The sequence below is a fragment of the Streptococcus sp. HMSC072C09 genome (genome assembly GCF_001813105.1).
Taxonomy (GTDB): domain Bacteria; phylum Bacillota; class Bacilli; order Lactobacillales; family Streptococcaceae; genus Streptococcus.
This window is the reverse complement of sequence record NZ_KV811485.1, coordinates 304,846-357,816: the sequence shown is the minus strand read 5'-3', so window position 1 is coordinate 357,816 and position 52,971 is coordinate 304,846. Positions and strand designations below refer to the sequence as shown.

54 protein-coding genes and 1 other annotated feature (1 of these 55 only partly in view) are annotated in these 52,971 nt (G+C 40.9%); of the genes, 5 read left to right on the top strand and 49 right to left on the bottom strand.

The window, feature by feature from the left end; all coding sequences use genetic code 11:
* Positions 1–35: 35 nt before the first annotated feature.
* The 15 genes from HMPREF2893_RS01855 to HMPREF2893_RS01785 form a co-directional block, all read right to left on the bottom strand.
* A complete protein-coding gene (locus tag HMPREF2893_RS01855) occupies positions 36–1,007 on the bottom strand; it encodes a YihY/virulence factor BrkB family protein (protein ID WP_070673923.1) in 972 nt (323 codons plus the stop codon).
* An 82-nt stretch (positions 1,008–1,089) separates the two neighbouring features.
* The gene (locus HMPREF2893_RS01850) at positions 1,090–1,950 is read right to left on the bottom strand and encodes a methionyl aminopeptidase (RefSeq protein WP_003003694.1); all 861 of its coding nucleotides are present in this window, start codon (positions 1,948–1,950) and stop codon (positions 1,090–1,092) included.
* A 21-nt stretch (positions 1,951–1,971) separates the two neighbouring features.
* Positions 1,972–3,249: a CBS-HotDog domain-containing transcription factor SpxR gene (gene spxR, locus HMPREF2893_RS01845; protein ID WP_003006721.1), complete on the bottom strand. Its 1,278-nt coding sequence runs from the start codon at positions 3,247–3,249 to the stop codon at positions 1,972–1,974.
* Positions 3,242–3,793, bottom strand: a complete 552-nt coding sequence (locus HMPREF2893_RS01840; protein WP_070673922.1) for a GNAT family N-acetyltransferase — start codon at positions 3,791–3,793, stop codon at positions 3,242–3,244. Before HMPREF2893_RS01840 ends, spxR begins: the two co-directional genes overlap by 8 nt.
* 56 nt (positions 3,794–3,849) lie before the next feature.
* Positions 3,850–5,109, bottom strand: coding sequence for a UDP-N-acetylglucosamine 1-carboxyvinyltransferase (locus tag HMPREF2893_RS01835; protein WP_070673921.1), 1,260 nt, complete (start codon positions 5,107–5,109; stop codon positions 3,850–3,852).
* Between the two features lie 192 nt (positions 5,110–5,301).
* Entirely contained in the window at positions 5,302–6,492 is a 1,191-nt protein-coding gene (metK, locus tag HMPREF2893_RS01830) for a methionine adenosyltransferase (RefSeq protein WP_070673920.1), read from the bottom strand.
* Between the two features lie 398 nt (positions 6,493–6,890).
* Positions 6,891–8,117: an ABC transporter permease gene (locus tag HMPREF2893_RS01825; protein ID WP_070673919.1), complete on the bottom strand. Its 1,227-nt coding sequence runs from the start codon at positions 8,115–8,117 to the stop codon at positions 6,891–6,893.
* Between the two features lie 139 nt (positions 8,118–8,256).
* Complete coding sequence (locus HMPREF2893_RS01820) at positions 8,257–8,604, bottom strand: hypothetical protein (RefSeq protein WP_261674165.1); 348 nt, start codon at positions 8,602–8,604, stop codon at positions 8,257–8,259.
* Between the two features lie 219 nt (positions 8,605–8,823).
* Positions 8,824–9,255, bottom strand: coding sequence for a hypothetical protein (locus HMPREF2893_RS01815; protein WP_070673917.1), 432 nt, complete (start codon positions 9,253–9,255; stop codon positions 8,824–8,826).
* A 171-nt stretch (positions 9,256–9,426) separates the two neighbouring features.
* Positions 9,427–9,894, bottom strand: coding sequence for a deoxycytidylate deaminase (locus HMPREF2893_RS01810; RefSeq protein WP_148131904.1), 468 nt, complete (start codon positions 9,892–9,894; stop codon positions 9,427–9,429).
* A gap of 103 nt (positions 9,895–9,997) precedes the next feature.
* Positions 9,998–10,357, bottom strand: coding sequence for a 50S ribosomal protein L20 (gene rplT, locus HMPREF2893_RS01805; protein ID WP_000124834.1), 360 nt, complete (start codon positions 10,355–10,357; stop codon positions 9,998–10,000).
* Between the two features lie 49 nt (positions 10,358–10,406).
* Complete coding sequence (gene rpmI, locus HMPREF2893_RS01800; RefSeq protein WP_003003453.1) at positions 10,407–10,607, bottom strand: 50S ribosomal protein L35; 201 nt, start codon at positions 10,605–10,607, stop codon at positions 10,407–10,409.
* Positions 10,608–10,640: 33 nt separating this feature from the next.
* Positions 10,641–11,171: a translation initiation factor IF-3 gene (infC, locus tag HMPREF2893_RS01795; RefSeq protein ID WP_003003721.1), complete on the bottom strand. Its 531-nt coding sequence runs from the start codon at positions 11,169–11,171 to the stop codon at positions 10,641–10,643.
* A 16-nt stretch (positions 11,172–11,187) separates the two neighbouring features.
* Positions 11,188–11,316, bottom strand: a sequence feature (ribosomal protein L20 leader region).
* 23 nt (positions 11,317–11,339) lie between these two features.
* Complete coding sequence (gene cmk, locus HMPREF2893_RS01790; RefSeq protein ID WP_070673915.1) at positions 11,340–12,020, bottom strand: (d)CMP kinase; 681 nt, start codon at positions 12,018–12,020, stop codon at positions 11,340–11,342.
* 14 nt (positions 12,021–12,034) lie between these two features.
* Positions 12,035–12,490, bottom strand: coding sequence for an SAG1386/EF1546 family surface-associated protein (locus tag HMPREF2893_RS01785; protein ID WP_070673914.1), 456 nt, complete (start codon positions 12,488–12,490; stop codon positions 12,035–12,037).
* 45 nt (positions 12,491–12,535) lie between these two features.
* Between HMPREF2893_RS01785 and HMPREF2893_RS01780 the strand changes: the two genes are divergently transcribed.
* On the top strand, positions 12,536–12,736 hold the full coding sequence (locus HMPREF2893_RS01780; RefSeq protein WP_070673913.1) for a ferredoxin: 201 nt from the start codon (positions 12,536–12,538) through the stop codon (positions 12,734–12,736).
* Positions 12,737–12,745: 9 nt separating this feature from the next.
* On the opposite strand, the gene HMPREF2893_RS01775 is transcribed toward HMPREF2893_RS01780, so the two are convergent.
* The 16 genes from HMPREF2893_RS01775 to HMPREF2893_RS01700 all read right to left on the bottom strand — a co-directional run bounded on the left by HMPREF2893_RS01775 (position 12,746) and on the right by HMPREF2893_RS01700 (position 31,895).
* Complete coding sequence (locus HMPREF2893_RS01775) at positions 12,746–13,222, bottom strand: EbsA family protein (protein WP_023917814.1); 477 nt, start codon at positions 13,220–13,222, stop codon at positions 12,746–12,748.
* Between the two features lie 94 nt (positions 13,223–13,316).
* Positions 13,317–15,842, bottom strand: a complete 2,526-nt coding sequence (locus HMPREF2893_RS01770; protein WP_070673912.1) for an LTA synthase family protein — start codon at positions 15,840–15,842, stop codon at positions 13,317–13,319.
* Positions 15,842–17,590: a rhamnan synthesis F family protein gene (locus HMPREF2893_RS01765; RefSeq protein WP_070673911.1), complete on the bottom strand. Its 1,749-nt coding sequence runs from the start codon at positions 17,588–17,590 to the stop codon at positions 15,842–15,844. Before HMPREF2893_RS01765 ends, HMPREF2893_RS01770 begins: the two co-directional genes overlap by 1 nt.
* 1 nt (position 17,591) lies before the next feature.
* On the bottom strand, positions 17,592–19,250 hold the full coding sequence (locus tag HMPREF2893_RS01760; RefSeq protein WP_070673910.1) for a glycosyltransferase family 4 protein: 1,659 nt from the start codon (positions 19,248–19,250) through the stop codon (positions 17,592–17,594).
* Between the two features lie 17 nt (positions 19,251–19,267).
* Positions 19,268–20,470: an ABC transporter ATP-binding protein gene (locus tag HMPREF2893_RS01755; protein WP_070673909.1), complete on the bottom strand. Its 1,203-nt coding sequence runs from the start codon at positions 20,468–20,470 to the stop codon at positions 19,268–19,270.
* Entirely contained in the window at positions 20,470–21,276 is an 807-nt protein-coding gene (locus HMPREF2893_RS01750) for an ABC transporter permease (RefSeq protein ID WP_003003247.1), read from the bottom strand. The genes HMPREF2893_RS01755 and HMPREF2893_RS01750 overlap by 1 nt, the downstream gene beginning before the upstream one ends.
* Positions 21,276–22,217, bottom strand: coding sequence for a glycosyltransferase family 2 protein (locus tag HMPREF2893_RS01745; RefSeq protein ID WP_070673908.1), 942 nt, complete (start codon positions 22,215–22,217; stop codon positions 21,276–21,278). The genes HMPREF2893_RS01750 and HMPREF2893_RS01745 overlap by 1 nt, the downstream gene beginning before the upstream one ends.
* Positions 22,214–23,362, bottom strand: coding sequence for a beta 1-4 rhamnosyltransferase Cps2T (gene cps2T, locus HMPREF2893_RS01740; RefSeq protein ID WP_070673907.1), 1,149 nt, complete (start codon positions 23,360–23,362; stop codon positions 22,214–22,216). Before cps2T ends, HMPREF2893_RS01745 begins: the two co-directional genes overlap by 4 nt.
* A gap of 107 nt (positions 23,363–23,469) precedes the next feature.
* The gene (rfbD, locus tag HMPREF2893_RS01735) at positions 23,470–24,321 is read right to left on the bottom strand and encodes a dTDP-4-dehydrorhamnose reductase (RefSeq protein ID WP_070673906.1); all 852 of its coding nucleotides are present in this window, start codon (positions 24,319–24,321) and stop codon (positions 23,470–23,472) included.
* 65 nt (positions 24,322–24,386) lie between these two features.
* Entirely contained in the window at positions 24,387–26,288 is a 1,902-nt protein-coding gene (locus tag HMPREF2893_RS01730) for a hypothetical protein (protein ID WP_083312218.1), read from the bottom strand.
* On the bottom strand, positions 26,285–27,214 hold the full coding sequence (locus HMPREF2893_RS01725; RefSeq protein ID WP_070673905.1) for a glycosyltransferase family 2 protein: 930 nt from the start codon (positions 27,212–27,214) through the stop codon (positions 26,285–26,287). The genes HMPREF2893_RS01730 and HMPREF2893_RS01725 overlap by 4 nt, the downstream gene beginning before the upstream one ends.
* A gap of 82 nt (positions 27,215–27,296) precedes the next feature.
* A complete protein-coding gene (locus HMPREF2893_RS01720; RefSeq protein ID WP_070673904.1) occupies positions 27,297–28,775 on the bottom strand; it encodes a DUF2142 domain-containing protein in 1,479 nt (492 codons plus the stop codon).
* Between the two features lie 9 nt (positions 28,776–28,784).
* Positions 28,785–29,567: a glycosyltransferase family 2 protein gene (locus tag HMPREF2893_RS01715; protein WP_070673903.1), complete on the bottom strand. Its 783-nt coding sequence runs from the start codon at positions 29,565–29,567 to the stop codon at positions 28,785–28,787.
* Positions 29,557–30,840, bottom strand: coding sequence for a lipopolysaccharide biosynthesis protein (locus HMPREF2893_RS01710; RefSeq protein ID WP_070673902.1), 1,284 nt, complete (start codon positions 30,838–30,840; stop codon positions 29,557–29,559). The genes HMPREF2893_RS01715 and HMPREF2893_RS01710 overlap by 11 nt, the downstream gene beginning before the upstream one ends.
* Entirely contained in the window at positions 30,830–31,159 is a 330-nt protein-coding gene (locus HMPREF2893_RS01705) for a DUF2304 domain-containing protein (RefSeq protein ID WP_070673901.1), read from the bottom strand. Before HMPREF2893_RS01705 ends, HMPREF2893_RS01710 begins: the two co-directional genes overlap by 11 nt.
* Position 31,160: 1 nt before the next feature.
* Positions 31,161–31,895 (bottom strand): glycosyltransferase family 2 protein, encoded by a 735-nt coding sequence (locus HMPREF2893_RS01700; protein WP_070673900.1) that lies wholly within the window; start codon positions 31,893–31,895, stop codon positions 31,161–31,163.
* Between the two features lie 102 nt (positions 31,896–31,997).
* Here HMPREF2893_RS01700 and HMPREF2893_RS01695 point away from each other — a divergent pair, with 102 nt between their 5' ends.
* On the top strand, positions 31,998–32,978 hold the full coding sequence (locus HMPREF2893_RS01695; protein WP_070673988.1) for a Gfo/Idh/MocA family protein: 981 nt from the start codon (positions 31,998–32,000) through the stop codon (positions 32,976–32,978).
* Positions 32,975–34,060, top strand: coding sequence for a DEAD/DEAH box helicase (locus tag HMPREF2893_RS01690; protein ID WP_070673899.1), 1,086 nt, complete (start codon positions 32,975–32,977; stop codon positions 34,058–34,060). The genes HMPREF2893_RS01695 and HMPREF2893_RS01690 overlap by 4 nt, the downstream gene beginning before the upstream one ends.
* Positions 34,061–34,102: 42 nt before the next feature.
* Here the strand turns inward: HMPREF2893_RS01690 and HMPREF2893_RS01685 are convergent, their stop codons facing one another.
* The 5 genes from HMPREF2893_RS01685 to HMPREF2893_RS01665 form a co-directional block, all read right to left on the bottom strand.
* Positions 34,103–35,485, bottom strand: a complete 1,383-nt coding sequence (locus tag HMPREF2893_RS01685) for a polysaccharide deacetylase family protein (protein WP_070673898.1) — start codon at positions 35,483–35,485, stop codon at positions 34,103–34,105.
* A gap of 110 nt (positions 35,486–35,595) precedes the next feature.
* On the bottom strand, positions 35,596–35,976 hold the full coding sequence (locus tag HMPREF2893_RS01680; protein ID WP_070673897.1) for a lactoylglutathione lyase: 381 nt from the start codon (positions 35,974–35,976) through the stop codon (positions 35,596–35,598).
* Positions 35,977–36,008: 32 nt separating this feature from the next.
* Positions 36,009–37,367 carry a sensor histidine kinase gene (locus HMPREF2893_RS01675; RefSeq protein WP_070673896.1) on the bottom strand — a complete coding sequence of 453 codons (1,359 nt, stop codon included), beginning with the start codon at positions 37,365–37,367 and terminating at the stop codon, positions 36,009–36,011.
* Positions 37,351–38,031 (bottom strand): response regulator transcription factor, encoded by a 681-nt coding sequence (locus tag HMPREF2893_RS01670; protein WP_003011876.1) that lies wholly within the window; start codon positions 38,029–38,031, stop codon positions 37,351–37,353. Before HMPREF2893_RS01670 ends, HMPREF2893_RS01675 begins: the two co-directional genes overlap by 17 nt.
* A 135-nt stretch (positions 38,032–38,166) precedes the next feature.
* Positions 38,167–38,706, bottom strand: a complete 540-nt coding sequence (locus HMPREF2893_RS01665) for a hypothetical protein (protein ID WP_070673895.1) — start codon at positions 38,704–38,706, stop codon at positions 38,167–38,169.
* Positions 38,707–38,911: 205 nt separating this feature from the next.
* On the opposite strand from HMPREF2893_RS01665, the gene HMPREF2893_RS01660 reads away from it, so the two are divergent.
* On the top strand, positions 38,912–39,445 hold the full coding sequence (locus HMPREF2893_RS01660) for a biotin transporter BioY (protein ID WP_070673894.1): 534 nt from the start codon (positions 38,912–38,914) through the stop codon (positions 39,443–39,445).
* Between the two features lie 56 nt (positions 39,446–39,501).
* On the opposite strand, the gene HMPREF2893_RS01655 is transcribed toward HMPREF2893_RS01660, so the two are convergent.
* From HMPREF2893_RS01655 to truB, 13 genes are all read right to left on the bottom strand, one after another.
* Positions 39,502–42,045 carry a M1 family metallopeptidase gene (locus HMPREF2893_RS01655; protein ID WP_049474793.1) on the bottom strand — a complete coding sequence of 848 codons (2,544 nt, stop codon included), beginning with the start codon at positions 42,043–42,045 and terminating at the stop codon, positions 39,502–39,504.
* 130 nt (positions 42,046–42,175) lie between these two features.
* A complete protein-coding gene (gene phoU / locus HMPREF2893_RS01650; protein ID WP_003006603.1) occupies positions 42,176–42,829 on the bottom strand; it encodes a phosphate signaling complex protein PhoU in 654 nt (217 codons plus the stop codon).
* 12 nt (positions 42,830–42,841) lie between these two features.
* A complete protein-coding gene (pstB, locus tag HMPREF2893_RS01645) occupies positions 42,842–43,600 on the bottom strand; it encodes a phosphate ABC transporter ATP-binding protein PstB (RefSeq protein WP_003003393.1) in 759 nt (252 codons plus the stop codon).
* A 29-nt stretch (positions 43,601–43,629) separates the two neighbouring features.
* Positions 43,630–44,433: a phosphate ABC transporter ATP-binding protein PstB gene (pstB, locus tag HMPREF2893_RS01640; RefSeq protein ID WP_003011874.1), complete on the bottom strand. Its 804-nt coding sequence runs from the start codon at positions 44,431–44,433 to the stop codon at positions 43,630–43,632.
* 10 nt (positions 44,434–44,443) lie between these two features.
* Entirely contained in the window at positions 44,444–45,328 is an 885-nt protein-coding gene (pstA, locus tag HMPREF2893_RS01635) for a phosphate ABC transporter permease PstA (protein WP_003006597.1), read from the bottom strand.
* Positions 45,318–46,229 carry a phosphate ABC transporter permease subunit PstC gene (pstC, locus tag HMPREF2893_RS01630; RefSeq protein WP_003003307.1) on the bottom strand — a complete coding sequence of 304 codons (912 nt, stop codon included), beginning with the start codon at positions 46,227–46,229 and terminating at the stop codon, positions 45,318–45,320. Before pstC ends, pstA begins: the two co-directional genes overlap by 11 nt.
* 16 nt (positions 46,230–46,245) lie before the next feature.
* Positions 46,246–47,112 carry a phosphate ABC transporter substrate-binding protein PstS family protein gene (locus HMPREF2893_RS01625; RefSeq protein ID WP_049474794.1) on the bottom strand — a complete coding sequence of 289 codons (867 nt, stop codon included), beginning with the start codon at positions 47,110–47,112 and terminating at the stop codon, positions 46,246–46,248.
* A gap of 106 nt (positions 47,113–47,218) precedes the next feature.
* Entirely contained in the window at positions 47,219–48,523 is a 1,305-nt protein-coding gene (locus HMPREF2893_RS01620; RefSeq protein WP_049474795.1) for an RsmF rRNA methyltransferase first C-terminal domain-containing protein, read from the bottom strand.
* Positions 48,524–49,294 (bottom strand): inositol monophosphatase family protein, encoded by a 771-nt coding sequence (locus tag HMPREF2893_RS01615; protein ID WP_049474796.1) that lies wholly within the window; start codon positions 49,292–49,294, stop codon positions 48,524–48,526.
* A complete protein-coding gene (locus tag HMPREF2893_RS01610; protein WP_003003480.1) occupies positions 49,284–49,562 on the bottom strand; it encodes a UPF0223 family protein in 279 nt (92 codons plus the stop codon). Before HMPREF2893_RS01610 ends, HMPREF2893_RS01615 begins: the two co-directional genes overlap by 11 nt.
* A 12-nt stretch (positions 49,563–49,574) precedes the next feature.
* The gene (locus tag HMPREF2893_RS01605; protein ID WP_009732658.1) at positions 49,575–49,976 is read right to left on the bottom strand and encodes a Spx/MgsR family RNA polymerase-binding regulatory protein; all 402 of its coding nucleotides are present in this window, start codon (positions 49,974–49,976) and stop codon (positions 49,575–49,577) included.
* Between the two features lie 171 nt (positions 49,977–50,147).
* Entirely contained in the window at positions 50,148–51,068 is a 921-nt protein-coding gene (locus HMPREF2893_RS01600; RefSeq protein WP_070673893.1) for a bifunctional riboflavin kinase/FAD synthetase, read from the bottom strand.
* Positions 51,069–51,072: 4 nt separating this feature from the next.
* The gene (gene truB / locus HMPREF2893_RS01595) at positions 51,073–51,969 is read right to left on the bottom strand and encodes a tRNA pseudouridine(55) synthase TruB (RefSeq protein ID WP_049472264.1); all 897 of its coding nucleotides are present in this window, start codon (positions 51,967–51,969) and stop codon (positions 51,073–51,075) included.
* Between the two features lie 181 nt (positions 51,970–52,150).
* On the opposite strand from truB, the gene HMPREF2893_RS01590 reads away from it, so the two are divergent.
* Positions 52,151–52,971 carry the 5' portion of an FAD-containing oxidoreductase gene (locus HMPREF2893_RS01590; protein WP_070673892.1) on the top strand. It continues 496 nt past the right edge of the window, so only the first 821 of its 1,317 coding nucleotides appear in the window; the start codon lies at positions 52,151–52,153; its stop codon lies off the right edge, out of view.

The window sequence follows — 52,971 nt, the reverse complement described above, 5'->3', positions numbered from 1 at the left end:
TTCTAACGAATTACCGATTTCTGTCCCACTCTCCCTTATTCCGTTTTTTCTTTTTTTATCAAGCGTAACCGACGCTTTAATTTTTGTGAAACTTCTCTATGCCGAAAGTCCACTTCTTCTGATTTTAACTTAGAGACAATTTCTCCACTGCGCGTTTGGAACTTGGCTTCTCTGGCAAATTGGATACTGGCGTTTAAAATACAACCAATAATCATGATTTTTGCCACCAAGATGAACCAGAACATGATGACCGCTAGGACGACCGAACCGAAGAAACGAGCATCTAAGAAATGACTCACATAACGATCCACATATTTCCAAAAGATATTCAAGATCGCATACAGGACAGCAACAACAAAGGTCGCCCCTGGCAATACATATCTAAATTTTGGAATTTTGACATTTGGAAGGGTGTAATAGAGCAAGACCAGACTGACAAAAAGTAAGAGGTAGATGGTCGGCTCTGTCAAATTCAGTAAGCGCACATAAATCGTCCGATCAAATGAAAAGGTCTGATAGAGATAACGAACGATCATTTTCCCAAACATGGAAAGGATCAGCGAGAGTCCAAACAAGCCCTGCAAGGCAAAACTGATCAGAAAGCTAAAGAGTCGCCCCCAGATAATACCACGCTCCTTTTCCACCCCATAACTCTTGTTATAGGCTTTTTGGAGGTAGGCAATGCTCTGTGAGAAGATCCACAAAGCAGAAATAATCGAGAAACTCAGTAAGCCTGTCGAAGGTTTGGTCAAGACACTCGAAATCATCTGTGCCACTATTCGATATAAGGAGGCTGGCAAAACTTTCTGTAAGCTTAAAAGAATCTGAGTGGGACGAATATGAAAGTAGGGTAAAATATTGGCTGCAATCAGCATCAAAGGGAAAATGGAGATCAGCAAATAATAGGCCACCGCAATGCTAGTGATGTCAGACTCTGCACTCTGATAAAACCGCACGAAGCCCTTTATAAATGGCTGTCCCAGTACTTTTTGTAGGACCTTTTTCATTCGTCACCTCCCCATTTTACTAAAAAAGAGCAAAGAGCGAAACCAGACACTTGCCTTCAGCTCCATTCTTTCCTCTCTAGTTTTAGTATGTTCCTTCTTCACCTTGACTAGTCAAGATCACTGGACCATCTTTTGTAATCACAAATTGATGCTCGTATTGACAAGAAAGGCCACCGTCGAGGGTCTTATGGGCCCAACCAGTTTCCATATCTGTATCAATCTCCCAAGTACCGGTATTAATCATTGGCTCAATCGTCAAGACCATCCCTTCACGTAAGCGAAGACCGCGTCCAGCACGACCATAATGCGGGACCATTGGTTCTTCATGCATGGTAGGCCCGACACCGTGTCCGACCAAATCACGCACCACGCCATAGCCTTTGCTTTCTGCATACTCTTGAATCGCTGCACCAATATCTCCCAAGCGATTGCCAACGACCGCTTTCTCAATTCCCTTATAGAGACATTCTTTGGTCACGTCCATCAAATCTTTGACTTCTTGCGAAACATTTCCAACCGCATAAGCCCAGCAAGAGTCCGCCAAGCCACCACTATAAGACTCCGTGTATTTCTTGACTTGCGCTACATTATCAAAATCTAATTTCGATACATCCAAAACAGACTTATCAAGCGGTTCTGACAAGACCATGTCTACCTTGAGGAGATCACCATCTTTGAGAATGACGTGACGTGGAAAAGCATGGGCTACTTCGTCATTCAAACCACAGCAAGTCGCATAAGGATAGTCCATGAGACTACCTTCTACACCGATTTGAAGCGGCAAGACATTGGCTTCTTTACAGCGACGACGGACATATTCTTCTACTTCCCATAGGTCAAGCCCTGGCTTGATCAAGTCACGCAATCCAATATGGATACTGGCAAGGAAATCACCTGCACGATCCATGGCTTCAATTTCACGTTGTGATTTTAATGTAATCATTGTCTCCTCATTTCTTTTTGTTTAATTAATCTTAATTGTAATGGTTGCTTTCGCAACTAGCTGCAGATCTAAATACAAGCTAAAATCAACCAAGGCCGAACGTCTGGTTCGTCGAACTAGTTGTGGTTCAATGCGGATCACATCATCCACCTGCACAGCCTGTAAAAAATTGATGATCAACTGTTCGACAATCAAGCTACGCCCACTGTGTTGCATCATCTTGCGAATAATCTTCATCAGCACTTCGATCATGACCCCATTGGCCAAAACACCGCTTTTCTCCAGCATACTTGGCTCCACTGTGAATTGGTAATGGTCGTTCTCTGTCTGAATCTTTTGACCGATCTGCTCACTAAAGGTTGGTAAGCTCGAAAACTGCACCTTGCTAATCCGATCCATGACATCCCGACGCGTAATAACCCCCAGCAAGGTCTGGTTATTACGAACAACAGGAATCATTTCATAATCTTCAGCGATCATCCGTTGGCTAATGGTCGCAATGCTGGTGGACAAATTAGTGGTAAAAATGGTCCGTGACATCACCTTATCAAGGGTCGTCTGAGGCGCCTTATCTCCAGCATCTCTCATGGTTACGACGCCCACTACCATCTGGTGCTGATTGACAACCGGAAAACGACTAAAGCGATTCTTTCGAACCAAATCTAAATAATCCCTTACCGTATCCGTCTCAGAAAGATAGCCGTACTCATGGAAGGGCCGATAGACCTGCTCGACTGTCAAGATATCCGTCTTGATCTGCATGTTAGACAAAGCCTTATTGATCATGGTCGCGACGGTATAGGTATCGTGTGAAGTTCGGATGACTGGGATTTGTACCTGATTGGCCAGATCAATCACATCCTCACTCACTTCAAAGCCACCCGTCACTAAGACCGCATTGTCATGCTTAAGAGCCAATCGTTGGATGCTAGTGCGGTCACCCACGATCAAAAGCCCCCCTTCAGACACATAGTCAAGGACGTGCTTTTCTGTCATGGCACCGATATAAAATTTATTAAATTCTTTTTCGAGTCCCTCTTCACCAGCTAATATTTCAGAACCGGTGATTTCTAAAATTTCCCGATAAGTCAGGTGCTCTAGTACAGCTTTTTGCGATTTGACACGGATGGTCCCGCTTCTAGGACGCGTTTCGACAATTCCTTGATTTTCAGCTTCTTTAATGGCACGATAGGCCGTCCCATCACTGACATTCAAAAAATTGGAGATACTGCGGACACTGACCCGTTTTCCAATCGGTAATTTTTCGAGATAGTCTAAAATCTCTTGGTGTTTACTCATAGAAGTCCCCTCTACCTAGGCGGAAATCATAATAATCGCGCATTTTACGCGTATAGCGGTCACTCCCTTTGAATTGACGAAAGAGACGAAAACCAGCCTTCAAAGCAACCTTTTGACTCCCTGCATTTTCAACATGGGTGACAATCTTAAGCTCCTTCAGTTGAAATTTCTCAAATGATAGAGAGACCAACTCTTTGACCGCTTCTGTCATCAGACCCTTTCCCCAAAAATCTTTGTGTAAAAAGTAGCCTAACTCAGCCTCACCCTTGATTTCATCCAACTTTTCAAATTTGATGGAGCCGATCATCTGATTGGTTTCCTGATCACAGATCGCCCAAACCCCCAAAGGATTTTTCATGAAATAATTGGCTAGTACATACTGGGTTTCGGCAAGATCGGCTTGTGCAGGAAAGATAAATTGTAAATTTTCAGGATTAGAAGCAATCTTATAAAAATCTTCCGCATCCTCAAAGAGAAAAGGTCGTAAATACAACCTTTGTGTTTCAATTAGTGAATAGGCAGCTAAGTGCGTCCAAATATTCATCTCAAACTCCATTGTTCGTGTATCCAGCTGCCACTATCAGATCTCTAGCTCTGTCACTATTCCTCTACCAACTGGATGTCTGCTCCAAGTTGGGTCAATTTATGAATAATATCTGAATACCCGCGAAGGATGTATTCCACATTTGTAATTTCTGTTGTTCCAGAAGCCATGAGACCGGCGATCACTAAAGCCGCACCAGCTCGAAGATCCGTCGCTTTCACACTGGATCCTGTCAATTGATTTGGCCCTTCATAAATAATGTGGTCGTTCAAGGTCGAAATGGTGGCCCCCATTTTAGCTAATTCTGGTACATGGTTGACCCGTTTTTCATAAATCGTATCAACAATGCGACCACGTCCTACAGCCGTTAAGAGCAAAGGCGTGATCGGTTGTTGCAAGTCAGTCGCAAAACCAGGATAAGGAGATGTTTTGATCTGGATCGCCTTCAAGCCCGTCTGCTTTTCTACAAAGATACTATCTTCAGAAATGGTCATGCGCACACCCATTTCCTCTAACTTAGCAATATAGCTCTCTAAATGCTCATATAGGACATTATTGATCTGGATACCTTCCCCAATAGCAGCTGCAAGGGCAATATAGGTTCCTGCTTCGATACGATCTGGAATCACCTGATGTCTCGTTCCATGCAATTGTGGAACACCATCAATGATAATAATATCTGTCCCTGCTCCACGAATATGGGCTCCCATGTTGTTGAGCAAGGTCACCACATCGATAATTTCAGGTTCCCGCGCCGCATTTTCGATCACTGTCCGACCTTCAGCCTTGACTGCTGCCAAAATCGTATTGATCGTTGCACCGACACTAACAGTATCCATGTAGATGTTTGCTCCTTGAAGAGGCTTGCCATCAGTCGCAAGTTTCATACTAGAGCCATCCATGGTCATAGCAGCTCCCATCGCTTCAAAGGCCTTCAAATGCAAATCGATCGGACGTGGGCCAAGGTCACACCCACCAGGAAGTCCAACAGTTGCTTGACCATAGCGCCCTAACAAACTGCCATAGAAATAATAGGAAGCTCGCAGACTGTTGATCTTTCCAAATGGCATGGGCATATTCTTCACCCCACGTGGATCAATGACCAAACTGTCTTCTTTGCGCTCGATCTTAGCCCCCATGATGGTCATGATTTCAATCAGACTCGCCACGTCGGAGATATCCGGTACCCCATCAAGGGTCACGATATCATCCGCCAGAATGGTCGCCGGAATCAGGGCTACTACACTATTTTTTGCACCACTAATGGTCACCTCTCCTTTTAGAGGGTGACCACCATTTATTACAATTTTTTTCATCTTAATAATTTATTAGCTCTTTCAAGTCTTTTTCCTTTTACTATCGTTTTTTGTAACGAAAATAAAAGGGACAACGTATTCAAAATACTGCATCTATTATACCACAGATCGACCTATTTTTCCATCTGTAGGAATTTTCAAAACGAAAAAAAGCTAGGATCAACTTGACCCTAACTTTTCCATTTCAACGAATTATTTTACAGCTTCTTTCAAGGCTTCTACCTTGTCCAAACGTTCCCATGGAAGGTCAATATCTGTCCGTCCCATATGGCCATAAGCCGCTGTTTGACGGTAGATTGGACGTTTCAAATCCAGCATTTGGATAATCCCTGCAGGACGAAGGTCAAAGATTTGACGCGCTGCTGCTTCTAATTTGCTTTCAGCAACTGTTCCCGTACCGAAGGTATCGATCCGAACAGAGACAGGTTGAGCCACCCCAATGGCATAAGCCAATTGCACTTCTGCTTTCTTAGCAAGACCTGCTGCTACGATATTTTTGGCAATGTAGCGAGCTGCATAAGAAGCGGAACGGTCCACCTTAGTGGCATCCTTACCAGAGAAGGCACCACCACCGTGACGTGAGTAACCACCATAAGTATCCACGATAATCTTACGACCTGTCAAACCTGAGTCCCCTTGAGGTCCACCAATAACAAAGCGACCAGTAGGGTTGATGAAGAATTTGGTCTCAGCATCTAGATAAGAAGCTGGAATCACCTCTTTGATGACCTTGTTAATCACATCTTCGTGGATTTGTTCATTGCTGACGTCTGGATCGTGTTGAGTTGAAATAACCACTGTATCCACGCGCACAGGGCGGTCGTTTTCATCGTACTCAACAGTGACCTGTGACTTGGCATCTGGACGAAGATAGCTGATTTCACCAGACTTACGAAGCTCTGCCAAACGACGAACCAACTTGTGGCTGAGTGAAATTGGCAATGGCATAAGTTCTTCTGTTTCATCCACCGCAAAACCAAACATAAGACCTTGGTCTCCCGCTCCGATCAAATCAAGTGGATCTTGATCTTCATTTCCACGTACTTCCAAGGCTTCATTAACCCCTTGGGCAATATCAGGAGATTGTTCCACCAAAGATGGGTGTACTCCTACCGTCTCAGCAGAGAATCCATATTCCGTATTAGTATATCCAATTTCTGCAATGGTATCACGAACCACACGGTTAATATCCACATAAGCAGTCGTTGAAATCTCACCGAAGACATGCACGGAACCAGTATAAACAGCTGTTTCGGCAGCCACGTGAGCTTCTGGATCTTGCTCTAAAATAGCATCTAAAATAGCATCTGAAATTTGGTCTGCAATCTTATCTGGATGCCCCTCAGATACAGATTCAGACGTGAAAAGTTTACGTTCTGACATAAAAATGTCCCCCCTTAAAAAATATTGTTATAGAGTTACAAAGTACTGATAGAAGATTTCTACCACCTTATCGGGACCATATAACACTTCATTATAACACATTACATATGATATGGAAAATGATTTTTCAAAAAGCCCATTAAATCAGCTTTTTCGGTCTATGCACTACCCAGTTAAACTGACTTAAACAGTCCTCAAAGTTCCTAAAAAGTTCACAAAAATACCCCGTAGGGTATCTATCAATTGACGAGTTCAGCAGGCAAGATCTAGTACCCTCACACGGTGCTTTTTTTATCTTCAAAAATGGTAGGCGTCCGCGTACCAATGGGTACTCAAAAACCTACCATCTACTTAAATGATAACAGTTCTTTAAAAATTTTCAACCCTATCTACTTTACTCAGTCTCCATTTTTAAATAATATACCTCCAATAAATACCAGGACTCCTAAAACCAAGGATAAAATATTTGGACCTGTCCAATAAGGATCTAGCGTACCTATGATGGAAACAATAAATAAGACGGCTGATGTATTTAAGAGACCCACATTTCCATTCCTCATAGCTATGAAAAGGATGAAAGTCGCAATCATAAAACAAATATAATGGATGGCACCAATATATAAGATCAGTAGATACATGGGGTTTCCTAAAAATAAAGGAAAAATCATAATACCAAGGTGACAGACTGCTATTATAAGGGCGCTCCATAACCAAGACGAATGAAGAATGATCCTCTTTGGCGAATTTTCTTTATCATTGTTTGATTGTATATCAGCATTCAACAGATCGTTTACATCTATCTCTCCTTCTACTTGAGAGTCCGCCATCTCTAGTTTAGTGTCAATAGATGATAGATCTTGTACTTTCACTTTGGACTCCCAGCTAGCTGCAACTTTCTCAAGTAAACTAAAAACACGACAAGCAATATAAATCGATAAGAGAAGATAAAAGAGACCGTAAAAGCTTATACGAGTGATGAAAGAGTATACTATACCTATCTCAACAAGGGAAGATAAAATGAGCAAAAGAGAAAAGACTTTCTGAAGTTTATCACTTGTACTTGTGATCATAACATTAATCAGAAGTAAAAACATTAACTCCATTACACTGTATCGAAGTGTAAAAGCGTAAATATCACTCGTTCTATCCATACCAATCAATATAAATAGTGGAGAAATATTTGTAGAGGCAACAAATAGTACTAAATAAGCTATCGATGATTTCCAACCATCTTTACTTTTCCAATTGTTTAAAAGCTCCCTCATTTCTACATTCTTTATAAGCAACCAAATCCATATTAAACAAATGATATTTAGCACAAAGGAAATGTTCAGCAGATTTGTTGGGGAAAAAGGTGGTAAAAAAAACATCAGTAGTTGAGTAATTGAGAGGAGAAGAACAGCTATCAATCCTTCAACATTTAAACGTTGCTTCATGATTCTCCAAATTAACCAGCAAATAATCATTCCATTCCATATAGAAAAAATACTAGAGGCAGTGAACAGTGGTATATCTCCATTTAAATTTTGGGCATTATAGCTCTCTACTAGACTACTACCATAAGAAACAAGATAAAGAATTGCTTCAAGAATTAGCAGTATACCATACCATTTTTTTCTAGACATAGATTCTCCTCCACTTTCTAAGAAAAGTATTTAACGATTCATTTATTTAAATTATAACACAATTTGTAACCGTTTTCTTAGTGCGTTATCAGTACTAAATAAATAAAAAAGATAGGATTGAACATCCTACCTCCTATCATCACTCTTCATTTTTTAACAATACAGTTCCAATCAATACCAGCACTCCTACCACAAACGGTGGTATATGATTAATCACCCAATCCGGATCACCCGCAGCAATAAATGAAAAAACATAAATAGCTACTGCTATAAAAAGAGTTGCTTTATTGGCATTCACTATTCCATTCCAAAGCAGGATGGTTGCAATCACAAAGCTAATCATATGGATCCCCAAAAAGTACAAAAAGCCACCAGCCCACGCTCCCATTGAAAAGAGACCTAATAAAAGTAAAACTATATAAACAATGGCCAAGAACAAAGCAATAGAAAGGATTACAGAATTTCCAATTCTCTTCTCTGGCTTCATTTCATTGTTCGGAAAAAGACTTTCATCTGAAGCATATGCCTCATTTTCTTTATCTACTTCAGGATTTTTTTGTTGATCTGTTATAACTTTCTCCTAACATTTTTAGTTATTTTTTCAAATAATAGCGCTTAAAAATAGAGAGGAAGAACTGATTTAACTATCTCTTTGATCGACCCGAATACTTTTTATTGAGTAGAGTTGACCATACCCATTTTTTAATTAAGAGCTTTTCTCTTCTTCAACTAAGAGTGTTCCAATTAAAACCAGAATACCTAGCAGTAACGGAGCGATTCGAAAAATTTCCCAATCTAGTTCAAAACCCAAGATGATAGACAGCAGATAGAGTCCAACACTCGTATAGAGGAGGCTTTTATTCCCCTTCTTCATCCCTAGTCCAAGTAAAATGGTTCCAATAGCAACACCTAAGAAGTTTGGTGTTAGAAAAATCAACAACATGAAAAATCCCAAAATATTAAAGAAAAAGACAAACAACACAAGATAGATAATGGATAAGTAAAATGTCACTGAAAGAAGAATAGAATGTAAGCTATTTTCTTTTGGAGGATTCTGAACAGATACAGAATTGGGATAATCTTCACTGATCTTACTATGTTCTTTATTTTCCTCAAGATGTTTCTCTTGGTTTGTCATCACGTTCTCCTACCTTTCTTATATTTTTATGTTTTTCCGTTAACACCATTATACTTGATTCCATTATTCTTTTCATGATAGCCATCTATTCAATGCTATCTCTTAAACATTAATTTGGACAGGTTTTCAATTAGATTGCTAACATATCATGAAATAGACTGGAAGCCTTCCCTAAATAAAATCAGCCTCTGCAATAGCTCTTTTCACTTCTTCAATTGGTAAATTGACCAGTTCTACTTCTTTTTCACGGTAGAGGTATTCGGCATATTCATCGATGCGGTATTGATGGATATAAACGACCCGCTTGCAACCAACTTGAAGCAATTGCTTGGTACAATTGAGACAAGGAAAATGTGTCACATAAGCTGTAAAGCCTTTTGGAATTCCACGTTCAGCTCCTTGCAAAATAGCATTGATTTCCGCATGAATCGTCCGGACACAGTGTCCCTCGACCATGAGGCATCCATCCTCTAGACAATGATCTGTCCCAGAAACGGATCCATTATACCCGGTTGCAATGACCTTATTATCCTTTACCAGTACAGCCCCAACCTTAGCTCGATTACAGGTCGCTCGATTCGAAATCAGTAAGGCCTGTGCTGCAAAATATTCATCCCATGCTAGTCGATTGTGTGTCACCTTTATATCCTCCATCTCTCCTCATATCGGTTACGATTATTTTCATTATAGCATGAAATCAGCAAGAAAAAAAGACTGAGAAAATCATCTCAGCCTTATAAAATTATTTACCAAGTTTTGCTTTAGCTGCATCTGCAAGAGCTGTGAAAGCTGCTGCATCGTTAACAGCCAAGTCAGCAAGCATTTTACGGTTAACTTCGATCTCAGCCAATTTCAAACCATGCATCAATTGTGAGTATGAAAGTCCGTTCATACGAGCTGCCGCATTGATACGTGTGATCCACAATTTACGGAAGTCACGTTTCTTTTGACGACGGTCACGGTATGCATAGTAGTAAGAGTTCATTACTTGTTCTTTTGCAGTACGGAACAAGATGTGTTTAGCTCCATAGTAACCTTTAGCTAATTTAAGAATACGTTTACGACGTTTGCGTGATACAACGCCACCTTTAACACGTGCCATTTATATTTCCTCCAATATTTCCTAGAATTCTTTACTTACAAATACGCGATTATTTCAAGCGAGTAAGCATTGCTTTGATACGTTTGAAATCTCCTGCATGCACCATAGATGCTTTACGAAGATGACGACGTTGTTTCTTAGTTTTTCCGTGGAAACGGTGAGAAGTGTAAGCACGGAAACGTTTAAGTCCACCAGAACCTGTACGTTTGAAACGTTTAGCTGATGCGCGGTGTGTTTTTTGTTTTGGCATGATATTTTCTCCTTTTTTTAACTTTCTGACAGATTATTTCTTGTCAGTTGCTGGCGCCAATTGCATGAACATTTGACGTCCATCCATCTTAGCTCGTTGTTCGATGATCGCCACATCTTGTGTCGCTTCAGCGAAGTCGGCTAAAACTTTAGCACCAATCTCTTTGTGGGTAATCATACGACCCTTAAAGCGAATGGATACCTTCACTTTATTTCCTTTTTCAAGGAATTTGCGAGCATTGCGAAGTTTTGTATCGAAATCACCCTTGTCAATCACTGGGCTCAAACGAACTTCTTTCACGGTCACAACGCTTTGTTTTTTGCGTTGTTCTTTTTGCTTCTTCTGGTACTCAAATTTGAACTTACCGTAGTCCATAATTTTCGCAACAGGAGGTTTAGCTTGAGGTTGAATGAGAACCAAGTCAACATTAGCATCGTCCGCAAGTGCTTGCGCTTCGCTAAGTGGTTTGATACCCAATTGCTCACCTTCAAGACCGATTAAGCGAACTTCACGTACACGAATTTCATCATTGATGAATAAGTCTTGCTTTGCTATGGTTTTCACCTCTTTTTTATTATTCGAGAAAAACAAAGAACGGACCTGCAAAACAGGCCCGAACTACATGATGTATTTCATTTCTGAAACTTGATCCGTAGGGGCCAGGCAACTTGCGTCACAAGGCGAGAAGTTCTCACTTCTGCTTTTCTCAACTTTTATATGATATCAAGTTTTTTATTCTTTGTCAAGAAGTTTTTTTGCTTTTTCTTCAATAAATGCAACAACGTCTGCAATTCCAACACCCGTTGTGTCAAAATGAATGGCATCAGCTGCAGGTTTCAAAGGAGAAACGGTACGGTGGCTGTCCTTATAGTCACGCTCAGCGATTTCTTTTTTCAACAATTCAAGATCCGCTGTGATGCCCTTTTCAACATTTTCCTTATAACGACGTTCTGCCCGCTCCTCAACCGAAGCGACCAAAAAGATCTTCAACTCTGCATGTGGAAGGACGACCGTCCCAATATCGCGTCCATCCATAACGATGCCCCCCTCTGCTGCAATTTCTTGCTGTAGAGCGACAAGTTTTTCACGGACTGGCGCAAGCGCTGCAACCCATGAAACATTGTTGGTCACTTGGTTATCGCGAATTGGGTGGGTAATATCCACGTCTGCTACAAAGACAAGTTGCTCTCCTTCTTCCGATCGACCGAAACTAATTGGATACTGATCTAAAAGGGCTAAGAGGTCATCAACCTGTTCAGCTGTCAGATTATTTTGCAAAGCTAGATAAGTCGCCGCACGGTACATAGCTCCTGTGTCTAGATACGTATAGTCTAGATCCTTGGCAATGATCTTTGCAACTGTGGATTTTCCACTAGAAGCCGGTCCATCAATGGCAATTTGAATTTGTTTCATGTTGTCCTCAACTCCTACTGAATCTTAACGACATCACCAGGATTGGCATACCAAGATCCTGTAGACATGTGAGATGGATTTAATTGTTCCAATTGGGCAATGGAAATACCAGCACGCGCAGCAATCGCTGCTTCCCCTTCACCTGCTTGAACAGTGATCGTCCCTTCTTCAGCGTTCTCATCTTTTGAACTATCGTCTTTAGCCGCTTGGTCAGTTTGTGCTGCAGGGGCTGATGATTTCTGTTCAACCTTAGTCTCTCCATTGTAGAAACCAGACATTTGTTTTGATTTGTTGCTGCCACCTGTTGAAAGGAAAATCAACAAGCAGACCATCGCCACTACTACTACAAAGAAAATAATGGCTAAAATTGTCAATAGACGATCTGCCTTCATTCCGTTTAACTTACTCGTTCTTTTCAATGTTTCTTCTCCATCATCGTAAATATCTTCTTCCCATGGTTCTTTTGCCATGACTTCCTCCTTGTTTTTTCTCGTAAAAATCATTACAATAGAAGTATGAAAGTTACGTTAATTCCAGATCGTTGCATCGCTTGCGGTCTCTGTCAGACCTATTCTGAATTATTTGATTACCATGACAATGGCATCGTTAAATTCGCTTCTGAAGAGGACGACCTCCTTGAAAAGGAAGTTCCTGTCACAAACGATGTTCTCGACGCTATCAAAGAATGCCCCACTCATGCTCTCTTAAAAGATTAAGAGGGCTTTTTATTTGTTTGCATAATACATCTCGTAGTAATCCACATGGATGAAATTGTCCGTAAGGATTACTTCTCCCTTAAAATAAGGATTTAAGGCAAGTGCATTGATAAAATATTTCTTCGGCCATTTACGCATACAGAATGTCCGACTGCGCGAACCATCATTAAAAATGAGCTTGATCGATTTCTTATTTACTTCGACCTTTTCAATCGAGTCAATCTTCACCTTGATTGGAGTAAAAGGATTAGCTGTAATAATCCGCAAGATCCCATCCTCATAGATCGTGAAGTAACGATGGACCCCAATCGCGAGCAAGACCATAAATAAAAAGAACGAAAACAAAACTAGCGTTGGCACACTAGAGCTCTCATACATCAAGGCCAGTCCAATAAAGACCGGAATCACTGCAATGGACCAATAAGTCACAAGAATAGATAAGTCCGGTTGCCAATGATAATGGACCTTTCCAAATATCTTAATCATGAGCGTACCCCCATCTAATAGTTTAGCATAAAAAACAAAAAAAAGGGAGCCAGACAGCCAAAATCACAAAGATTTTTACCTGCTAGCACTCCTTTTAATTGGATTTGTTGGTTGGGACTTTAAAGAAGTCTTTAGAAAGGTAACCTTTCCCACTAATCAAGTCGTATTCAACCATTTTCAAATCCTCTGCAATTTCTTGTGCTTCTCCTTCCAAGGCCTTTTTATCGACACTTGCTTTTTTCAGTACTTCTGTCAACAAAGCATAGTAAGGCGAAACTTTTGAATTGGTCTGTTCAAAGACCATAGCAGAGAAATCACTTGAATTGACCAAAGGATAGTTCAATTTCGGTGCATCAAAATTACTCCAAATAAAGTAGTCTGTCTGATACTGACTCTCCGGATTATTCTTAAAGGCGGACTCAGGATAAAGACCTGGCAAATGATCCCCATAAAATACCACTGTAATCTTCTTATCTATTTTAGAAAGACTTTCCAGGAAGGATTGGGTGGCGGTGTCAGTTTGTGAAAGTAAACGACTGTAGAAAGTCAGTTTTGAATTTTCTTCATCACTAAACCCTTTACCTTTTGCATCCAAGGTTTCTGGATTTGCTTCTAACCATGGAGTATGATTTTGCATAGTCATCACAGAAAAGAATTGTCCGGTTTTGTCGTTTAAATTATCCAACACAATATTATAGGTGGATTCATCACTCGGACTAATTCCTTCTTTTCTGTACTTGATTCCCTTTGTATCCGTCGTAATAAAATCTTTGAAATCCAATCTCGAATACACGATATCCCGAGAATAATTCGATTTACCTGCCAAGTGAACAGCAATCTTATTCTTTTTTGAGTATGCATTACTGATAGACGGCACATCATGGATCTTAGGAAGAACTTCCGTATACAAGACAGATACAGTTTGTGATAAATTATAGAATGGTAAACCTGTAAGAGTCTGGAACTCCATATTTGCAGTTCCGCCACCATATCCATCCGATTGCATTTGCCCACTCGTGTGGGTCTTCATGATGTTCTCAATATTGGGAATCGGATTTTGCGTAAGCTCAACTCCCTCGACTTTTCTAGGATCAGAAAAACTTTCACTCAGAATATAAATGACCGTTTGATCGTTTAAGTAGTTACTTCTCTCCTTATTGATCGCATTCGACAAGTTGGTATATTTTTGGGCTATTTTCTCAAGACGTTCTTTGGAATAACCATCCGGTTTTGGAACAACCTCCGTCGTCAATTGATTCATCCAAACATAAGACAATCCTTTGTAACGAGCATTGGTCGTATTCCCTAGCCAATTAATATCTTGGTAATTGTTCAGGGTGCTAATAATTGGTACATTATCCTTGATCTTCCCGTTTTCTTTATCACTGAATATCCCATTGACACTCTTAAAGCATAAGAGCATCACTGCAATAGCTCCGATTTGTATTTTCCATGAAGAAATAATTCTTCCTTTAAAGAGGTACTTTTTCCCGACAATCAGTAGACAAACCAGAAAGACCACCAATAAAAAGATGTAAAATATTTGCGCTTTGTCCATAAAGCTCAAAAGCGTCATTGGCTTGGTTAACCAAGTTAAATCACTCGGTAAAACTGGTTCATTCCTCATGCCAAACTTGATGGAATTTGCAACTACAAAAGCAATGGAAACAATGGAAATGAGACAGGTAGCAATCCAATATTGATTGATACAAATGTAAACAAAGATAAGTATCGCTGTCAGAATGAGAATTTGAAATAAGATGGCATCTGGAATCGTGTAATGAACGCCTAAGAAGGGTTCTGTTCGACCTAAACTGAATTGGATAAAATAATTCAATACAATTGCAATAGTGGTACTAGAGAAGAACACTAAAGAGAAACTCGGCTTGTTCTTGACGAAATCTCGCTGCCCTTTTGTATACAAGAATCCAAGCAAGGAAATCAACGGAAATAGAAAGTATAAGAATTCATTTGTTAACCAAAATTGCTGAGCTGAGTATTTGCCAATTTCAAAAGCCTTATACAAAAAATTATCTGTCCGGTAAATCAGGGTCGAAAAGTTTTTGTCTGTTACGATAAAGGTGATCAAGAGTTGCGACAAGACCAGATACTGATAGTTCTCGCCAATCTCTTCTCCTCCTTTTTTCCGACTTGGTAGCTTATCATAATGCTGTCGCAATAGAACCAAACCACCTGTAGAAGCAAACAGAAAGAAAATGACAAGGAAGGAATCCGTTCTAAAGAATGGATTCTGATCAAAATTCCAAACCTTGTATTTTGGATTATTCAAATAAATCGTGATTTCTGTCAAATAAGAAAGGGTATTGTAGACCAAATAACTGACAATCAGTTTTAAAGGAAACCATTTTTTAAAATTGAACTGGGATAATATTGGAATTAATAGCAAGAAACTAATTCCAAATAGAATTCCTAAAAAATTAACATATTGTAGGACAGTTCCTGTTGCTTTGTTATGAACTGCAAGATTATTCTGAGCTAGGTAAAAATTAAAAAAAGAAAATAGAACGAAAGTAACCCCATAATACCATTGAGTTCTTGAAACTTTCGATAAAGCTGAGAGGATAAATTCTTTAAAATTAAACTCTTTTTTCCGTTTCATTATTTCACTTTCTTTATCATTCTTTTTAGTATATATTTCACAGCTCTTGCAGGCCCTATTACGATATACTTCAAGGCTCCTTTGATCCCCCCAATTTGATTAAAGTCCACAAAGGTATGCGGTTGGAGATCCTCACGATTGTTCAATTGCTTATTATCGATAAACGGTGTCAGAACATGTGGGTTTTGAGAGATTCTAAAGTCATATTTTTGATCCCAAGCAATGTAGATCAACAAGCGTTCAATCGCATGAAGGATTGAATTCTGTGGTAGAGGTTCTGCTGGAACATCTGCTGCTGTCAAATTCAAGTCAAAGAGTGGTTTCAAAGCATCGTATTTAAACCAAACAAAAGTCCCATAACTCATAACGAAGGTATTGAGATTTTTGAAGTCAATCGTCTTGGTCGCTCCCATCCGTTCCCAGAGCTTGTTCATCTCTGGTGAAATGAGGGCTTCATTCCAGGCAACCACTATTCGATTGTAACGGAAGAAGGTTGGAATATCTGCGATAGTGATTCCGACTTTTGGATTGGCTTCCATATTGGCTAGGATTTGATCAGCCGGTTTGACCAACATCTCGATCAATTCTTTGCGCCAAGATTCACCTGCCCAGAAATCTGCTTCTTTAGATTTCTTAGTATGGAAATGGCCAACATAATCATATTGAGAAAGTTGCTCTTTTAAGAGCAGCATTGGCAATACATCCCGTCCAATATTTCCAGTCACCACAACCGTCGCATCTTGTGCCCGATGAGAAAGAATTTTCTCAATATCCTGCTTCTTCTCTTCTACATCTGTCGTGATCCATAAGTCATAAGCGAAATGAAAGGTTTGAAAAGCATCTAGAAATTCTTCCAAGAGGTCCACATAAAAGACATGAAGATGAGCCGCAACTTTTTTACCGAACTCTCCAGCTAATTCCTGATTTTTCAAGTACTTACGAGACAAGAGATAAGGATAATCCGGACGATCGATCATAGACATGTGGTTGAGAATCAAGTCTAATGGGTAGTTCGATACACGCTCCAACTCGTCAAAAATATAAGGCATAATTCCTTCATTGTTTGCAATGGTTTTGACTTTGATGAAAGGAACCTTATGATTGAGAATCGCTGTAGGATTGTAGTAAGAAAAGTCTGGATAGAGCATCCCTGTGGTGTCTGCATGAATGGTATCAAAGACCGTCTTATAGCGAAAACCTGCATCCAAGAAATTCGTTGTGACCTTGGTTTCATAGTTATCAATCACATCTTGAACATTGGTGAAGTCCTGAACACCTTGCCAAAATTCACGGAAGGCACTTGATGTCAGCACCTGTTTTTTAAAACTAAGATAATAACTCTGAATATGCTCGTTAAAATCCTTGTCTTTCCGGTAATTGGTCATTCCCCAGAAATCCACTTCAGTATCATTTTCAAACCGCTGATAGATTGGTTCTAGATCCCAAAGAGGTCCAAAGCAGGTATCATTCATGAGGGTAACCGAATCAAAATGAGCCAGTTGGTCAAAGCCGACTGTCTTCATTCCATCCCGCCAAGCCGCAAAGTCAAAGCCACTATTTTGGCGCTCTAGAATATCGTCTACCAGATGCTGTGCTACTAAATTAGAGTTCACATCTTCTGGTAGTTGACTATTGGAGATAAAGACCACCCGTGAATACAAGGGGCGAATCTTTTCTAATTGGTAAAGTACATGCCCACTAATAAAATTAAACTTATTGTAGTGAACATATAAAAGTAAACGTTGCATATTATTTCCTTATTCTAAAGAATTTCAAGATCTTTGTTGGAATGGTCCAACGACGAGAATGGATGATGGAATTGTATTCATGAGATAATTTTTTATGATTCTCATATAAGTTGAATAGGTGTCTGCTAAATTCTTCGTCACTTTCTTTTTCATAGGAGAATTGAAATTGATTACCTGAACTATTCGAAAGATCAAACAGAATATGTGGATGGGTATTAAAGAAAACCAAAACATCCTCGAAATCAATTCCGTTTGAAGTTACAAGAGGAATTTCTCTTTGATCCTCCAATGCAATCAATGACAATTTTTTATAGGATCCCGGAAATTCTGAAAGTAATATTTTTAGACTCTTTTCCTTTTCAAGCTTGAAGATAATAGAGCCCTTATTTTCCAGTCTCTCTTTTGTTATTTCATGGTAAGCTGAGTGAAGTCCATCGTTAGAAGCTGAAATCACCACCTGAGATTTACCAATTACTTCGAGATCACGATTATTGAATTTCATCCCCAAAAATCGAGCATACTTAGAGGAAAGCTTTTGGTTACCAATTGGCGTTTCTACTTCGATGTAATCTTTAAAGACATCATAAATGGTCTCGAGATTGTATTTCTTTCGAGCGAGTTCTTGATCCAGTAATTGTTTTTCTTTATAGCTATCAAAATTCTCAATCACTGTAGCCATTTGTTGACTTAGCAGATCTCTATCTCCTAGTGGATATAAATTCCCAGATTCTAAAAATTTACTTGAAGACAAATGACCTAAATTATCGGAAATGATTGCCGGAACTCCATTGAGGACTGATTCCACAAATACTAAAGAAAATGTTTCTAATTTAGCAGGCAAGACGAGGATATCTTTATCTGTCACCAAGGACCATGGATCCGAGTGAAAACCAACAAACGTCACACGATCTAGATGATGCGTTTGAATATAGTCATCCATCAACTTTTTGTACTGCTCATCCCATCCTCCGATAAAAACCAGTTCGATACCTTTCCGATTTAAGTGATTATAGGCTGCAAGCAACTCAAGCTGATTTTTTCGTTCGTTAATCCCACCGATAGATACAAAGCGAGAAATAGTAGAATTCTTGAGAGGACGCTCTTGAACTTCTGTATAGGGGATAAACGGAATCAATTTATCAGTCGTAAAATAATTCGTTAGAGTGTGGTACAATTCCCCTTCTACTACAAAAATTTTATCAGACAAATCATCAATTAAGGGAATCAGGTCCTTATAATAACCGAACTCGCCAAAAGGAAATTCATGAATAATATAAAAATGTCTGACCCTTTCGCATGCTGCTGCCATAGCTCCCTGAAACACATTGACTGTATTCGAAATAACCAGTTCAATCTTTTCATTCCGGATAATTTCTCTTACTTCCTCAATATTCTTTTGTTGAGAAGCTTGGATTTCTAACTCTGAAATGTTCAGCATCTTAGACTCAGGCCACCACCACTGATTGGTTTTTAACTGAAATAATTTAATTCCAGTTGTATCCATATGACGGAGATAGTCTTTATCAATGTGTGGGGCATTATCCGGTATCACATTATAAACTTCGTGACCTTGCTGAACCAACAATTTCATTAGGTTCACAATCGATACTTCTGCTCCACTAAACATGGCTCCAACAGGAGAAACAAATAAAATTTTCATAGCCTACACCAAAGAAATTATTCCCACTTACCTTGACGAATTAACAATCCAGTAGAAGAATCCAACTCCGAACGATTTGTTCGATCCACAACCCGATCTATTGAAAAGACTGGAGGGTTCGTTGTCGACAATATTGCTAAGTTTTCTTGATTTTCATCTCTTAAAAATGCTACTAGTCTTAACTTCACATGATTAAAGTACGGCAACTTACATTTATAAGTGATTTTTTTAGGTCCGACACCAGATAATGGAATATCCATGGAATTATCGTTGTACAGTCCATTTCCAGTAGAAATATCAACAAATGAAAAGGCTATGTGAGGATTAACAGACTCATCTAATAGATTAAATGAAAACTCAATCACCACCTCATCATCAGGAGTTACTTTCTTAGGAGAAAGCAATCTAGCTGTAAAATCTTCAACTTCCGTTGTGACCAAGCCCTCATCTTCATCTCCATGATGATGTGAATTCGATTCCAAGTTGTCAAAACTATATTGATCAGAAACGTCAAAAGGATCACCAATGGCCTTCACCAAGCCATTTTCAATCAAAACAGCCTTGTTACAATATTTCTTGACGGCTCCCATATCATGGGTAACCAGAATCGTGGTTTTCCCTGATTTTTTCCGTTCTTGGAAGTAATCGTTACACTTGCGCTGGAAGGCCTCATCTCCTACTGCTAGGACCTCGTCCAAAATCAAGATATCGCCTTGGGCCTTAATGGCAACCGAAAAGGCTAGACGAACCTGCATGCCTGATGAGTAGTTCTTAAGCTTTTGGTTCATGAATTCATGCAACTCAGCAAAGTCTACGATATCATCATACATGGCATCAATTTCAGCTGTTGAGAAGCCCAACATGGCCCCGTTCATATAGACATTTTCACGACCAGTCAGTTCCGGGTTAAAGCCTACTCCAAGCTCAATAAAGGACACCAGTTTCCCATCTATAGTGACGGTTCCTTTTTCTGGCACATAGATTTCAGAAATGATTTTTAAAAGAGTCGATTTTCCAGAACCATTTCTTCCGAGGATCCCGAAAAAGTCTCCTTTTTCTACTTCAAAAGAAATATCCTTAAGAACATGTTGTTCTTTGTATCCTTTGATTCCTTTGAAGCGATTGACCAGGGCAGTTCGAAGGCTATTGGTTGCCTCTGTTGGCAACTTAAAGTACTTGCTGACATGGTCTACTTTTACTGCAATTTGTTTATCTGTCATTAGAGAATCTCCGCAAATTTCTTAGCATGTTTGTTAAAGTAAGCAAAGCCGGCAACAAAAATAAGAATTGGCAAGACATAAGGAATCAGAACCAAGAACTTATTTTCCACCAAAAGCCAGACAGGGGTGTTGGCCTTATCAATCAAGAAATAACGCATGTCTTGAATAATTTGAGCCAAAGGATTCATCATGACCAACTTAGCAGCCCATGGATTGCGGTCTGCAATAAAGGTAATCGGATAGATAATTGGCGTCGCATATAGGCCTGCTTGCAGGAGTACTTCCCATACTTGACCTAAGTCACGGAAACGAACAAAAAATGTCGCTAAGATCAGTGCGCATCCTGTCGCCATCAAGAATAACTCAAAGAACAACGGAATGACCATCAAGGCTGTCCAAGAGAATGTCACCCCATTGAAGAATGAAAAAATCAAGACCACTACAAGGTTAATAACAAAGTTGATGGCTGCTCCTGAAATCGCAGACAAGACAATGATGTGTTTGGAGAAGTTCAATTTTCGCAACAAGTCGCCTCGACTAACAATCGACACCATCCCCATAGATGTTGCTTCTGAGAAGAAGCCCCAGATTACATTGGCCAACAAGAGGGCAACTGGGAAATGGGGCACATCTCCACCCAAGCGTAAGAATCGGATGAAGACAATATACATGATCGTAAAAGTCATCAGGGGCTTTAAAATCGACCAAAGATAACCGATTGCTGATCCCTGGTAGCGTAATTTAAAGTCTGTTTTGATTAACTCTCGTAATAAAATTCGATTTTTCTGACTAAAAACGTCAAACATTATTTTTTACCTCGATATGCAAACTTTGTCAGAATCAAGCTGGTAAACACAACCGTATGAAAAGCCCGGTTCTTCCGGTAACCATACTGACGAATCCGTCTCAAACGTTCTTTTAGTGGAACATCCATAATGGTGACAAAGTTTTCAATGATTTCTTTAGTTTGTGAACTGACAGGCAGATCCAATAAATTTTTTGCTTGTTCTTGACTGGACTCGATGAGATTCCAATATTTAGCAAACAGAACATGAGGGCGAACCCAGTTTTTGACCCGTTTTCTAAGGGTACGAGCTCCCAGAACATTGCTACTGTGCTGACGGTACAATTCTGTCGGCTGATCGATATAGATGAGCTTCCCAAAGGCAGTTGCCAACAAGGCCAAGTACCAGTCATGCATAAGGAGGGCATGTTTTTCTTGACCCGTCCATAAGTCAGCCAGAGCGTGGTTAATCATGGCAACTCCGCCAGTTACCGTATTTTCCGTCAACTCTTGAATCAGTTCGGTATTGGCATGATCAGACTGGGTGCGAATCATACTCTCATGCTGCACATTCAAGTTTTCATCGACCACTTTTAAATCTGTGTAGACCAGCAAAGGCACTTCTTGAGGATGCTTCTCGGCTTCTGCTACCTGAAGAGCAATTTTTTCAGGAAGCCAGACATCATCTTGGTCACTGAAGCAATAAAGATCTGCTTTCTCATACTTCAAGAGGGCATGGAAGCTCTTGATAACACCGAGATTTTCGATAGCTCCTTGGTTGATAAAGCGAATGCGCTCATCCTGGGCCACCAACTCTTGAATGATCTCCACCGTACCATCTGTCGATCCATCATCTCGGATCAAGAGTTGCCAGTCTTGATAGGTCTGGTCTTGGATACTTTTGACCTGCTCTTTTAGATACTGTTCACCATTATAGGTGGACAACAAGATATTTACTTTCATGATAAGAATAATTCCTCGTACTCACCTACAATTTTTTCCCAGGTAAAGTTTTGTTTCATATTGGCCTTGGCACGTTGACCCCATTCAGATACATCTTCTAAAGAATCTACCTGGTCAATCAAATGCGCTAAATTCCCAGTTTCTTTAGTCCAATATTGAGCCGAATCCTTAGCGACCGTTTGGTTAAAGGAGACTCCTAAAACTAAATTCAGATCCGTCTGGGCAAGAGCCTCTAGGAGACCAGGATTGGTTCCGCCCACTTCATGACCATGGATATAGGCAAAGGCTTCTTTACGGATATATTTCAATAGGTCTTGATCATAGACCGTTCCTACAAACTTGACGCGTGGATCCTGATCAAATCCAGTCCGAGCTCGGAGCTCCTCAAAATAAGGATTGCCTTCCTGGTTACAAATGATCACCAAATCCCGCTTGGTAGAAGAGGCCATAAATTCACGAATGGCGGTCTCGTAATTGTTTTCTGGGACAAAACGACCCAAGATCAAGTAATAGTTCTTCTCCTGTGTCTGCCACTTGTGATAGAATTCTCGGGCCTTATTATCCTGACTATTTAGGCTAGTAGGAGATAAGTCCGTTCCGTAGGCAATATAGGTCGTCTTGGACCAAGGATAGGCTTCCTTGATATAGGACTCAATACCTGGGTTGTCTGAAATTACCAAGTCAGCGTGGCGTGTCATGATTTTTTCAGAATACTTGAGATAGGCTTGAATTGGTTTAGCCCACTTGGCCCGCTTCCACTCCAGTCCATCTGGATTGATATAGAATCGTCCACCCATCTTATGGATCTTACGCGCAAAAGGCGCCACAAAGGCTCCGATTGTATTGCCCAAGACGTAAAAAATCGGCTGTTCAATTCCTTGTTTCTTAATAAGCTTCAAGGCATAGTTGATGGCCATCATATCATAGGCGATGACACGCGCAGGCCCAAGCTTGGGAGCTTTAATCGTAAAACAATCGACACCCTTATAGTCAAAATGATAATAAGCTTGATCATTAGAAAGGCAGGCAACATGATATTGAATATCTGGAGACACTTGATGCGAAACCAATTGATCCACAAAAGTCTCAAAACCGCCATATTGAGCCGGAAGCCCACGACTTCCGATAATAAAAACATGTTGCATAGAGTTCCCTTTCAAATCATTCACAGTCTATTCAATTATACCATTTTCTAGGCTTTTTGCCTAATCCAAACAGAAAAGCGACCCTTGAGGGCCGCTTCTATTTGTTCTTATTTCACTTCTTGTTTGTAAAATTCTTTCAAAGCATCTTTCCAAGTTGGAATAACGAATCCTGTAGCCTTAGCCTTAGCCAAGCTCATCGTTGAGTTCAGTGGGCGTTTTGCCTTAGCTGGGAATTGGCTAGAATCCACTGGCTTCACTTCAACATCCGTATCTTTGAGGATCTCAACTGCAAAGTCATACCAAGTTGTATCTTCTGCTGCATCATTTGACAAGTGGTAATAACCATACTCCTTACGGTTTTCAGCCAAATAAGTCATGAACTCTGCAAGAGTACGTGTCCAGGTTGGACGACCATGTTGGTCATTAACGACTGTAAGTGTTTTGTGAGTCTTCGCAAGGTTTTGCATGGTGAAGACAAAGTTCTTACCGTAGTTCCCAAATACCCAAGCTGTACGGATGATATAGAAGTTAGATACATGCTTCTCAACCAATTCTTCCCCCATACGTTTGGTACGACCGTACTCTGTTTGAGGATCTGGTTGATCGTCTACTTCCCATTCTTGTCCCACTGGTTTTTTCCCATCAAAAACGTAGTCTGTTGAGATATAAACTAAGGTTGCACCATGTTTTTCAGACGCTTTTGCTACATTTTCCGTACCAGTCACGTTGATCGCATAGTCCAACTCTTTACCTTCATCTTCAGCAGCATCAACAGCTGTGTAGGCAGCACAGTGGTAGACTAGGGTTGGTTTCACTTCTGCGAATACCTCGTCTACTTTTTCTACATTTGTGATATCCATTTCAGCCACATCAACAGCCACATATTCTTCATTTCGTTCATCCAACAAATGGCGAAGTTCTGTTCCAAGCTGCCCATTTGCTCCTGTAATTAAAATCATGTTAAATTCCTTTCAAATGCTTTTTCTCTATCATTATAGCAAAAAAAGCAGAAGTTTTCTGCTTTTTAGGATGGGAATTGCTCCTTATTTTTTGAATACTTCTGTTTAAAAATGAAGAACACTAGTATCCAAGAGATCCATTCTATCATGAAACCAAGATACTGTATAAATGTCTTGTGATAAGAAACTTTGACATGACCAGAATTTCGAATAGATAAATAAATTTTACCATCATTTAAAACTTTTTCTGAGACAGTTGGTTTCCGATCTTTTTTATTTTCTTTTAATTCTGATTCGGTAAAAGCACGCTGTTTCAACACAGGTTGAGAACCTTCTGCACCCTTAGAATATTCTGCGCGATATCCTTTGTACCATATCATTGGTATAGAAATAGTTGTTTCTTTTTTATCATCAGGAACCTCTATATCGAATTCTAAAAGATTGTACCTCTTTTTAATAGTTGATATTTTTACATCCTTAGCTGTTTGAAATTCAGTAAATTGAGGCAAGCGTACATCTCGATTGTTAATATCAAGATTATAATATTCATCACCTACAGGATCAATATATTTTGATTTGTCCCCTCTATATACTGATTTCAGTAATTTTTCATTCTTTTTATTATCATCCCGCATCTGTTTATAGTTTTTTGAAGAGCTATCAAATTGAGGGACCACATGATTGAAATAGAAAGTTATACTCAAGAGGCATAAGACAATAGAGAAAAATCCATTTCTATTTGTAACAGCAAGAAAGAACAGGAACAAGAGGGGAATGAAAAACAATAGACGCCCTGAATACTGCATACTCCCTAAAAAACTGTATTTCAATATGGAATTCCATGGCAGAAGACTCGTTGCAGAGAAATATAAGATCCAACAAGTCCAAAATATGGTTTTACTTAAACTTCCTAGACGGCGATAGAATAAGATTACCATCATACTCGCATAGAATAGGCCATCTCGTACGAATTGATGGATCGGCCACTCTAATGGGGTGAAAGGTTTATAAAAACCATATCGATCTGCTTGAAATGGAAAAGGAACCAAAAAGGTATCTTTCACATTGACAGGAAAATTTCTCGCTGTCCATGTGAAGAAAAATTTTTGTGATGAAACCTGTTCCAGATATTGAAAAATGTATCCTGCCGACAAACATAAGGCAAACAAGATAGAAAATACAAAAGAGATAATCTTTTCAAGTGTGATCCTTTTATAATTTAAACATAAAAATACCGCAGAAAAAATTGCTAATATGATTGTTGATAAAATATGGGTTTGAATTAAAAGTGCTACTACAATCCCCAAATAGAGAGGGTTCTTTTTGTTTAAGTAGAGCACTCGATAAATAGAATAAATAAGAATTGGGACAAGTGGCACTACCATGGTCATTCCAAAACCAAATGAGGTGTAATAACAAGGAATGGTCAAGGCCACTACTATACCAGTCACCTTATTTTTTACTATTTTTGAAACAACAATATAACTTGTTAGGCTTGTACCAAGAATGATCAAAAATGCAAATATAGAATAAGCAAGATTTCCATCGTTGGTCATCATATAAACGATGGCTGACGGATAAAACTGCCAATTTCCATAAAACATAGGAGAAGCATATCCCGTACCGAATGCAAATAAAAAATTCAGATTGGGGAGTAAATCCCAATGCTCAATGGACTCTGCTAAGCCTACAATGCGGGATAAATGAAAGACATAGTCATATGAGCGACTTTGAAAATTGATCAGATTGAAAGATACAAATGTAAAAATGAGCGCATAGGAAGTTAGTAATAGGTAGACCAACTTATTGCTGATTTGGTTGAAAACATCTATAAGCCGGTCAATATAACTGCGGATCCCTTTTACCATATCCAACTGATTGATCTTATCGAGGAGCCGATCCATTCCCTCGTAAAATCTATCTATCTTTTGCTTAGCAGCAAGACTCATACTTAGGATATTCTTCATTCTTCACTTTTCTCTTTGATAACATAGATTGGACGTTTCTTTGTTTCCATGAAGATCTTACCAATATATTTCCCTAAAATCCCGATGGTCAATAATTGGAACCCTCCCAGGAAAAGAATCACTGTCATAAGGGATGGCCAACCTGAAGTAGGATCCCCAAAGACCAAGGTGCGGATTACAATCAAAATCATCATGATAAAAGCCAAAATCCAAGATAACAGCCCACCAATAAAAGCAATGTTTAATGGAGCATCCGAGAAATTGACAATCCCTTCAATCGAGTACTTAAAGAGGGACCAAAAATTCCAAGATGTCTCTCCTGCCACGCGCTCTACATTTTTATATTCGAGGTATTCTGTCTCAAATCCTACCCAAGCAAAAATCCCTTTTGAAAAACGATTGTACTCCGATAACTCCATAATAGCATCAACCATGGGACGGCGCATCAAACGGAAATCACGCGCCCCGTCAACCATTTCCACTTGGCTAATATGATTGATCAATTTATAAAACATCCGTGCAAAGAAAGAGCGAATCGGTGGTTCCCCATCACGGGTTACGCGTCTCGTTCCGACACAGTCTAGATCTGGTTGTTCCTCCAACTTCTGCTTCATTTCGATCAATAATTCCGGAGGATCCTGCAGATCCACATCCATGACGGTTACAAATTCACCACTAGCACGCTCAAGTCCAGCATACAGCGCCGCCTCTTTCCCGAAATTTCGAGAAAAAGAAAGGTAGTGCACATTTGAATCTGTAACATGTAGCTTTCGAAGAACGGATAGTGTACCATCTGAAGAGCCATCATTTATAAAAATATATTCAAACTTTTCTCCCATCTTCATCCGAACGCGTTCCATTTCTCGATAAAACAATGGAATTGATTCTTCTTCGTTAAAACATGGGACTACAACTGATATGGTCATCTCTTACTCCTTGACTTATTCACTTTCTATTGTAACAAAAAACTAGGGTTTCCCCTAGTAATAACTTATTTTAGTCTTTTAATTAAACTGCAGCATATAAAACAGAGATGGTTTGTAGTAAAGTTAGAGATAAAATAATGAGACTACTTTGTACTACAAAATGATCAGAGAACTTTTGTTCATCTGGAACTCTTTGCTTAAATAAACTACAAATAACTGGTAGACAAAGAGCAACAACACCTAAGTAATATCGGCCTTGAACTCCTAAAACTTCAAAATTTCCAACTGGTGTCCAGGTCAGATACAAAGTCAAAGAAATTAAACCAACAATTGCAAGAGAAACCAAACTTGCTCCTACTACTGATACTTTAGGAAGTTTGATTTTCCCAATATTTGAAAAAGTAATCAAAGTATAAAGAGCATAAATTGGAATAAGGACTTCTGACATCGACAAATCTAACCAACCAAAGGTGTAGAGTTGATTCAAATGACTGACTGATAATAGCATCTCCTTCAAAATCACTGGAAGATACCAATGAGGTTTCGAAATGATACTAATCACCTGAGACTTCGCATCCGCTCCATCTAGTTTAAAGTTCTCAATTCGAACTTGCTGGGTAAGAACATACCAAAAAATCGTAAATAGAAAGACTGCAGCAATCAAAGCAAGAGAAATGAGATAGTAGTTTTTACATTGCGTTTTCTTTTTCGGTATAAATAGCAATAATCCTACAAGCAAGACATAAGGAAGCTTCATTGTTACAAGGATCACGCAAAGGAAAGCATAAAGCAATAAATCCTTAATTTTAACCACTTTTTCATCATCCGTTACATAGTTCAAAAACAATCCAATAATGATGTAGGTTAAACCTAAGGCTACACTATCTTGATTATAAGAAGCAGCTAGAACAAGATTCATTGGAAACATCGCTACCATTGTCATCAACTGCTTCGCTTTCCCACTTAATTTAATAGCAATGAGAGCTAAAATACAGTAAGCAATGACATTAAAAATTCGACCAAGATAATAGGAGATTCCTACACTCAAATTCAAAAATTTTCCAATCCCAAATCCAAGAGCCTGAGGGATATAACCAATAAACCAATATGAGTTGGTTGCCCTGTAATCTGTTTCTTTCCCAAACTTCACTTGTTTGGTCGTCTGCCCTTCTTCAAATAAAGAAGATTTGGTAAATGGTTTTTTGAAATTCTTATAAATATCAAAGTAATCTTCCGTAATATGGATGTTTTTATTTCCCATATTGACGTTTCCTTCCACAATATGAATCGTTCTTGAAAGGTGAACTTGTTCATCTGGCGTATTCAAAACGGGTGTAATAAAAGCAAAGGACAGACCACCAATGAGCATCGCAAGGAAGGTCCCAACATTCTTCTTCGGTAAAAGAAAAATGAAAAAAGCCAATACAACAAATAACGCTACACCAATTTTAGGAAAATCTACTAAGCGCTTTGTATAAATCACTGCAATACAAAAGGCCAAAACTGCGAAAGCTACTAAATACTTTTTATTTCGCTCATAACTATCAACAAAATATCCCATCAGTTTCTCCTACTTATTCGAATTTTGACTCTTCACATATTGTCTCATCAACAACTTGGCCATCCATTTAGGCCAGAAGAGTTCATACATGTATAGATCTTCTTTACTACGCGTATTGTCTGCAATGGTTTTTGATGTTTCAGACTCTTCATGGATACGGTGGCACATGAGCTTGTCAGATACATAAGCGAAACGACCTTTATACTCGCTGATCTTATACCATGCGTACCAATCCAAACTCACTCTCATCCCTTCATCAAAATAGAAATTCTTCAAATTTTCACGATTATAGGTGACAGCTGGACAACAAATCGGATTCCCAAAAGCCATCACACGGTTTCGCCAAAAGTGACTAGCAGGAAAAAGATTCATAGTTTTTAACATCAAGGATTTGATCTTCAGATTTGTATTCGCAGGAATTTTATGGCCATCTTTTTCTTCAAAATAATCAGAATACCCAATTAACACATCTTGATTTTTTTCCATCTTAGCCAAAACTTTCTCAGCATAGTCTGGCTCATAATAATCATCCTGATGGGCGATGGTAGCATACTTCGTCTCTACAAAAGACATGGCATTGTTCCAATCCTTACCAATCCCACCACCTTGCTTGGTGTAAAATGGGATAGCATAACGCTGACAAAGTTCCTTGATCGAATCCAGTGGTGTTGAACTGTAACAGATAATCTGTGATTGGAGAGTTTGATTCTTCAAGGATTGAATACAAGCTTCCAAGTATTCGCTCTCACCATAAGCACAAATCACCCAAGTATGTTGTTGATTAACGAGCATAGCCCTTCCTTTCTATTTTTCTTGCAATAAAATAAGCAAGTAAACTTCCACTAAAATAAACAGACATCACGATGAAAAAGCTTAAAGACGCACCTAGAAGTCCCATTTTTTGTACCAAATCATTATTTGTCAATTTGGAAGCTATAAACATGAATAAATACACAGGCAATAGATACGTTTGTTTTCGAATAACCGTCATGACATCCCCAAAAACAATCCCAATAGAATACAGAATTCCAGAAAAAACAAGGATGGCTAGGGTAGTACTATGCTGGTTTAAAGGTAAACCAAAAACAAGACTTAATATCGGCGTCCCGATCAAATAAGCTAGCACAGTTAATACCAAGCCGACACCCAAAACAATGACAAACATCTTCGCAATGATGGCATCAAATTTTTTCAATTCTTTATTCTTCCATAAGATCGCTAATTGCGTTGTTAAGGGTCTAAGAATTAAAATAAAGAGACTCATAAAAAACACAGGCATAAACAAAATATTAAAGTCCCGTTGTGTCCCTGCAATAAAGTGTCCCAGTCTAATTTCAGAGTCAATCGCGATTCTAGGCTCATTGAAAATATAAGCTAGTAAAAATCCACTAATGAAGAGAGGAATACAATTCTTTAAAATAGTGATCGCATCAAATAGGTCTCTTTTGAGATTTTTTACTGAGAAATCAATTGTTTCAAATTCTTTTGATTTTACATAATCATAACAAAATACAAAGATAAAGTTTAAAACAACTAAGTAAAGCAATGATTGTGTTAATGACTTTGTAATAAGCAAAAATGCCAACAAAAGAATCGTGCTGAAAGAATAACGAATGGTCATTGATTTGCCAGCGATATCTAATCGTTCGTGACGTTGAAACAATCCTTGGAAAAGATCTGAAATTGCCTCACACATACGAAATAGAACGTACAAGCCAATAATCGCAATTTTTGAACTCTCATGTAGATCAATTCCTGAAACAAAAAGGTAAGGAAAAAAGATCGCCATCATGAGTAGGAAAGAGAGACATCTGGCAATACTGTAACTGGTAAAGGAGTGTCTAAAGAGAACATCTGTCCCTTGGTAGCTTCGAACTTGAAACATGCCTACTACTACTAGAATCGCAGCAATCCCATAGGCAAGACTAAAAGAATCTGCTTCCATTGGCGAGGTCATGCGTGTAACGATCAATGTAAATAGTACAGATGATCCAGCAAATGCCAAGTTCCCTAACAGATTCCAAAAATACACCTTCTCCGTTGAAACAGGTTGATTATTCTTCATGCTCTTTTACCTGTAATGCAATCTTCTGAGACAATTGTCGAATTTGAACGGATTGTTTTGAGGTAATCCGAGTTAAAGAGAAGTTTAAATAGACAAGTAAACAGAATCCTAAGAAAAAGATTAGATTGCTTGGAACTTGAATTCCTAACATTTTTGATACCTGTCCAATCAAATTAGGAAACCAAATGACTGGCAACGAGACGATACAAAGAATAAGCCAAGAGATGACATTTCTCATTTCAACAAGCTTCTTTGCAACCAGTCGTAGAATATAAAGCATAAAAACAATTACAATAATGGTCAACCAAATATTTAGCATTTTATTTCTTATATCCTCCACCAATTCTAGCCAATAACATTGCCATAGTCACTTTAATCATATAGTAAACAGATTTGCTTAATGTGATAGATGATTCCCCGTGCTCTCGTTCGTTCATTAATACAGGCACTTCTGCAACTGAATATCCTGAGGTTAACAGGGACACAATCGTCTCTGGTTCTGGATAATCACTTGGATATTGCTTGGCGAATTCCTCAATTACTTTTCGGTCAGCAACTCGTAAACCAGAAGTTGGATCTGTTACCTTTTGACCCGTCAAAACCTTGATTAATTTTTCAAAAAATGAAATTCCAATCCGTCGCGCGAAGGAGGATTGGAAACCTTGATTTTCAATGAAACGAGAGCCAATCACCATGTTCACATTCTTCTCTTGAAGGACTTGAAGCATCTTTCTGATAAATTCAGGATTATGCTGGCCATCTCCATCCACTTGAACAGCATATTGATAGCCATTTTTAACTGCATATTGATAACCAGTCTGAACAGCACCACCAATTCCTAAATTAATCGGTAAATCGATAACGTTAAAGTTGTTATTGCGACAAATTTCAAGTGTATGATCTGTAGAACAATCATTGATAATGACATAATCAAATTCAGGTGTATGTTCTTCAATCATCTTGATTGTTTTTTCAATATTTCCACTCTCATTATAAGCAGGAATAATGATCAGTAATTCTGAATTTCTCAATCCTATGTTTTCCCTTCTAAGCATATCACTTCATTATACAATAATCAGTGCATATTTTCTACTTTATACTGTCCCCTCCCCCTTTTCATGGTATAATAGAGTGAATCGATGACGGAAGGACACCTTATGTTAAAGCTGGGAATTATTGGTACGAGTTGGATTTCACATGAATTTATTACAGCTGCTCATCAGACGGGCCACTATCACTTGCAGGCTGTGTATTCGAGAAAGATGAAGACTGCTCAAGAGTTTTGTGAGCCTTATGGAGCAATCTCTTGCTACACGGATTTCATTGACTTCTTAGACAGTGAACTGGATGTGGTCTACATTGCTAGCCCCAATTCTCTTCACTTCGATCAGGCCAAGCTTGCTATTCTGGCCAAGAAGCATGTCATCATTGAAAAACCGGCCGTGACCACCCCTTCTGAATGGAAGGAGCTGGTCAAGCTCGCTAATGAGCACCAGGTCTATCTCTTTGAAGCTGCCAGAAATTACCAAGAAGCAGCCTTTCAAGTAATTAAAGACTTCCTCTCTAACCAGGAAATACTGGGCGCCAACTTCACCTTTGCCAAATATTCTTCCAAATTGCCAGCCCTTCTTGCAGGTGAGATTCCTAATATTTTCTCAGATGTCTATGCAGGTGGAGCCTTGATGGATCTGGGAGTCTACTGCCTCTACTTGGCGATTGGCTTCTTTGGAGACCCCATCTCCAGTCACTACACCGCTCAGCAATTACCCAATTCGGTTGATCTCTATGGTCAAGGTGTCTTGATTTATCCAGATTTTCAGGTTGCTATTCAGGCAGGAAAAAATATCACCAGCCATCTACCTGCTGAAATCTACACCAAGACTGGAACACTAACTCTCAATGCTGTAACAGCCATTAACCAGGCCCGCTTCGTCAGCCATTCTGGGGAGGTTATCGACCTTCCGATCCAGCCCTGCCCACACCAAATGCAAGAAGAGGCCGAAGCCTTTTCCCTTGCCATCGCTCATCAAAAGCCGTCTGCTTATCTTGAATGGTTACAAACAGCTGAGCAGGTCCATAAAACCCTCTACCAGATGCGTCAAAGCGCTGGAATACAATTTAAGGATGAAAAAGAATGAAAGAACAATTTCCACAAAGCTGGAAAGACCAGTTAGAAACACTCGGATTTGATACATTCACTGAAATTCAGGAACAGATCTTCTCCCCTATCTATGAAGGAGAAAATGTCCTTGGGATTAGTCCTACCGGTACTGGTAAGACACTCGCCTATCTCTTTCCGAGCTTGCTCAAACTTAAACCGAAGAAGGCCCAACAACTCTTGATTTTGGCTCCTAACACAGAGTTAGCAGGACAAATTTTTGATGTCACCAAACAATGGGCAGAGCCTCTCGGTTTCCAGACACAACTCTTCCTTTCAGGATCTAGTCAAAAACGGCAAATCGAACGCCTCAAAAAAGGACCCGAAATCCTGGTTGGGACACCTGGTCGGATCTTTGAACTGATCAAGCTGAAAAAGATCAAAATGATGAATGTGGAAACCATCATTTTAGATGAATTCGACCAATTACTGAGCGATTCTCAGTACCACTTCGTCGACAAGATCAGCCACTATGCTCCCCGTGACCACCAATATATCTACATGAGCGCCACAGCCAAGGTCGATCCAGACCAGCTAGAGGAAAATACTCTTCGTGTTACGGTTGATGGAGTTTCTTTGGACAATATCCAACATTTTTATATGCAAGTGGATCAGCGGGACAAGGTTGAATTGCTCCGCAAACTCGCCTACGTCGAAGATTTTCGTGGTCTGGCTTTTTTCAATAGCCTGTCTGATCTGGGTAGTGCTGAAGAAAAACTACAATACCGTGGTGTTGAGGCCGTATCGCTCGCAAGCGATGTCAATGTCAAATACCGCAAGGTCATTCTGGAACGCTTCAAAGACCATCAGCTGACCCTCTTGCTGGCCACCGATTTAGTCGCTCGTGGAATCGACATTGAACATCTTGAGTGTGTGATTAACTACGATATTCCTCGTGATGTGGAGACCTATACCCACCGTGCCGGTCGAACAGGACGAATGGGGCGTGAGGGCTATGTAATCACCTTTATCACCCACCCAGAAGAACTCAAATCCTTAAAAAAATACGCTTCTGTACGTGAACTGGTTTTAAAAAATTCTCAACTCTTTTTAAATGAATAAGAAAATCCTCTGCTAGTGAATGAACTGCAGAGGATTTTTACGTTAATTTCCATTGTAATAAATGCGATGACTTTCAAGTTGATAATCCAACAATTCATCCACCGTTACAAAGGTATAGCCTTGTGATTTGAGGTAGTCAAGGACGGTCGGTAGAGCGTCAATCGTGGTTTGATGGATATCATGCATGAGGATAATCGAACCCGGTTTGACTTCTTTTTTCACTTCATTGAGAATAGCCGTCGTATTATGCGTCTTCCAATCTAGGCTATCCACATCCCACATGATGAAGGATTGGTCGACACCGTATTGGATGGCACTATTGATGGCTCCATACGGAGGACGGGTAATCTTGGTCTGCACACCTGTCGCTTTTTGAATAGCTTCTTGGGTATCCAAGATCTCTTTTTTAGCATTATCCAAGCTCAATTTTGGCAACTGAGGATGATCCCAGGTATGGTTCCCGATTTGATGACCTTCTTTGCGGACTTGCTTAGCAATATCCGGATTCGCGCTGACATTTTTTCCAACCATAAAGAAGGTAGCTTTAGCATTGTATTTCTTTAAGATGGCCAGCGCCTGAGGAGTCGTGGTTGGATCTGGTCCATCATCAAAGGTCAGGGCAATCATCTTACGGTGGCGTTCTTCTATATAGGATTCGTAAGAAGCTAGATCATCAGGAAGCAAGCGCTCTGTATCAATCACGTCGTAGAATTTAGACAAGGGAACAGTAAAGGTATCGTCTCCCTTAACCTTGGTTGGAAATGGAATAGTGAAAATTCCTTTTTCATATTGGAATTCCCATTGGCTCAAATCCAACTCTGAGAAGTGGGCAACCATTTGATCAATGCTTTCCTCATCCAGCTGACGAAAGGCTAGATTCCCCCGTAATTCCTCCAAAAAGATCTGTTTGGCTCCATCTGGATCCGCAAAAACCTGGCTGAGGGTCAAAGGGTTACTATCATCATCCAAGTAAAAGAGGGGCAACTTCACCGTCTCATCTTTGATGAATTTCCCTTTTTTGTACTGGTATTCAGCCCGTTTGATTTGGATAGGGTGATAACCAACAAAAGGCGCTTCTGCTTCTTCACTATGGTAGAAGGTCAAATGCTTTGGTTCTTTGGTTTTTTCATCGGATCCTAGACGCTGAAGGTCTTCTTGGATCTTCTCTTTCACAATCTCAACAGGCTGTCCATCTTTAGTAGGATAATAAGCCGTCACATAAGAAGTTCCTAAAATCCCTTCCTGAACTTGAACATCTTTCCCTTTTTCAGAGTTTTTCTCTAGTTGGGTGACCTTGGCAAACTGATCCTGATAGGCTTTTTGTTCACGAACCCTTTGAATCTTTTGATAGCCAATATACAAAAGACTCAGTAAAAGGAGATTTGTAATGATTAATAAAATAGTTTTCGTGTGTTTGAATCTCATAACTTTATTATAGCAAATTTCTCTCGAAAAAACATTCCTTTTTTGTAAATGGTTTCATAAAAAAGAGGGCGACTGTCGTAGCCGACAGCGGCCCTTGTTTTTAGTCCCTCTTATTTTAAGCGAATGACTTCTACCTTATACCCATCCGGATCTACAACGAAATAGTAATTCGGTTGCGTCCCTGGAAGACCTTTTGGTTCTGTCACTTCATAGCCTTTAGCCTTGTGTTCCGCATTCAAACCTTCTAGATCAGGAGTACTCAAGGCAACGTGAGCATAGCCATCTCCGATGACATATGGACCATGATCATAATTGTAAGTCAATTCCAGCTCATAGTCATCTCCAGGCAAGGCCAAATAAACAATCGTGAACTTGTAGTCTGGGAAATCTTTCCGACGTTTTTCTTCAAAACCAAAAGCATCTTGGTAAAAAGCGATTGATTTTTCTAAGTTTTCCACACGAAGGCAAGTGTGCAACATTTTTGAACTCATAGGTATTCCTCTTTTCTATTTTTAAAAAATTATCAACGATTTTTTTTACGACTTTCCGTCTTAATGGATAATTTCACTTCAAAGATGGTCCCTTTTGGTTTATTATCTTTGACTTGAATGGCCCCTTTGAAGGCTTCTACAATCTGCTTAGCGAGGGATAACCCCAAACCAAATCCACCTTTTTGACGGGTTCTGGCCTTGTCCACGCGGTAAAAACGATCAAAGATCCGTTTCTTATCCTCATCTCGAATCCCTGGACCATTATCCAGCACCCTCAGAAGTAGATTTTTGTCCTTCAACTGGACTTCAAATTGGATCTCGCCATCTTCATCGGTGTACTTCAAGGCATTGTCATAGAGAATGGTCATCAATTGCTTGAGGAGCGTTCTATCAGAACAAATGACTTTGTCCACCTGATTGTCTCCTTGGAAGAGTTTGCCATTTTCTTCCGCAATGATCTCAAAATTGGAGAAGGTCTGATCGAAAAAGCTTGGTTCGATATCTTCCATCTCCGGCTTCAAGCCGTCATCTCTTCGGGCAATGTTAAGAAGGTTAGTGGTTAAGAGCTTCATATTTCGAACTTCATCCAAGCTGGATGCAATATTCTCACTCGATTCCATAATGGTCGCTTCAGGCTTTCTAAAAAGCGTTTCGAGGCGATTTTGCAGAACTGCTAAAGGCGTCCGCAACTCATGGGAAGCATTTTCCACGAAAGCCTTTTGTTTTTGCATACTCTCAAGAAGGGGCTTGACGCTGAGACGTGCTAGGAAGAGACTAGCGAATAAGGAGATTCCCCAGAAGCAGATCATGATGAGGGCGATTTGACTTTCGTGCTCTTCACTGGTCTGCTCTAGCTGACTGATATTGGTCATGACAACCGCATACTTGATGTCACTATCACTTTCATCATCAGATAAACTCAACTCTGCCATATAGGCCCGGTAACTTTCTTTTTTCCCATAGCTATTTGTAATTTGAAGCTGGGAAACCTTGTTGAGGAGCTTTCGACCAAACGTCACCGTTTTGAAGTTTAAAAACCCATTACCGGTTGTCAAGTTTTCATATTTTTTATTGAGCAAAACAACAGTGGTATTGGATGTGACATCCCCTTTAGGTTCTGATTTATCATGATCTGGGATCATCATCTCATGATCATTATCATCTCCTTTGGTATTTGACTGTCGCTGATCTCGATAAGCAATCGCTACAAGTGAGTAGGGATCCTGACTGAGAGTCTTGAGATTCTCATCAACCGTTGTATAGAGACTCGAGCGCATGACCTGAATGATAATCAAGGTCATGGCCGAGAATATCAAGGTAAAGAGCCCAAAATATCGGATGAAGTAGGAAAAATCATCTTCCCCGACGGTTTTCTTAATTCTGGTTAGCATCTTTTAAGATATACCCCACACTGCGCAATGTTTGCAAGTTCTCAACGAAATCAGTACCTTTTAATTTCTTACGGATTTTTGAAACATAGACTTCAACCACTGAGATGGTTGTGTCACTATCAAAGCCCCAGAGACGATCGAAGATCTGGGTCTTTGGAAGGATGACATTTTGGTTTTGAAGGAAGTAGACCAGAAGATCAAATTCCTTCCCAAGAAGTTCCACTTCCTTATCGTCCACGTAAGTCGAATTAGTGGATAAATTGACCTTCAAATTGCCATAATTGAGGGTGTTTTCATTGACCTTTCCTGAGCGCTTCAAGAGGGCTTGAATCCGCATCTTAAGTTCTTCAAGATAGAAAGGCTTGGTGAGGTAATCGTCTGCTCCTAGCTCAAAGCCGTGTCCCTTGTCATCCAGACTTTCTTTAGCTGTCATAATCAAAACAGGGGTTGTCACGCCTTTTTCACGCAATTCTTTCAAGACATGGAAACCGTCTTTTTCAGGAAGCATGAGGTCCAGCAAAATCAAATCATAGATCCCGCTTTCTGCTTCGTAGAGACCTTCTTCTCCGTCAAAGACCTGCATGACATCCGCAAAATCATCTAAAAAATCAAATACTGAATTTGATAAACCAAGGTCATCTTCGACCAATAGAATTTTAATCATCGTCGTATCCTCTTCTCTTTCGTGAGTGAGTCTTTCTAATCTATTCTTAACCATTATAACACGACTTGCCTTCATTTCCTATAGTTTAGAACCTGGTTTTATGATCAAATTCAGCCTGCCTGAGGAAGGCTAATTCTATGAGTTTGTCGTGTTTTCTTTCTTACTTTGACTGTCACTCGTCTTGTTTTTATTTTTTGAATTCTTCTTATTGGACTTTTTAGAGGACCCCTGGTTCCCTTCTTGTCCGCCAGATTGGTTCATGCCATTATCTGGACCATTCCCTTGTGGGCCACCATTGCCTTCTTGTGGCATTTGACCCGGACCGCCACCTTGTGGGCCGCCTTGTCCTTGACCACCACCTTGAGGACCACCGCCTTGGTGGCCCCCATCCTGTGGGCCACCATTTTGCTGGTTCCCTTGTGAAGCATGGCCATTTTGACTATTTTGTTGCTGATTAGATCCTTGGTTCTGACCTGTTTGGACCGGTTGAGAAAATTGTTGGTTATTGGAGGATTGAGAGGCGATGACTCCGACACCAAAGCCACTTCCAGCACCGACCAACAATCCACCAACTGCTGCCATGCCAATCCACCACTTAGGACTTCGTTTTAGGACAACCATTTTTTCTTTGGATTCTTGCGTTTCGACTACTTGTTTTGTTTCTTTTTGATTCATTTTTTTACCTTTTATCTTTTTGTACAAGTACTTATCTTTTAAAATTTAAAGGGAGCTCGATCCTTTAGTAAGGCGATTATACTTTAGGAGTCTTAAGCCTGCCTAAATTTTTACTTAAAAAATCCTAAAACAAGTGTGGGCTATTGACAGGTTGAGCCTCTTATTGTAGAATAGTTACCATAAAATAAATAAGAGGTTAACTGTTATGAAGAAAATCTTTCCCTTAGTACTCATCTCCATTGGAGTGGCCATGATCTCCGTCCTATCTCAATTCACCATTCCATTTGGTCCAATTCCTTTGACCCTACAGACACTCATGATCGGGATCATCGGGACCATCTATAAACCCAGCCATGCCTTTGTCACAGTCTGCCTCTACCTGCTTTTAGGCTTCTTAGGTTTTCCAGTATTTGCCGGAGGTGCTGGTGGTGCTTCGCATTTCCTTGGTCCTACTGCTGGTTTCCTCCTCTTCTTCCCATTCCGAGCATGGATCACGTCTCTGTTCACGAGTGCTAAATCCAGCCTTGTCACTATCTTTTTGGCCAATCTCCTCAGTAGTGCTCTCCTCTTTGTATCCGGAGCTATCGGCTTTATGCTGATCACGCATACTGATCTCCAAAAAGCATTTGCTTTGGTCGTTGCTCCCTTTATCCTTGCTGACCTCATCAAACTGGTCATCATCACGATCACCAGCAAGGCGATTTTTGCCAGCCTCAAACACCACTGGTATTTCAAATAAGATACAAAGTCCACTAAAAAATCGATACAGAAATTTCTGTATCGATTTTTTTAAATCTATTTTGTCGCAAGGATAGCGGCTTCTACTGCTGCCTTTTCCCGTTGGATCAAATCCACACGTGCTGCGATCTCCTTGATACCCATGCTGATGTTTCGGCTGATCGCCATATCATCCAATTGAGGCTCAAAGAAGGCCTTGTATTCATTCAAGCGTTCACGGGTCTTGAAACAGTTAGCTGGGTAGATGACAAACTTATCAAAGCTCATATCACCACCGAGGGCTTTCTTGATCCAATCCCAGTTTTCACGCGCCCAAGTCCAAGTTCTACCTTGGGTAAAGTCATCATGCAAGAAGTTGTAGTACCAGCTCATAGCCAAATCCTGAGGTTTCACCACATCCTTGTTCTTCCACTCCTTCAATAGAGCTTCCAAAGTTTCCTCATCCTTGGTATAAGAAAGTGCAGCCGCCAATTGGCGTTTAAAGTTTCCATCCACTGTCTTCACATAGGTATCTAGGTATTGTTGGCTAAGCTCCTTGGTTTCCTGGTGCTTGATTTGGTTGACCAAGATTTGCAAGCGAATGGCAGCTGGAAGTTTTTCCAAGTCATCTGCATGCGCTTCAAAGATAGCGCTCGCTTGAGCTTGTGCTGCTTCATCATTGGCCTTAATCATGTTAGCAATCATTAGCTGACGAACTTTTTCGTCTTCTTCTGTTTCACCAGGCTTAGCCTCCAGACCCAAGCGTTCAAAGTTGTAACGGTTCAAACGTTTCAACAACTCATGGAAGGCCACTTCTGTTTCAGTTCCCTCATCCACAAAGAGACTGATTCCGGCTAAGACGCTCGAAACAGCTGAAACAACCAAGTAGGAACTTTCTTCTGTCAAGTGTTCAATCACTGGCAAAAGGCTTGCATAAGAAATTTGACCGCTTTCCGCTAAGAGACGGCGTTCTTGAACCACTTGCAATTTCGAAGTGCTATCCAAGCTAGCAAGTTCAGCAAGGATGTCTTCCAACAATTCCCCACGGTAATCACTGATATAATGAGCCGTATTTTCTGTATTGAAGCGAAGAGCTCCGGTATTAGCTTGTTTCAAGGCACTATAGTTTGGAATTTCTAAGACTTCTGTTTCCAAAGTATCTGGAATACCTGTCCAGTTGCTGTTCAAAGGAACAACCCACTTGCGACCTTTTTCTTCTCTTTCTCCGATGAAGAACTGCTCTTGACGGATGATCAAGGTATCGTTTTCCACAGAAGCTGAAACAACAGGGTATCCTGGTTGCTCCAACCAAGAATCCATAAAGGCTGCGACATCACGACCTGAAGCTTGCCCAAGAGCATCCCAAAGGTCACGACCGATAGTATTGCCGTATTGGTGTTTTTCAAAGTAGATCTTCAACCCTTTACGGAAGGCGTCATCGCCTAACCAGCGGCGAAGCATGTGCATGAGACGGCTCCCCTTGGCGTAAACGATTGCTGGGTCAAAGAGGGTGTTGATCTCATCAGGGTGTTTGACTTCCACATGGACGGATTGAACGCCATCTGTAGCATCGCGTTTCAAGGCAGCAGGCACACCGGTTGTTTGGAAGTCTTCGAAGATATTCCAGCTTGGTTCGATAGCATCTAAGCTGACATATTCCATCATATTGGCAAAACTTTCATTCAACCAGAGGTCATCCCACCATTTCATGGTCACGAGGTTTCCGAACCATTGGTGAGCCAATTCGTGAGCCACCACCAAGGCCACTGTTTGACGGCTTTGGGCAGTCGAGTTTTCATCTACAAGGAGATAAACTTCACGGTAGGTTACCAAGCCCCAATTTTCCATCGCTCCTGAAGAGAAGTCTGGAAGAGCGATATGAAGGGATTGAGGGATTGGATACTTAACGCCATAGTAGTCTTCGTAGAATTCAATAGCACGAACGGCAATATCTAATGAGAAGTCCAAATTTTCTAATGGGTGAGCTTTTGTTGAGTAGACTCCGACAAGGGTTCCATTCTTAGTCTTAGCTGTCACTCCTTGGAGGTCTCCAGCCGCAAAGGCCAAGAGGTAAGAAGACATGCGAGGAGTTGTGTCAAACTTCCAAATACCTGTTTCTTTACGGTTTTCCACATCAATTTCAGGCATGTTTGATAGGGCAATTTCACCTTCTTCTTGGTCAAATTTCAAAGAAAGATCAAATGTTGCTTTAGCTTCTGGCTCATCCACACTTGGGAAGGCTTCACGCGCAAAATGGCTCTCAAACTGAGTAGAGAGGACTTCCTTCTTCACACCATCAATACTGTAGTAAGATGGGTAAATCCCTGTCATATTGTCTGTGATCTTACCAGAATAGGTCAGAGTAACTGTCACTTGACCTGTGCTTTCCAATTCAACATAAACCGCTTCATTGGCATCATCAACCGTAAATGGACGAGCTTGACCTGCTACTTCTACTGTTTCGATGGTCAAATCCTTTTGGTGAAGCGAGATCTTGTCCTCCTTGGCTTGACCTGTAATCACCACACGACCGCTAAAGGTCTTGGTTTTACGACTTAAATCCAAAAATACTTCATAATGTTCTGGAACGAATGTTTCTACAAAATGTGCAACTGCTTGCATAATTTCCTCCTTTAAATGTTTCACGCTTTTCCAATCAAAAGCCCTAATAAAACTATTTTATCACAAAGTTGGGATAAAAGAAAAGACAAGCATGACAATGCCTGTCTGATATCGAAAAGACTCCATGATCTTACATTTCGATAATTTTACCTGTTTCAAAGTAAACTACCCATTCACAGATATTTTTTGCATAATCTCCGATGCGTTCCAAGAAGTTGATCACTTGGAAATAATCACGACCCGTCACGATGGACTCTGGATTTTTCCGAATTTCTTCTGTTGCTAATTCTTGGATACTATCAAAATAATGGTTGATGACTTCATCTCGTGAAGCAACTTCATAGGCCAAATCCACATCACCTTTGAGGTAAACATCTAGTGTCGCTTCGACAAAATCTTTGACTTCACGGCCCATCTTGCTGATTTCTTCCTCAACAGATTGGATACGGACTTCCCCTTTCATGCGAATCGTTGCCTTGGCAATCGATACTGCGTGGTCCCCCATCCGCTCCAAGTCAGAAACTGCTTTTAAGACGGTCATCACGACACGAAGGTCTTGTGAAACCGGCTGTTGAAGGGCGATAATCTCAAAAGACTTACGCTCTAGCTTCACTTCGTATTCGTTGATCTCCGCATCATCTTCGATGACCTGACGGGCCAATTCACGGTCATGGGTCACGAAAGCACGAACCGTACGGTTGATCTGACTCAACACTTCATTTCCCATTGCATAAAACTGGTTATGCAACTTCTCTAAATCTTCTTCAAATTGAACTCGTAACATTTTATTTTCTTCCTATCCAAATTTACCAGAGACATAGTCTTCTGTTTCTTTCTTAGCTGGGTTCAAGAACATTTCATTGGTATCATTGTACTCGATCAAATCCCCATCCAAGAAAAAGGCAGTTTTATCGGAAATCCGACTTGCTTGTTGCATGGAACGTGTCACCAAGAGCATGGTGTAGCGGTCTTTTAGTCCATACAAGGTTTCTTCAATCTTCCCAGCTGAAATTGGATCCAGCGCTGAAGTTGGCTCATCCAAAAGAATAATCTTTGGACTGGTCGCAAGGACCCGCGCCACACAGACCCGCTGTTGCTGACCACCAGAAAGTCCGATAGCTGAATCATGCAAGCGATCCTTGACTTCATCCCAGATGGATGCGCGTTTCAAAGAGGTTTCAACTGCTTCGTCCAAGACAGCCTTGTCCTTGACACCATTAATCATCAAGCCATAGGTCACATTATCATAAATGGACATTGGGAAAGGATTGGGCTGTTGGAAGACCATTCCGATTTCCTTACGCAATTCGACCGTATCGGTCCGCGGTCCGTAGATATTATGTCCATTGTAGAGGATAGTTCCTGTAGTGGTGACCTCATGGTTGAGGTCGCCCATGCGGTTAATGGCTTTTAAAAGGGTAGATTTCCCTGATCCTGAAGGACCAATCAAGGCTGTAATCTCCTTTGGAGCAAAGTCCAAGGAGACGCTATTTAGAGCCTTCTTTTTATTGTAATAAACCGACAAGTCCTTGACTTGCAAAATTGGTTCTGTCATTCTATTTTCCTTTTTGTTGTCATTTTACTTTATCCAAAGTGACCCGATACATAATCGTTGGTCGATTGCAATTTCGCATTTTGGAAAATATTCGAAGTCTTATCGTACTCGATGAGGTTTCCTAGGTAGAAGAAACCGGTATAATCGCTAGCACGGGCTGCTTGTTGCATGCTGTGGGTCACGATGACAATGGTATAATTCTTCTTCAACTCAAGCATGGTTTCTTCTAATTGCGCTGTTGCGATCGGATCAAGCGCTGAAGCTGGCTCATCCATGAGTAAGATATCTGGCTTCACAGAGATGGCCCGCGCGATACAAAGTCGTTGCTGTTGGCCACCTGAAAGTGTCAAGGCTGATTTATGAAGGTCATCCTTGACCTGATCCCACAGAGCTGCCTGTTTCAAAGAAGTTTCGACCAATTCGTCCAAGATCTTCTTGTCTTTCACCCCAGCGCGTTCATGCGGGAAGGTGATGTTTTTATAAATCGATTTGGCAAAAGGATTGGGCCGTTGGAAAACCATCCCAATATGCTTACGCATTTCATAAACATTGATATCTGGACGATTGACATCGATTCCTTCATACCAAATTTCACCCGTTACACGCGCAATATCAATGGTATCGTTCATCCGGTTCAAACTACGAAGGTAGGTTGATTTTCCAGATCCTGAAGGACCGATCAAGGCTGTAATCTTATTCTTTTCAAACTGCATGTCAACGCCTTTGATGGACTCGTTCGTTCCATAATAGACATGCAAATCTTTGGTCGATAGGACCACCTTTTCTTCAGGAAAAGTAATGATGTGTCTCTCATCCCAATTGTATTTTGACATTTCTTCTCCTTTAAGCAGATGTTAGTTTTTTATGGAGGTAACTTCCGAGTTTGCGCGCTCCAAAGTTAAAGATCAAGATAAAGATCAAAAGAACGGCGGCAGAACCGGCTGAGACTTCGATCGAGTCTGGAATAGTTCCTTCACTGTTGACCTTCCAGATATGAACAGCCAAGGTTTCAGCCTGACGGAAGATCGAAATCGGGCTGGTCACACTAAAGATATTCCAGTTTGACCAATCAAGGGCTGGAGCCGATTGACCTGCTGTATAGATCAAGGCAGCAGCTTCCCCAAAGATCCGTCCTGAAGCTAAGACGACCCCAGTGATAATACTTGGAAGAGCTTCTGGTACCACGACATGAATCACAGTTTCCCAGCGAGACAAGCCCAATGCTAGACCTGCTTCGCGCTGTGTATGGTGAACGTGCTGCAAGCTATCTTCGATATTGCGGGTCATCTGTGGCAGGTTAAAGACGGTCAAGGCCAAGGCCCCTGAAATGATCGAAAATCCGTATTTGAACTGGACAACGAAGACCAGGTAACCAAAGAGACCTACAACGACAGATGGCAAAGAAGACAAGATCTCAATACAGGTACGAACCAAATTGGTCAAGCGACCTTTTTTTGCGTACTCAGAGAGGTAAATCCCAGCCCCAAGAGAAAGTGGGAAGGAAATCACCAAGGTAATGACCAAGAGGAAGAAGGAATTATACAATTGAATTCCGATCCCTCCTCCTGCTTGGTAAGAAGAAGATTTCCCAGTCAAGAAGTGCCAGGATACATGGGGCAAGCCACGGACCAAGATATAAAGGATCAATGAGGCAAGAATCGCAACGATGATCCCTGAAATAGCATACAGCACTCCTGTTGCAATTTTATCCATTCGTTTAGCGTGCATAGTTCTTCTTACCTCTTTCTTTCGTAATCAGTTTAATCACACTGTTAAAGGCAAGACTCATGAGGAGCAATACCAAGGCGAGTGACCAAAGAACATTGTTATTGACCGTACCCATGACGGTATTTCCGATTCCCATGGTCAAAATAGAGGTGAGGGTGGAAGCTGGTGTAGTGAGTGAGGTTGGCACCACTGCCGAGTTTCCGACCACCATCTGGATAGCCAAGGCTTCCCCGAAGGCACGTGCCATACCAAAGACAACCGCTGTAAAGATTCCAGAGCGGGCTGCCTTGAGCGTGACATGCCAAATGGTTTGCCAGCGTGTCGCACCCATGGCCATACTAGCTTCCCGATAATGACGGGGCACAGCTCGGAGGCTATCGGTCGTCATAAAGGTGACAGTTGGCAGGATCATAACAAAGAGGACAAAGACCCCTGAGAGAATCCCAAAACCGGTCCCTCCAAAGAGACTACGCGTAAATGGAACGACCACTTGAAGGCCAATGAATCCGTAAACAACTGAAGGAATCCCCACTAAGAGCTCAATCGCTGGTTGCAAGAAACGAGCTCCTTTGGGGGAGACTTCTGTCATGAAAACTGCTGCACCAATGGCAAACGGCGTTGCCAAGAGGGCAGAAAGCAAGGTTACAATAAAGGAACCTAGAATCATTGGTAGGGCTCCGAATTCCTTTGCAGCAGGATTCCAAGTACTCCCAAATAGAAAACTAAAGATATTGACTTTATTGACAAAGAAAGTCGATAAACCTTTTTGGGCCACGAAAATCAAAATCATGGCAACGACGACAACAATCAAACTCATACATAAAAAAGTAATGGTTTTCCCAAATTTTTCTAGGCGGGAGTTTTTTGATTTCGTCAGCATTTTTTTTGCTACTTCGTTCATTTTTTACCTAATTCTTTTATTTTTTTGACACATTCCCTTTTAAATCACGGGTGACTTTCATGTCATTGATCGGGATATAACCCATCTTACCAACAACCTTTTGCTGAACCTCATCGGTCATCATGTAGTCAATGAATTTTTTAGACAACTCATTGGGTTTTCCTTTGGTATACATGTGTTCGTAGGACCAGATTGGCCAGTTATTGTTGACAACATTGGCTTTGGTTGGTTGATAGCCATTAAGCTTCATGGTTTTGACACTGCTATCCAAATAGGTAAAGGCTAGATAAGAGATGGCTCCTGGCGTTTGAGAAACGATGTTTTTCACCATTCCATTAGAGTCTTGCTCTTGAGCCTGCTTGGGTTGTTTGCCATCCATGATAATGGCATCAAAGACAGCTCGGCTACCAGAACCAACCGCCCGGTTCACAATCGTGATTTCAAGATCTGGACCTCCCAATTGCTTCCAGTTGGTATATTCACCCGTAAAGATCTTTCGCAATTGCTCCGTTGTCAAATTGTCGATTGAGATATTTTTATTGGCAATGATGGCTGTTCCTGCTACGGCTACCTGATGGTCGACCAGACTAGAGGCATCGATCCCAGATTTTTCCTCTGCAAAGAGGTCACTATTTCCGATGTCCACAGCGCCTGATTGAACTTGTGAAAGTCCTGTACCAGAACCTCCTCCTTGTACATTTACAATCTTACCAGGATGTTCTTCAATGTAGCGATCTACTACTCCTTCAACCAAGGGTTGTAAGGCAGTCGATCCGACAGCAGTGATGGATTCTCCGCGATTGATCCAAGAAGCACAAGCAGATAAACTTCCTGCTAATGCGATCGTCGCTAGTCCTAGGATCAGCTTTTTAGACTTTTTCAAATCATGTCTCCTTGATATTCACTATTTCACTTATGATTTTGACAAGTTTTTTTCAAAAAAACCTGTAATTCCACTATATCATAGAACGAGTTCTTTGCCCAGCATTTTACCTAAAACGAAGCCCCTTTGGATAGAAATTTTTCAGGGTCTGTCCGGTCACTTTGGCAAAGCCCAAACCATTGCCTTCAACAAGGACCTGGTACCATCCATTTGGATGCGTTTCCTTCAATTGAACCGTCTCTCCCGCCACATAATGAACAAAGTCTTCAGGCGTGATCGAAACGGTCTCTTTTACCTCACTCGGTTTCAGAGCAAGGCCCAAGGCAAAACTAGGTTCAAATCGATTTTTCTTGAAGGTCCCTAGGTGCAAACCATTTCGGGCGATTTTTACTTTTCGCAAATCTGGTAAATCAAGCGGAACCAAGTAGAGTTCGTCACCAAAGGTTTCGAGGACACCTTCTAGAGTGATCTTCAAGTGTTTCTTAGAAAACTCCTGCCACCATTTCTTTTGCTCCGCAGATAATTGGTCCTTTTTGGAAGGGATTTTGGCAGGACGATTCTCTCCTAGATAACGGAACTTAGCAACAAATTGTCCCTCCCCTTTAAAGAGATGAGGATACATGCGCGCCGTTTCTGGATGGTCAATGCCTTCTGCCATACCATTGATCTTCTCGATCGTTTCCAATTCTAGATCAAAATTATCTAAGAGCCAGGATACGATCTCTTCATTTTCCTCAGGAGCCCAGGTACAGGTTGAATAAACCAAGGAACCACCTGGAACCAACATCTTGAGAGCATCCTCTAGAATTTCTCTTTGAAGAAGACTACACTCTCGAGGATAATCGATGGACCAATAGTCCATGGCATCTGGTTGCTTACGGAACATCCCCTCACCTGAACACGGGGCGTCTAGTACAATCAGATCAAAAAAGCCTGAGAAAACTTTGGCCAGACGATCGGCAGACTCATTGGTCACCAATACATTTCGGGCACCGAAACGTTCGACATTCTCTACGAGAATTTTCGAGCGTCCCTTGTGGATTTCATTGGAGACCAAGAGTCCTTGATTGTCCAAATAAGACAAGAGTTGCGTCGTCTTACCACCAGGTGCTGCGGCCAAGTCTAGGACCTTCATCCCTGGCTTCGGCTGGGCGACTTGGGCCACTATCTGAGCTGCTGGTTCTTGTGAATAGACCAAGCCCGTTGCGTGTTCGATGGATTTCCCTGAGACCTTTCCATAATGACCCCAAGGAGTATTGGGAATCGGATCATCAAATACTTTTTGTGCTTCTTTCAAAGGATTGGTGCGAAAGGCTGCTACTGCTTCTTGATCAAAGGTCGCAAAAAAAGCAGCAGCATCCTCACCTAGAAGATGCTGGTATTTTTCTTTAAAACCATGGGGAAAATTCATTTAACTTCTCCCTTTCTTAAGATAGGTTTGAATCTCTGTTAACTTCACCTTTGGAACCATCATAATGGGTTCGACTGTCTGGTAATTAGGTTTATCCCCATTTAGATTTAGGACGGTATAGCCTAACCGTTCGCCCATGATCGCTGCGGCTGCATAGTCCCATGGCCAGATATAGCTAAAGTAAGCTAAAATCCCACCTGAGAGAATTTTTGAAAAACTAATACCGGCACTGCCATAGACCCGGATTCCTAGTGAATCCATGCCAAGATCGGCCATTCCCCAGTCATTTTTCTCAAGCATACCGACATTTGACGCAATCAAAAGGTTTTCCAGAGGCTGATCTACAAAGGGCGTCAATTCAACCTCATTGCGATAAACTGGGAATTCTCCACCCCCGAAAAAAAGGTGATCCCGCATCACATCGTAGATCAGGCCAAACCGACCGATTCCGTCTTCGAAATAGGCCACCATGACCGCAAAATCTTCCTTTTGGGTCACAAAATTATTGGTCCCATCAATGGGATCAATCACCCAAACGGATCCTTCTGAAATCGGTGAACGAAGGCCATCTTCCTCCGCAAAAATCCGATCTTCTGGGTAGCGATTTGTGATTTTTTCAACCAAATCCTTTTGAACCTGTTGGTCCATCTGGGTCACCAAATCTGTCGGCCCAGTCTTTTTTGAGATCATCAAGTCATCATGGAGATGAAGACGCAAGTAGTCTCCAGCCTCTAAAACGATTTGTTTGGCAAACTCTAATTTATTCTTCAAGAGAAAACCATCCTTCCTCTTTTTGCTTTGCAGCCTGGGTCGCACGATAGAGAGAATAACCGCTCACTTCTTCGAACTCCCGTCCGAGACGTTTTTCTTCTCCGATACTAGGCACGACCTTCTTAAAAGCGCGGTAGGCTTCCATGTATTCTTTGGCCTCTACCTTACTTTCATAGGCTTCTTCAACTTTATTGAAAAAAGAAAGCACTGAAGCAAGCTCTTCAGTGCTCCACGATAAGTCCAGTGGGTAACTATAATTTTTTTGCATTCGACATACTTCTTAGTTTATTTCTGCTCTTAGAGTGGCAGAGCGTAACTCTTGTTTTCGATAACTCCGCGGCAAGAAGGCCCGAATTTCGTCTTCGTTAAAGCCGATTTGCATGCGCTTGTTATCTAAAATAATCGGTCTCCTTAAGAGACTTGGATTTTCCTCAATCAGATGAATCAAGGCTGAGATCGATAAATCTTCAACATCAACATCCAATTTTTGAAAAATTTTTGAACGAGTTGAAATAATGTCGTCTGTTCCGTTTTCGGTCAAGGCCAATATACTTGTCAACTCCTGTTTGCTCAAAGGACTTGTCATTATATTGTGTTCTTTAAATGGAACATCGTGCTTTTTTAACCAAGCCCGAGCTTTTCGACATGATGTACAACTCGGTGATAAAAATAATGTAATCATGTGGTTCACTTCTTTTTTATATATAACTATCTAACTCTATTATACAAAAAAATTAGGTGCTTGAAAAGCGCTTTTTTGATTTCTAGTCGATTTTTCTGAATTTCAGTAGAAAAAAAGAAACCACTTTCATTATCCCCAAAAAGACAGCAGAAAAAAGGACTAGGTAACTTCCTAATCCTCGGGCCAGTTTCGTGAAACTGCTTCATCTTCTTTCAATTGAGCCACTAGTTGATCGATCCCATCGAATTTGACCATTTCCCGTATCTTATCCAACCAATGAATGGTCAAAGTATGGCCATAAATATCTCCAGAAAAATCAAAGAGATTGACTTCGAAACGAAGCTCTTTTCCATCAAAGGTGACATTTTTGCCAACAGAAGCCATGCCTCGATAGATCTGCCCTTTAAAATCGACATCAACTACATAAACCCCATCTGATGGTAAATAGGTCCGGTCAATCGGTGCTAAATTGGCAGTAGGATAGCCAATGGTGCGGCCACGCGCATCCCCATGCACGACGATGCCCCGACTGGATAAAGGGTGACCAAGTAGACGGGCAGCTTCTTGGACGCGTCCTTCTAGGATAGCTTGACGAATGCGGGTTGAACTAATCTTTTCCCCCTGATCCAATACAGGAGAAATGACTTCCACTTGACCATCAAAATAATCAGCTAAGTCAGAGGCCGTTTTCTTATCAGAGCCAAAACTATAATCAAATCCAGCAATTAAAACTCGGGCCCTCAAGGCTTTGACAAATTGATCAACAAATTCTTTGGCGGTTTTAGAAGCAAAATCGGTCGTAAAATCAATGAGGAAGAGCTCATCCACTCCTAGTTCGTTTAATTTTTGGAACCGATCCTCAGGACTCTGCAAATGAAGCAGTAATTCTGGTTGGTAGCGAACAAAGGCTAACTTAGGAGATTCAGGAAAGGTTAACAAAGCGACCTTCAAGCCTTTTTCATCCGCGATCTGACGCGCCTTTTTAAAGAGTTCTTGATGCCCCAGATGCAGGCCATCAAAGTAGCCCAGAACCAAAACTGTCTCATTCTCCAAATGGATCTGGTTAGCAGTAGTAATCGTACGAATATTCATGAATTTATTGTAACACACTTTCTGTTAGAAAGACTTTTCGAGGTTTGTAAAGTTCTTCTCTTTTTTCTAAAATGGCTACCAATTTTCCTTGGTAAAAAGCAGCTAACTCTTTGGAGTCACTCTCAACTGGAATAAAGCGTCCCACTTGAACTTCGCCAACCTCTTCTACTGTCAGCTCTACTTTTTCCAGATCCCCGGTGCCAATTTCAAGTGGGTGAAGGAAGCTCAAATCTCCTTGTGCTACTTTTTCAGCCACTTCTTCTAAGGTCAGGGAATCTTCCAGTGACAAACCGGCAGCACTGGTCCGTGTCAGATGAGACATATGGGCTGCATAACCCAGTTTTTGACCCAAATCCACCGACAAGGTCCGGATATAGGTGCCCTTGCTGCATTTAACCCGGAAGCGAAAACGGGCTAGTCCTTCCTCGTAGCCAATCTCACTGGTACGCGTGAATTCATAAATGGTTACCTGTCGGACAGGGCGTTCCACTTCTTCTCCTGCCCGTGCATACTCATAGAGCTTACGCCCATTGACCTTAACCGCGGAGTACATAGGCGGTACCTGCTCGATCTCTCCCACCATTTGGGCAATCATACGATCGACCTCTTCTGCATCTAAAGGCACTTCCACTGGGGTCCGCTCCACGACATCCCCGCTGGCATCCTCCGTTGTGGTAGAAAATCCCAGAGTGATTTCTCCTTCATAGACCTTGCCTTCATCTTGCATGAATTCGACCATCCGGGTCGCCTTGCCAACTGCTATTGGAAGCACTCCCACCACATCCGGATCCAGCGTTCCCCCATGGCCGATCTTCTTAGTTCCTAAGATTTTTCGCAGTTTAAAGACCACATCATGTGAGGTCATGCCTGCTTCCTTTTTTACATTGATAATTCCGTCCATCTGATTTGCTCTTTCTAACTGATTGTGTGACCATCCGGTCCACCGACCCTTTATTATACCATGAAACAAGACTTCTTGTCCCTCTTTCCCCCTTCTCATGAGCTCCTAAAAAATCCCGTAGCAGATTTCAGACTTTTTAAAATGGATTTGATACAATAGAAAGCGAAAGAAGGTGTAACATATGTTAATGTATGATGTTATTGTGATTGGATTTGGTAAAGCTGGTAAAACACTCGCAGCGAAATTATCAAGCCAAGGAAAAAAAGTCGCTCTGATTGAAAAGAGCAAATCTATGTACGGTGGTACTTGTATCAATATCGCTTGTATTCCCACCAAGACCTTGATTGTTGCAGCAGAAAAAGGCTTGGATTTTGAGCAAGCCATGAATGAGAAAAATGCAGTCACTACTCGTCTCAACGGCAAGAACTACGCAACCATTGCTGGAACTGGCGTAGACATTATCGACGCGACGGCTCGTTTCGTTTCTAACAAGGTCATCGAAATTCAAGCTGGAGATGAAAAGGAAGAATTGACAGCTGAAACCATTATTATTAATACTGGTGCTGTGCCAAATGTCCTTCCGATTCCAGGTTTGGCTGAAAGTAAATTTGCCGTGGATTCAACCGGCATTCAACGTTTGGAAAACCTACCTAAACGCCTTGGTGTCCTTGGCGGTGGACCTATCGGATTGGAATTTGCCCACCTATACAATACCTTGGGTAGCCAAGTAACGGTATTGGATGCTTCTGAAACATTCTTGCCACGGATCGAGCCAAGTATTGCAGCTCTTGCAAAAGGCTACCTTGAAGAAGACGGCATTCAATTCTTGCAAGGCGTTCATACCCAAGAAATCAAAGATGGTGACCATAGCTTAACGGTTGTCACAGATAAGGGAGACTTTGAGTTCGATATCCTTCTCTACGCAACAGGTCGTAAGCCAAACACAGCTGGACTTGGTCTTGAAAACACAGACATCCAAGTCACTGATCGTGGAGCGATCCA

Coding starts and splice junctions, on each gene's coding strand:
- pstB (WP_003003393.1), bottom strand. CDS start 43,600: ATGACAGAACCAATTTTGCAAGTCAAGGACTTGTCGGTTTATTACAAT.
- HMPREF2893_RS01610 (WP_003003480.1), bottom strand. CDS start 49,562: ATGCAAAAAAATTATAGTTACCCACTGGACTTATCGTGGAGCACTGAA.
- HMPREF2893_RS01710 (WP_070673902.1), bottom strand. CDS start 30,840: ATGAAGAATAATCAACCTGTTTCAACGGAGAAGGTGTATTTTTGGAAT.
- HMPREF2893_RS01825 (WP_070673919.1), bottom strand. CDS start 8,117: ATGTCTAGAAAAAAATGGTATGGTATACTGCTAATTCTTGAAGCAATT.
- rfbD (WP_070673906.1), bottom strand. CDS start 24,321: ATGATTTTAATTACAGGAGCAAATGGGCAGCTTGGAACAGAACTTCGC.
- HMPREF2893_RS01715 (WP_070673903.1), bottom strand. CDS start 29,567: ATGCTCGTTAATCAACAACATACTTGGGTGATTTGTGCTTATGGTGAG.
- HMPREF2893_RS01750 (WP_003003247.1), bottom strand. CDS start 21,276: ATGTTTGACGTTTTTAGTCAGAAAAATCGAATTTTATTACGAGAGTTA.
- HMPREF2893_RS01820 (WP_261674165.1), bottom strand. CDS start 8,604: ATGAAGCCAGAGAAGAGAATTGGAAATTCTGTAATCCTTTCTATTGCT.
- HMPREF2893_RS01605 (WP_009732658.1), bottom strand. CDS start 49,976: ATGATTACATTATTTTTATCACCGAGTTGTACATCATGTCGAAAAGCT.
- HMPREF2893_RS01690 (WP_070673899.1), top strand. CDS start 32,975: ATGAAAGAACAATTTCCACAAAGCTGGAAAGACCAGTTAGAAACACTC.
- HMPREF2893_RS01675 (WP_070673896.1), bottom strand. CDS start 37,367: ATGCTAACCAGAATTAAGAAAACCGTCGGGGAAGATGATTTTTCCTAC.
- HMPREF2893_RS01765 (WP_070673911.1), bottom strand. CDS start 17,590: ATGCAACGTTTACTTTTATATGTTCACTACAATAAGTTTAATTTTATT.
- HMPREF2893_RS01775 (WP_023917814.1), bottom strand. CDS start 13,222: ATGATTAAGATATTTGGAAAGGTCCATTATCATTGGCAACCGGACTTA.
- metK (WP_070673920.1), bottom strand. CDS start 6,492: ATGTCAGAACGTAAACTTTTCACGTCTGAATCTGTATCTGAGGGGCAT.
- HMPREF2893_RS01700 (WP_070673900.1), bottom strand. CDS start 31,895: ATGCTTAGAAGGGAAAACATAGGATTGAGAAATTCAGAATTACTGATC.
- pstA (WP_003006597.1), bottom strand. CDS start 45,328: ATGCACGCTAAACGAATGGATAAAATTGCAACAGGAGTGCTGTATGCT.
- HMPREF2893_RS01620 (WP_049474795.1), bottom strand. CDS start 48,523: ATGAATTTTCCCCATGGTTTTAAAGAAAAATACCAGCATCTTCTAGGT.
- rplT (WP_000124834.1), bottom strand. CDS start 10,357: ATGGCACGTGTTAAAGGTGGCGTTGTATCACGCAAACGTCGTAAACGT.
- cmk (WP_070673915.1), bottom strand. CDS start 12,020: ATGAAACAAATTCAAATTGCCATTGATGGACCGGCTTCTAGTGGAAAA.
- HMPREF2893_RS01835 (WP_070673921.1), bottom strand. CDS start 5,109: ATGAAAAAAATTGTAATAAATGGTGGTCACCCTCTAAAAGGAGAGGTG.
- cps2T (WP_070673907.1), bottom strand. CDS start 23,362: ATGCAACATGTTTTTATTATCGGAAGTCGTGGGCTTCCGGCTCAATAT.
- HMPREF2893_RS01720 (WP_070673904.1), bottom strand. CDS start 28,775: ATGGGATATTTTGTTGATAGTTATGAGCGAAATAAAAAGTATTTAGTA.
- HMPREF2893_RS01600 (WP_070673893.1), bottom strand. CDS start 51,068: ATGAATATTCGTACGATTACTACTGCTAACCAGATCCATTTGGAGAAT.
- HMPREF2893_RS01695 (WP_070673988.1), top strand. CDS start 31,998: ATGTTAAAGCTGGGAATTATTGGTACGAGTTGGATTTCACATGAATTT.
- pstB (WP_003011874.1), bottom strand. CDS start 44,433: ATGTCAAAATACAATTGGGATGAGAGACACATCATTACTTTTCCTGAA.
- HMPREF2893_RS01840 (WP_070673922.1), bottom strand. CDS start 3,793: ATGAATATTTGGACGCACTTAGCTGCCTATTCACTAATTGAAACACAA.
- HMPREF2893_RS01785 (WP_070673914.1), bottom strand. CDS start 12,490: ATGGCAAAAGAACCATGGGAAGAAGATATTTACGATGATGGAGAAGAA.
- rpmI (WP_003003453.1), bottom strand. CDS start 10,607: ATGCCAAAACAAAAAACACACCGCGCATCAGCTAAACGTTTCAAACGT.
- HMPREF2893_RS01745 (WP_070673908.1), bottom strand. CDS start 22,217: ATGAAAGTAAATATCTTGTTGTCCACCTATAATGGTGAACAGTATCTA.
- HMPREF2893_RS01660 (WP_070673894.1), top strand. CDS start 38,912: ATGAAGAAAATCTTTCCCTTAGTACTCATCTCCATTGGAGTGGCCATG.
- HMPREF2893_RS01665 (WP_070673895.1), bottom strand. CDS start 38,706: ATGAATCAAAAAGAAACAAAACAAGTAGTCGAAACGCAAGAATCCAAA.
- HMPREF2893_RS01655 (WP_049474793.1), bottom strand. CDS start 42,045: ATGCAAGCAGTTGCACATTTTGTAGAAACATTCGTTCCAGAACATTAT.
- HMPREF2893_RS01760 (WP_070673910.1), bottom strand. CDS start 19,250: ATGAAAATTTTATTTGTTTCTCCTGTTGGAGCCATGTTTAGTGGAGCA.
- HMPREF2893_RS01815 (WP_070673917.1), bottom strand. CDS start 9,255: ATGACAAACCAAGAGAAACATCTTGAGGAAAATAAAGAACATAGTAAG.
- pstC (WP_003003307.1), bottom strand. CDS start 46,229: ATGAACGAAGTAGCAAAAAAAATGCTGACGAAATCAAAAAACTCCCGC.
- HMPREF2893_RS01670 (WP_003011876.1), bottom strand. CDS start 38,031: ATGATTAAAATTCTATTGGTCGAAGATGACCTTGGTTTATCAAATTCA.
- phoU (WP_003006603.1), bottom strand. CDS start 42,829: ATGTTACGAGTTCAATTTGAAGAAGATTTAGAGAAGTTGCATAACCAG.
- HMPREF2893_RS01730 (WP_083312218.1), bottom strand. CDS start 26,288: ATGAAGAATATCCTAAGTATGAGTCTTGCTGCTAAGCAAAAGATAGAT.
- spxR (WP_003006721.1), bottom strand. CDS start 3,249: ATGAGTAAACACCAAGAGATTTTAGACTATCTCGAAAAATTACCGATT.
- HMPREF2893_RS01780 (WP_070673913.1), top strand. CDS start 12,536: ATGAAAGTTACGTTAATTCCAGATCGTTGCATCGCTTGCGGTCTCTGT.
- HMPREF2893_RS01705 (WP_070673901.1), bottom strand. CDS start 31,159: ATGCTAAATATTTGGTTGACCATTATTGTAATTGTTTTTATGCTTTAT.
- HMPREF2893_RS01685 (WP_070673898.1), bottom strand. CDS start 35,485: ATGAGATTCAAACACACGAAAACTATTTTATTAATCATTACAAATCTC.
- HMPREF2893_RS01680 (WP_070673897.1), bottom strand. CDS start 35,976: ATGAGTTCAAAAATGTTGCACACTTGCCTTCGTGTGGAAAACTTAGAA.
- HMPREF2893_RS01755 (WP_070673909.1), bottom strand. CDS start 20,470: ATGACAGATAAACAAATTGCAGTAAAAGTAGACCATGTCAGCAAGTAC.
- HMPREF2893_RS01725 (WP_070673905.1), bottom strand. CDS start 27,214: ATGACCATATCAGTTGTAGTCCCATGTTTTAACGAAGAAGAATCAATT.
- HMPREF2893_RS01770 (WP_070673912.1), bottom strand. CDS start 15,842: ATGAAACGGAAAAAAGAGTTTAATTTTAAAGAATTTATCCTCTCAGCT.
- truB (WP_049472264.1), bottom strand. CDS start 51,969: ATGGACGGAATTATCAATGTAAAAAAGGAAGCAGGCATGACCTCACAT.
- HMPREF2893_RS01850 (WP_003003694.1), bottom strand. CDS start 1,950: ATGATTACATTAAAATCACAACGTGAAATTGAAGCCATGGATCGTGCA.
- HMPREF2893_RS01855 (WP_070673923.1), bottom strand. CDS start 1,007: ATGAAAAAGGTCCTACAAAAAGTACTGGGACAGCCATTTATAAAGGGC.